The following is a 45,084-nucleotide window of genomic DNA, read 5'->3' on the forward strand; positions in this document are numbered from 1 at the left end:
TGACCGGGGCTGGTAACGATGGCATCTTTGGCACTAGCGATGATATCACCAAGGTCAGAACCACTAATTACAACGGTCACTTCAAGTTTAAAAACCTTGCTGCGGGGGACTACAAACTCACTTTCTCTGATTTACCATCTGATTTAAACTTCACCACTGCCAATGTTGGTAATCAGGAGTCAAAAGATTCTGACGTTATTGATCCCAGCACTGGTATGACAGATGTGATTACCTTAAAGGCTGGGGAAAGTAACAAGAAAGTTGATGCTGGGTTGGTAGAAATTCCAAAAGCAGAAATCGGCAACCAAGTCTGGCTTGATGCTAATGGTAATGGCATTTTTGATCAAGGAGAAACAGGAGTTGAAGGCGTTAAGGTTACTCTGACCGGGGCTGGTAACGATGGCATCTTTGGCACTAGCGATGATATCACCAAGGTCAGAACCACTAATTACAACGGTCACTTCAAGTTTAAAAACCTTGCTGCGGGGGACTACAAACTCACTTTCTCTGATTTACCATCTGATTTAAACTTCACCACTGCCAATGTTGGTAATCAGGAGTCAAAAGATTCTGACGTTATTGATCCCAGCACTGGTATGACAGATGTGATTACCTTAGAGGCTGGGGAAATTAACCATGAAGTTGATGCTGGGTTGGTAGAACGTCCAGCAGAAATCGGCAACCAAGTGTGGCTTGATGCTAATGGTAATGGCCTTTTTGATCAAGGAGAAACAGGGCTTGAAGGCGTTAAGGTTACTTTGACTGGGGCTGGTAACGATGGCGAGTTTGGCACTAGCGATGATATCACCAAGGAGACAACCACTAATAACAACGGTAACTTCAACTTTAAAAACCTTGCTACCGGCGACTACAAGCTCACTTTCTCTGATTTACCATCTGATTTAAACTTCACTACAGCCAATGTTGGTAATCAGGAGTCAAAAGATTCTGACGTTATTGATCCCAGCACTGGTATGACAGATGTGATTACTTTAGAGGCTGGGGAAATTAACCATGAAGTTGATGCTGGGTTGGTAGAACGTCCAGCAGAAATCGGCAACCAAGTCTGGCTTGATGCTAATGGTAATGGCCTTTTTGATCAAGGAGAAACAGGGGTTGAAGGCGTTAAGGTTACTTTGACTGGGGCTGGTAACGATGGCGAGTTTGGCACTAGCGATGATATCACCAAGGAGACAACCACTGATAACAACGGTAACTTCAACTTTAAAAACCTTGCTACCGGCGACTACAAGCTCACTTTCTCTGATTTACCATCTGATTTAAACTTCACTATAGCCCATGTTGGTGACGATGAATCGAAAGATTCTGACGTTATTGATCCCAGCACTGGTATGACAGATGTGATTACTTTAGAGGCTGGGGAAATTAACCATGAAGTTGATGCTGGGTTGGTAGACCTAACTCCTTCTGGATCAGTCCCGATTCTACAAAATGGCACTTACCAACTTTCCAATCACCCAGATGGTAATGGTATTCATTATAAGGATGGCAGTCCTTATGGTCTAGTTATGACTGGCTTGTTGCGTGATGACTTGCAAAGCGGTGAAGGTGACTTCAGCCTGTTTAACTTCGAACATCCTGATGCCAATATGCGGATGAGTGTGAATGGAAACAAAATCCGGATCTTTGGTACGGCTTTTGCTAACTTAGATGCAAAAGACAACTTCGACAAATCTGACGACTACGATGATACCGATGGTTTGTGGCAAATTGACTTTACTTACCATCAGGATCACGTTAACCAAATCAGTGATGATGATGATTTATTTGTCGATAAGAACTTCGCTGGACAAAATACAGGTACTATCAAGCAACTGTATGGTAAGCAGCTTAAATTTGATCTGAGTGACTACGCTGGCCAGAAGGATTTCAGTTTCCAGCTTGGGAATGAAACCAATGATCAGGGTCATCGCAACTTTGATGGGATTTCTGGCTGGGGTTGGTTGAAGCACTCCAATGCTGAAGAATACATCCCTGATTCTGATTGGTTGTTTACAGTTAACCCGGACAAGCTGATTAACGAAGCACCTGAATTCAGCAATCTGCCTCAGAATGGTATTATCCCTATCATCGAGGATGACATCAACGTAATTGATATCAATGCCACTGATGATTACGATGCTGAAGCCCAAGGGCTACAATACTCGATTGTCGGTGGTCCGGATCAAGACTTATTCAACATTGATCAAGATACAGGGGAGCTCTCTTTCAAAGATGCTCCCAACTTTGATAATCCTCTTGATCACGATGGTGACAACAAGTACAATTTCAAAGTACAAGTAACTGACTTGGATGGGGCATTTACCGATAAAGATCTCTCGGTGATGGTGAATCCGTTGCCTACCCCGAATTCTCCTCCTGATGCGGTGAATGACAGCGACAGCACCTTTGTTAACACCCCTGTCACTATCAATGCCTTAGCCAATGACTCTGACCCCGATGGGGATGCTATTTCGGTTATTTCCTTGAATGGTCAGTCTATCAGTACTGGTGAAACCATCAATACTAACAATGGTTCGGTCACCTTGCTGGATAATGGACAACTCAGCTTTACTCCCAATCCCGACTTTGTGGGTAACGAGAGCTTCACCTACGAGATCAGCGATGGTAACGGTGGTACTGATACTGCTACAGTAACTGTGGATATTCAACCGAACCCTGTACCTAACACTGGCACCATTGTTGGGTCAAGCTCCATCACTGAAGGCAGTAACGCTCATTATCAAGTCAAGCTAGATGGTGTTGTTGATGAAGACACTTATGTGACGATTAAAATCAACAACGGGACAGCGAACCTAGCGGACGGCTTCAGGTTAGATCGGGTTGACTACCTAAGCAATCGAGTTACCTACAATGTCCAACTTGGCGAAGAAGGTCAATTGTACACAGCAATTGATACCGACCGTTCTCAAGCCGGAGATGCCTGGAATGTTGGTTACACTGGTTTCTCTGGAAGCCTTTATGAGTTACCGGTAGGCGTGGACAGTCTGACCGATGACTTCCAAGTATCTGGAGCCGAGGGCAATCACCTTGTGGTCAAGATTGATGCTGGCAGCGATACCTCTAATTCCTTCACCATTGATGCTCTCAAAGAAATCCAGTTTGGTAAGTATTTTTCTGGCATCACAGCCACTGAAAGTACAGAGGACTTCAGCCTCACCATTGATAAGATCGGCGACAATGTAGTGAACAGTGGTCACAAGACAATTGAGATCATAGACAACTACGCTGTCTACTCACCTATTGCCTTTGACCTAAATGGTGACGGCATTCAAACCCTAAGTATTGATAAAGGGGTTGAGTTCGATATGCTTAACTCCGGCGGCAAGGTTAACACTGGTTGGCTTTCTGGAGAAGATGGCTTCCTGGCCATTGACAATGATGGCGACGGTGAAATCAGCTCCCGTGCGGAACTATTCGGTGCCGGTGTGGGTGAGGGCTTTGCCAAACTCGAGACCTTCGACTCTAATGGTGACGGCTTAGTCAATGAAAAGGATGCTCTGTTTGGGGAACTCAAGCTCTGGCAAGACAGCAACGAAAACGGTATCACTGACCAAGGTGAGCTACTTTCCCTTGAGTCTAAGGGCATCACTGACCTAAATACAGCTTACACCAATGTCTTCAGCACTGATGCTATGGGCAATATTCATGGTGAGCATAGTACTGCTGTGTTGAACGGTAACACTATCAAAATGGTGGATGTTTACTTCCAGGTTGAGGTTTAAGGCCGGGCGCGGGTAGGTTGGGAAGTCCGCGAACTAACGGTTGTTGTCTTCCCCACTCGCCCTTTGCCTCAAAACAGGGGTAAGAAAATTGACTGTACCTCATAACTATGAGAACTGCTCTATTTCTACCATGCCTTGGTAGTAGATTCCCGAAGATTCCGAAAAATACTAGGGATTAACCTTCTTATGAACTACAGTCATGATGAATTTTTGTTACGATCGCCAAAAACATCCTGGATCGTAAACTCTATCACTAGATTTATTGCATCAATCATCCTTTTGCCCCCCTAGCTCCCCAAGTCTGGGCAGGGGATAATCGGGGCTTGGCACCATTGATGCAAGAGGTCTACTGTAGGTGGCGGTTTCCAGGGATAATCTGCTGTAGATGGGAAAACTGAGAAGGACTAATGGTCAAAGGAACAGGGGAATCCCTGTCAGCCAAACTTCTCTAGTCAACCCGACAGCAACTTGGGATCAGGACTAAAAGTCCCCAGCTAAAATTTTCCTTGGAGACATCTTAATGCTGCGACTCGAACACATTAGTAAAGTATACCCCACTGGCGAAGTTCTAAAGGATGTCAACTGGGAAGTTAAACCAGGCGATCGCATTGGCTTAGTTGGCGTCAACGGTGCCGGGAAATCTACCCAACTAAAAATTATTGCTGGAGAGATGGAACCCACCAGCGGTGTTGTTATCCGTCCTGCCAGTCTTCATATCGCTTACCTCACCCAAGAATTTGAAGTAGACCCAACCCGCACGGTTTCAGCAGAATTCTGGACGGTATTTAAGGAAGCTAACCAGGTAAACGAGGAAATCCTACAAGTGCAAAACGCCATGGAAATGGCTGATGAAGCAGAATTGGAAGGACTGATTAGAAAGCTAGATAGGTTGCAGCGCCAATTTGAAGCCCTTGATGGTTATGGCTTACAAGCAAAAATTGACAAGATCTTGCCGGAGATGGGATTTGAGCCACAGGATAGCGATCGCTTAGTGAGTGCTTTCAGTGGTGGCTGGCAAATGCGCATGAGTTTAGGCAAAATCCTGCTCCAGAAGCCAGACGTCCTACTAATGGACGAGCCGACTAACCATCTTGACTTGGAAACCATCGAATGGTTGGAAAAGTATCTCAAGGGTCTGAAGACCCCAATGGTAATAGTATCTCACGACCGGGAGTTTCTTGACCGCCTCTGCACCCAAATTGTGGAAACCGAACGGGGTGTCTCGACTACCTACCTAGGCAATTACTCAGCTTATCTCCAGCAGAAAGCCGAGATGCAGGCAGCTCAACTGAGTAGCTACGAGCGTCAACAAAAGGAAATAGAAAAGCAGCAAGCCTTTATTGAGCGTTTCCGTGCTAGTGCAACCCGGTCTACCCAAGCCAAAAGCCGAGAGAAACAATTAGAAAAAACTGAACGGATAGAAGCCCCCACTGCTAATCTCAAAACCCTGAAATTCCAATTCCCTCCTGCCCCTCGTAGTGGTGTTGAGGTAGTCAAAATCAAGGATTTAGTCCATGACTATGATGACAAGATTTTATTTCTGGGAGCAGACTTGTTGATTGAACGGGGCGATCGCATAGCCTTCATCGGTCCCAATGGTTGCGGTAAATCCACCTTACTCCGCATGATCATAGGAAAGGAACAGTCCACAGAAGGAATAGTAACACTAGGCAAACACAATGTCATTCCTGGTTACTTTGAGCAGAATCAAGCAGAAGCCCTAGAATTAAGCAAAACCGTCATGGAAACCATCCATGATGAAGTCCCAGACTGGAAAAATCAGGAAGTGCGTACCCTATTGGGACGGTTTCTGTTTACTGGGGACACGGTATATAAAAAGGTTGAGTCCCTTAGTGGAGGGGAAAAAGCCCGCCTGGCCTTAGCCAAAATGCTCCTTGCTCCCGCTAATTTACTAATTCTGGATGAGCCGACTAATCACCTGGATATCCCAGCCAAAGAAATGTTGGAGGAAGCACTCGGTACCTATGATGGTACAGTAATTATTGTTTCCCACGACCGCTATTTTATCTCGAAAGTGGCCAACAAAATAGTAGAAATCCGGGATGGCGAATTCTGCACCTATCTAGGAGATTACCACTACTATCTCGAAAAGATTGCCCAGGAAAAAGAAGAAGCTCGCTTAAAAGCGATCGCTGCGGCCAAAGCGGCTAAAAAAGCTGCCAATGCTAGCAAAAAGACTAAAAAGACCAAGAAGAAAGCTGCTGCTAAACAAAAGTAACAACAAAAGGACATATAGCAGTTCTCAATACCAAATTGATAACTGCTATATTACCTATTACCTATTACCTATTACCTCTTACCTATTAAAAGCTTATTGCTGAAGTGCTGAGGAGTCAACAATATTGCTGGTTAATCTCTGCAATACCTGATCAATATCATTCAAATCACCGATAATCCGCCGGACAGGCTCGGGCCATACTCTGAGTAGTGTTGGTGTCGCCGAGATCTGATCAGTTTCTGCCAGTTCTGGGTGCTTGAAAACATCAATAATTTTTAGGGTATAGGGATGACCTAAATGATTCTCTAACAACTGGTATAGACTCTTGAGAGTATACTCAGTCTCTGAACTATGTCCGGAAACGAACAAACGCAGGACATAGCTATGGGTAGGTTGTGCCTGGGAGTGAGACACATCAGGCAGGGACATCCTGGATAAAGAATCAGGTTTGGTGACATCGGTGGCAGTCAGTGAGTCTGTACTATCAGTGGCAGACTTAGATAAACCCGGCAGCTTTTCCATAGCTCTCAAATGCTCCTGAGATGGCCATCTCCCAGAGTTTTGCTTAGTAACCCTTTCTGGCAAAACCTCTTCTGTATCAGAGTAGGATAATGGCTCTGGGCGGTCAATGCGCAGGATCAAGTCATGGTTTTGCCAGAGTTGGGGAAACTGATTGCGATAAGTTTCTAGCACCGCCGGGTCACAGGACTCTTCCTCCCAAGGGGCTACTTGCCAAATCAGGTTGTCAGTGCCAAATACTGCATTTAACAATGCCTGATGATGTTGCACCAACCAATGAATTTCTGCTGACATACGCAACTGATTGGTTTGAGGGTCAATCCACCGATCAATGGTGGCAGTATATCCGGGGACTAAAAAATGAGGTGGCTCTGGTAACCCCAGTATTTCCTGTAAACTCGCACACAGATGCAGGTGCCAGTGACTCTGCTTATTAAAGTCAATGCTATACACTAGATCTTCCCCTGGTGTAAATATAGCAATACCTTTAAACAGTTGGGGCAAGGGGGTTTCATCCAGCATATGCTAGTACTATGTCGTCAATTTAATTTGATACTTAAGGTTTTACTTTTTAGTTTATAAGTGTTATTTTATAGTTTATAAGTGTTATTTTTATAGTTTATGTTTTAGGGGTTAGGTTTTAGGAGTTAAGTCTTGATCCCTAATTCCTAATCCCTAATACAAGGGTGACTAATCCCTAGATCCGACCGCGCAACATCATTGCGATCTCGTTGGGAGTGGGTGACTTTTCTAAGGCAGTTTCCTCAGTAATACGCCCCTCTTGGTAAAGAGCGAACAAGGATTTATTTACGGTAACCATACCGTCAAATTCACTGGCCGCCATCAGTTGTTCAATTTCTTCGTATTTGCCCTTGAGGATGTAATCCTTAATAGATTCAGTATTAATCAGGATGTCATGAAACGCAGCACGCTTGCCATCGGTAGTACGGCACAACCCTTGGGAAATGACTCCTACTAGGGCTTCTGATATGGCCACCCGCATGGGAGCCTGTTCTTCTGGATTGTAGAGATTGAGAATCCGCTCAATGGTTTTCACTGCACTGTTGGTATGCAAAGTACCCATGACCAAGTGACCCGTTTGAGCAGCCTTGAGAGCTGTATTTACTGTTTCTCGATCTCGCATTTCCCCAATCAGAATCACATCAGGGTCTTCCCGCAAAGCGGCTTTCAATGCCCGGTCAAATTTACGGGTATGCATTCCTACTTCCCGCTGTTTAACCAGAGATTTGCGACTTTGGTGGATAAATTCAATCGGGTCTTCAATGGTAATTATATGCCGCGCCATATCTTTGTTCATATAGTCTATCATGGCGGCCATGCTGGTAGATTTTCCGGAACCTGTGGGACCGGTGACCAAAATCAGACCTTTATGGTAGTGACAGACATCTTTCAGGATTGCAGGCAACCGCAACTCCTCAAGGGTCAATATCTTCAGGGGAATAATCCGCAAGACCATTGCAGGACCAAGAAGGCTATCGAAGACATTTATCCTGACCCGACTAAACTCGTACTGAGTTGCCCCATCAAATTCCAACTCTTCTCTAAAGCGCCGGATTTCGTCATCAGTCATTACTTCCTTGAGCCAACAGTTAAATGTTGCGTGATCTGTGAGTGGATATTCGGTTGGCTCCATTTCACCGCGACTCCGGAAACGGGGAGTTTCACCAACACCTAGATGAATATCAGACACTCCTTTCTCAAAAGCGTCACGGACAATGCTTTCTAAGCTTGACTGTCCAGGGGGCAGACCGATACTATGGGGTGTCTTCTGGTGCTGATTGGCGGATGGTTTTGCTTGGACGTTAGTGGCTGAATTCTGAGCTGCTGTGGCCACAGGGCGAGGGCGTGAGGCTACTGCGGCACCGGCTTGACCGTTTCTTGGAGCCATGGCTCTTGGTTGTGCAGGTCTCGATTGATTGCCTTGAGCAGATGCTGCTCTAGACGCTATATTCAAAGGCGGTGGTGCTGGTGCAATGCGGGGTGAGGGCTGTTGATCTGTCATCTTTCAACTACCAACTACAGTTGGGCTACGAGAATTTATTTTACAAACTCTTACTTAAAGTTTTCCCAACAGTTAGAGTTGAGTATAACTTATAACAGTTCTACCTTAGGTAAGGGATTTTCGTCTTTGGTTAATGGCAATAGGGAGTCGGGAGTCGGCAGTAGGGAGTCAAGCGCACCGAGGGAGTCGGGAGTCGGGGTAAGAAATTTGAGTGTACCTGATAAGTATAAGAAACGCTATACACCAATTTCATTTCTTTGAACTATAAATGGTGATGAGGTGATGTGTTAATAGCACTATTTTTTGAAATTGGTCAGCTGTCACCATCTAATTGTTTGTTATTGTTTGTGATTGTTTATTTTTGAGTAAGCAGCAAAAACTCTAAAACCTTCTCCCCTGCTCAAAACTAGATTTAAGATCAGCGTGAGGGCGGGGCGCAATCCGTGAGGGCGCAAGCAAAGCGCCCCTAATATTCAAAGCACCCCTAAGATGAGGGTTGACCAAGGGACGGGGGGTAACTCCTAATCACAAATACCTAATATGAGTAATTAAGCGTAATTATCAGTAATTATGCTTAATATGAGAGTAAGCATTCAGCATTCAGCTATCAGCTATCAGCTAATGCGCTACGCGCACGCTACGCGAGGTGCTTTTGAATAAGCGATGCAGAGGTGCGACCCGTGGCGAATTTAATTACGGGTCAAACGCACCATTACGGTCTTGGGGAGGCAGTGCGGTCTTGGGGAGGCAGCGCCGACCTGCGGGGGTTTCCCCCACTCGCGCTTTGCATGGCTGACAACAGGTCAGCATTCGAATAATGCTGAGTTATGTCACAGCGTTGAAGCCTGTGCCACAAACATTAAGCCTGTGCCACAAAGCTGACGGCTGACGGCTGAATGCTGAATGCTTACATATGAGAAAACTCCTCAATTTGGATAATATATATTAAGCAAATGATAACAAATGTTAAGCAAATCGGAGTCAACCCCTCACCCATCCTGATCCGATTCGGTGACCCTAGCTCCTTTTCTTGTTCTTGGGACTCTATAACTTATCTCTATAACTGATTCGGTCTATATAACTCTAACTATAACGCTATAACTGATTGGGCTTATTTCGGTCTATATATCAGCGATGAAAAATTGGTTCATCTGTCTAATGGTAGATTATCGGTCTCTCTTAAGATAACCAATAATTTCCGGCTTTTAACGATTGTAACAATTTTGATACATAGGTCGGACGAGTTGACTGTAAACTTTTTTGACAAAAGGTTCATCTTCATCAAAATTTTACCTATACTGAAATTCACCTAGAAAATTTCAAATCAAAGAATTTACTCAAGGACAGACCCTGTCAAGTAAGGGCAGACACTGTCAATTCATTTTTTTTTAATGATTACTGGAGAAAACACCATGGCATTAACCACAAGTCAAAGCTTTACACAAACTGATTCATTAGCAGTGGTCAAAAGCTTTTTAATTTGGGCATTTACCTTGGCAGTTTGCTTACTGGTTGTCGGTTTTCCGTTGATTGTATTAATGGTTACCGCTGGCTCTCTGTTAGCGATCGCTCTACAATCGATTCTGCCGGTTAGTGCTGTATTACTAGTAGCAGGGAGTTTGATTGGAGTAAATGTTTTAGCAGTGATATTAGGTGCAGGAGTCTTAACCTTTAAGGGGGTTCATCCTAAGGAAGTTAGTTGGTTAAATTGGCTACATGGCGAGCCTGATCTGATCCAGACTCCGGTTTATGCGGCTTGCCCCCTAACCTGTAACATTATCCGATAGTTAGATAGACGGTGTCTGAGCTGACCCAAGTCTGGGAATGTTAACAATTGATGACCTTCTAGGATATCAAAAAAGGGTATAAGGTGTGGGAGTGTTTTCTCTTTTCCCTCTAAAGGTCATCAAGGGTCGGCTCAGCCCTCCTTCATAGATAGGGCTTCCAACCATTCCACGATTTTTTGTAATAAAGCCAAGCTTTGGTAAGTTGATTGGTTTTTCAGCAATTTTCCCGGTCTTGACCGGGTTTTTTGATGAGAACATTCAAGAGTATCCTACGAAGGGTGAACGGTTTTGGTTGCAGGTTGCAGGTTGCAGGTTTCAGGTTTCAGGTTTCAGGTTTCAGGTTGCAGGTTTCAGGTTTCAGGTTTCAGGTTGCAGGTTTCAGGTTGCAGATTGTAGGTTGCAGGTTGCAGGTTGGTTGAAGGTTAACGGTTGCTTCCCTAGCAATTAGCCATCTCCCCATCTCCCCATCTCCCCATCTCCCCATCTCCCCATCTCCCCATCTCCCCATCTCCCCATCTCCCCATCTCCCCATCTCCCCACTTCCGACTCCCAAAGAACATGGCTCAAGGTAGAATTATGATAAGAAACATTAAGAAATGCAAATAAAGCAGCATGGTAAGCACTCAGGGCGGTAAAGGTAAGGTAGAATACCCCAAGAAAGAATTCCCGCAGAAAAAAGTCCAGAAAAAAGTAGTAGTAATCGGCGCAGGGATTGGTGGACTAACCGCTGGAGCACTCCTCGCTCGCCGAGGCTACCATGTTGTAATACTAGACCAAGCCCTAGTACCAGGAGGATGCGCCTCTACCTTCAAACGTCGGGGCTTTACCTTCGATGTTGGTGCGACCCAGGTAGCTGGCTTAGAACCTGGTGGCATTCACAAACGCATCTTTGATGAACTGGAAGTAGAGCTGCCAGCCGCTACCCCCTGTGACCCTGCTTGTGCCGTATTTCTTCCTGGTGAAACTGAACCGATTAACATCTGGCGTAACCCGGAGCAATGGAAAACAGAACGACAACGCCAGTTTCCCGGTAGTGAACCCTTCTGGCAACTAATGGCAACCTTATTCAATGCCAGTTGGAAGTTCCAATCCCGTGACCCAGTGCTACCACCTCGTAATGTATGGGATTTGTGGCAACTAACCTCAGCAGTGCGTCCGGATACCTTAATTACCCTACCCTTTACCTTCATGACCGTAGCGGATGGGTTACGAGGATATGGCTTATATGACAATAAGCGTCTGAAAACCTTTCTGGATATGCAGCTCAAGCTTTATTCTCAAGTGGATGTTGATCAGACAGCACTGTTGTATGCAGCAACAGCCTTAGGAGTTTCCCAGGAACCCCAAGGGTTATTTCATCTCCAAGGTAGTATGCAAGTGTTAAGCGATCGCTTAGTAGAAGCCCTGGAAAAATGGGGGGGTAAGCTACTAATGCGCCACACCGTTGAACAGATCGAAACATCAGCTGGTAAAGCGACTGGTGTCAGGATTCGCAATCAGAAAACTGGGGAAGTTTGGACAGAACCAGCGGATGAAGTAGTTGCCAATGTTACGGTGCAAAACCTGGTCAAATTATTAGGTAATAATCTACAGACGTTGCCTAATACCTCTATGGCAGGCTACTCGATGGCAGGCTATAAGTATCGAGTCGATAAGTTACCTCCACCATCCGGTGCGTTTGTCATCTATCTTGGGGTAGATAAACGCGCAATTCCTGATGGTTGTCCTCCCCATCTTCAGTTTCTCTATGACTACGATGGACCAATTGGCGAGAATAATTCCTTGTTTATTTCGGTGAGTAAGCCAGGAGATGGACGAGCACCAGAGGGAAAAGCTACCATTACTGCCTCATCCTTTACCGATGCTGCCATGTGGTGGCGGGGATCCCAGCAAGACTATGACCGCTTAAAGGAAGAGTATACAGAAAATGCGATCGCACGTCTTAGTCAATACTTTGATTTAACACCAGAGACCATCATTCACCAAGAAGCAGCAACCCCTCGCACCTTTGCCCGTTATACTGCCAGAGAACAAGGCATTGTGGGAGGAATAGGGCAACGGATACCGACCTTTGGACCCTTTGGCTTTGCTACTCGCACACCTTGCAAAAGTTTGTGGTTAGTAGGAGATTCAACTCATCCAGGAGAAGGAACAGCTGGGGTCAGTTATTCTGCCCTTACTGCTGTACGGCAGATTGAGACATCATTTTGCTTGTAGGGGCGCAAGCCAAGGGTCCCTAGCTTGGGTTATGGGGTAAAAGTCTCAAATGTCAAGATCCATGGGATCTGTTTTTTGCATGTTTGTCGGTGAAAGGCTACTAACACCAACCCCAAAGAGTTAGGATTAATGACCCGACAGCCTCATGATCAATTTGCCAAACAGTATCTAACTGAGTTGTTAACACCTCACGGTCAGGTAGAAGTCAGTCGAGAACTAACCAGTGAAGTGCGTCAAGTCGATATTTGGTTTCTACCAACAGCTTCTGAATCCACAGCAGTGCAGGACATTGGATTGCTCGGTCAGATGGCATCAACCGCCTGTTTATTGGAACCGTTCCGCAATGCCACAGGGATAATGGCGGTGCGTAATTGCCTGCTGAAGTTGTTTGCCCTCTACAGTGACCTGCAGCGGAAGGCACGACGAGAGAAAAACCCGATCAGTGAAACTGATTTGCCCTGTTTATGGATTTTGTCCCCGTCCTGTTCAGCCCAGCTGTTGAACGGCTTTGGTGCAAAACTTAGTGATTCCGGTGATTGGGTTGCAGGAGTTTACTTTTTGCCTGAGTGGTTCAACACAGCCCTGGTAGCCATTAACCAGCTACCGCTTACCGAAGAAACCCTCTGGTTAAGAATTTTGGGACGGGATAAGACTCAAAGCCAAGCCATTAATGAGTTGCTGGCACTACCGGTCGGACACCCCTTACGGGGCAACATCTTAGAGATTCTGGCCAACTGGCGCATCAAAATAGAGGAAAGCGAAGATTTAACTGAAGACGAGAGGGAGTTAATTATGAATTTATCACCAGCTTATTTGCGTTGGCGGGAAGAAACCTTAGAGCAAGGAAATTTAGAGGGACAGCGCCTGATGGTGGAAAATCTACTGGCAGGGCGGTTTGGCACTGTTGATCTCGAATTATCCCGAACCATTGAGCCTTTGATGCAGTTGCCGATCACAGACCGTACTCAGGTGCTGCTTAACCTCTCCAACTTGTCTCGTCAGGAACTGTTAGAGAGGTTTAGAGACAGTCGATCGGATTGATGCTCTCACCGTTCAATGGGATTGCGGTGGTATTCCAAGCTCAGTTCGATTTCAGAAGTTCTAGGGGCGCTTCCCTTGCGCCCTTAGCTTGGGTTATGGGGTAAAAGTCTAAAATGTCAAGATCATATGGATCTGTTTTTGGCCAAACCAGCTGTGAAAGGCTACTAACACCAACCCCAAAGAGTTAGGATGAATGACCAGACAGCCTCATGATCAATTTGCCAAACAGTATCTAACGGAGTTGTTAACACCTCACGGTCAAGTAGAAGTCAGCCGAGAACTAACCAGTGAAGTTCGTCAAGTCGATATTTGGTTTCTACCAACAGCTTCTGAATCCACAGCAGCGCAGGAAATCGGATTGCTCGGTCAGATGACATCAAGCGCCTGTTTGTTGGAACCGTTCCGCAATGCCACAGGGATCATGGCGGTGCGTAATTGCCTGCTGAAGTTGTTTGCCCTCTACAGTGACCTGCAGCGGAAGGCACGACGAGAGCAAAACCCGATCAGTGAAACCGACTTGCCCTGTTTATGGATTTTGTCTCCTTCCTGTTCAGCCCAGCTGTTGAACGGGTTTGGTGCAAAACTTAATGATTCCGGTGATTGGGTTGCAGGAGTCTACTTTTTGCCTGAGTTCTTCAAGACAGCCCTGGTAGCCATTAACCAGCTACCTATTACCGAAGAAACCCTGTGGTTAAGAATTTTGGGACGGGATAAGACTCAAAGCCAAGCCATTAATGAGTTGCTAGCACTACCGGTCGGACACCCCTTACGGGGTAACATCTTAGAGATTCTGGCCAACTGGCGCATCAAAATAGACAAAATAGAGGAAAGTGAAGATTTAACTCAAGACGAGAGGGAGTTAATTATGAATTTATCACCAGCTTATTTGCGTTGGCGGGAAGAAACCTTAGAGCAAGGAAGGGAACAAGGCAAGGAACAAGGCAATTTAGAGGGACAGCGCCTGATGGTGGAAAATCTACTGGCAGGGCGGTTTGGCACTGTTGATCTCGAATTATCCCGAACCATTGAGCCTTTGATGCAGTTGCCGATAAAAGACCGTACTCAGGTGCTGCTTAACTTGTCTCGTCAGGCACTGTTGGAGAGGTTTGGAGAGAGTCGATCTGATTGATGCTCTGACCTTTCAATGGTATTGCGGTGGTATTCCCCTTATATTCCAGTATCACTAGGTCTTGACTGACGCAAAACTGGTTACCAAACCCACTTATCTCATAGGGGCGCACGCCGTGGGCTCCTAGTTGCTGTTTTTATTTACCACTGCAGCTACCAGAACACTAGCTCAAACCTAACGGCTGTTATCAGGTTTCCAAATGAGATGTAAACCTGTATCGTCTTTTTTTCTTGGACGATAAAAATCTGTATCTCTTTCCCATCTTGCCTTTTGCCTGTTGCCTGTTGCCTTTTTCAGCAATTCGTGTGTTTACAACCCAGATACAAACGCGCTTATCTATTCCCGTAGCGTGCGCGTAGCCCATAGGCTGTTAGCTTCACTAACCTTATATAGCAGCAAAAGTTTTTCTGAAAAACTGTCCGGAATTTACTAGCAAGGGAGAGAACATTTAATTGAAGGCAAGGAAAAATTAACGTGATTACAACATAAAGTTGATTAGAGTTAATTATGAATTTATCATCAGTTGATTTCGGTGGCTCTGAACCAATGTTACAAAATGTTGCTTCAAATGTCTGGGGGATTGTCTATCGGATTAAAGTGCGATCGCTCTTTAACTCCAACTCCAACCTAGGAAATTTACTTTTATCCAATAAAAGAGTTTTACTCGTTACATCATCAAGGGGATAAGTTCCAGAGTTTGATATCATTTTTTTATTAATTCAATAAATAAATAAAGTTTTATTAAAATCTCCGAAAATTCGTTTAATTATGGGATGAATTACGCTACATTTAAATTAAATAAAATCAACGTAAATTTACGTTAGCATTACTTCCTGTAAATTCGGTTAATATTCATAACAGTATAAATACTGTAATTAAGTTTTATAAATAACAATATCACAAACTATTCACATAATTTTTATACATTTTAATTGTGAATATAGGCCCATAAAAATAGGTCGAAATAGGGAGATAGTAGGCCTAATTTTGCAGAAGTGGTTCGGACTAAAAGTTAAATGCCTAATTGCTTACAGCAATTAGAAATAGGTGGCGAACTCTAGCAGGATCAGGATGACTGCACTAGGAATAATTATGGCAATCATTTTAGGTTTATGGGTTTTAAAAACTCGTTTATCAACCCGATATCAAGCAATACTAGCTTACCAATAACTCTTCAAACTAATCAAGTTATTCATCTACTATACCCTAACTTTACTCAAAATAACAACCATCAGGGCTAATCAAGCATAGCAATCTTGGGAATTCCTCTCAATCCATTAATTATAAACCCATATAATTCCCTCACTAGTTTTAGATAACAGCAATAATTACTTGGAGAATAAAAAATCATGAGTTTGGATTGTACTATCTCAAAGTCTTCAATTGTAGTAGCAGCTCAAGAGCAACTATCTTCTGATATTGGAGGAGAGGCAATCATCCTCGACATGAAGTCCGGAGTTTACTATGGCTTGAATACCGTAGGTGCTAGCATCTGGAATCTGATCCAGGAACCGAAAACTTTAGACGAAATTCGGGATGCACTGCTAGCAGAGTACGAAGTTGAGCCAGAAAAATGCGATCGCGATCTGTTGGCATTACTCCAAGAATTTGCAGCAGTTGGGCTAATTGAGGTAAAAGATGAAGCGGTTGCGTAAGTTCTTGCGCCTTACTAGTAGAGAACGTCAACTTGTGATTAACACGTTCATCTTACTAGGATTAATCAGACTAGGGCTATGGTTACTACCATTTCACAGATTGCGGCGACTGCTAACAAAAATCAGTCAGCCATCACCTCAAGCTCAAGGCGTAAACCAAACTAACCTAAGCAAAATTGTCGGAGCTATTAATCTTAGCAGTCGCTACATGCCAGGTGGTGTCAAGTGTTTAGCTAGAGCATTAACCACACAAGTACTGATGAGTCGCTGTGGTTACTCCCCTCAACTCAGAATTGGTGTTGCCAAAGGGGAGGGAGGAAAATTAGAAGCTCATGCATGGGTGGAAAACCAAGGACAAGTTGTGATCGGCTATCTCACAGACCTTTCACGGTTTACCCCACTACCATCGTTTAAAGGAGGCAAACTATGAGTGGCATTGTCGGGATTTACTACCTCGACCAAGAACCAATAGACCGGGAAAATATTGGGCAAATGTTAGATATCCTTGCCCACCGGGGACCAGACGGAGCAGATATCTGGTGCCAGGGGTCTGTTGGTCTCGGTCATCGGATGCTTTGGACTACCCCTGAATCGCTGCTGGAAAAGTTACCTTTAGTTAATCACTCCAGAGATCTAGTTATTACTGCTGATGCTCGGATTGATAATCGAGAGGAACTGATTGTTGCTCTAGAGTTGAACGACCGTCCAGCAGAAAAAATTACCGATAGCCAACTGATCTTAGCCGCTTATGAAAAATGGGGAGAGCAGTGTCCAGAGAAACTATTAGGTGACTTTGCCTTCGCTATCTGGGATAAGCACAAGCAGATCCTCTTCTGTGCTAGAGACCATGTTGGGGTTAAGCCTTTCTATTACTATCACAAATCCGGTCAAGGGTTTATTTTTGCCTCCGAAATCAAAGCACTCTTCTGTTTGCCCTTTGTACCAAAGCGTCTTAACGAAGTCAGGATGGCTGACTATGTCGCCCTGATGATGGAAGACAAAGTCATCACCACTTATGACAACATTCTGCGGCTTCCTCCTGCTCACACCATGGTCGTTAGTCAGTCAGGGATAGAGCTAAACTGTTACTGGTCTCTAGACCCCAATCGTGAGCTGATATTAGACTCAGACGAAGCCTATGCTGAAGCATTTCGTGACATCTTTACCGAAGCAGTTCGTTGTCGTCTCCGTAGTGCTTTTCCCATTGGTTCTCACTTGAGCGGTGGATTAGATTCTTCCTCAATCACTTGTGTCGCCAGGAAACTACTAGCTGAAGCAGGAGATGCTCAACTCCACAGCTTCTCCAACATTTTTGACAAAGTGACTGAGTGTGATGAACGTCCCTTCATCAATGCCGTTTTAGAACAGGGTGGGCTGATTCCCCACTATGTCCATGCTGATCAGTTTGGTCCACTGTCAGATGTTGACGAGATTTGGGAGTATGAAGACGAAGCCTTACTTGGTCCAAGTCATCATTATCCTTGGCGACTGAGTCAAGCTGCTCAGCAAGCAGGGATGCGAATTGTTTTAGATGGTCTCGATGGCGATAATGTCGTGTTTCATGGTGTGTCTAGACTCACAGAATTAGCCCATCAAGGACAGTGGGAAGCCTTTGTCCAGGAAGCTGAGGCATTTTCCGAAAATTTTGGTAACTCACCCCAATCCCTGGTTAAACACTACAGTATCCTACACCTAAAAACCCTCGCCAAGCAGTTACGGTGGATTGCCTTTGCTAAAGCTGTATATCAGATTCACAAGCGTTTTGGCATCTCCCGTAAGCACCTGTTGCTAAATCATGGACTCAAGGCGTTAGTTCCGGAAGCAATCAAGCAACTTTGGCGAAAGTGGCGCAGACAAGACAAGTCAGCTAGTTCTGTTTCACCTTTAGTTAACCGCAACTTTGCTGAACGCATTGGTATGGATCAGCGTATCCACGCATTGGACAAATCCGATCAACCATCACTCACGGTCAGAGAAGACCACTGGCGTAATCTAAGCCAAGGTATATTTCCCCTGATTCTAGAGCAGCTTGACCGCTACAATGCTGCATTTTCCCTCGAAGCTCGTCATCCCTTTATGGATAAGCGGCTACTTGAATTTTGTCTAGCACTGCCTTCCGAGCAGAAACTCTACCAGGGATGGAGTCGGATGGTATTGCGCCGTGGGATGGTAGATATTTTACCAAAAGCTGTCCAGTGGCGAGGAGGCAAAGCCCATATGGGTCCAAACTTTATTCACGGTCTGCTGACCCTAAATCGTCAGGTGTTCGACGATGTGATCTTGAATAAGCTTGAACTCATTGAAGGGTACGTTGACACAGACTTTCTGAGACAAGTTCATCGACGCATGACCTCAGGAGGCAGGGTGCGAGAAAAAGACTGCATGACAGTCTGGCAGGGAATCATCTTGGCGTTGTGGCTTGACCGCACCCAAGTGACACCCTAAGTCTAACTTGGCAGGGAATCTGCTTGGGATTGTGGTTTGGGCACAACCTTTGAAACACCGTAAGTCCAATTCAGGCTGTAACTACCTTAAATTACTATCAGCAAAAGGAAAGTAAAACCATGCTAAAAACCTACACTACACCAGAGATGATTGTTCACGGCACCATTGAGGAGCTCACCGAAATCACTGGACCTGATCGGATTGCAGATGTCCTGATTTTCAATGGTGATACGGCTAATCCCCAGGCTTCATCAGATGACTCAATCAGCCTAGACTGCGATAACAATGGTAATTGTGATCCGTTCAAACTACAGTAACAGGATTACGACTGGTGATAGTGAGTAATTAGCGATGCAGCGCGGTCTTGGGGGTTTCCCCCATGAGCGACTGCATCAAGACAGTGAGTAATTAATACTCGTTCCTCAGGGTGTGACTACCTTAAACCACAATAAGTACAACGAAAGTAACACCATGCTAAAAACCTACACTACACCAGAAATGATCGTTCACGGTTCTATTGAGGAGCTCACCGAAATCAGTGGACCTGATCGGATGGCAGATGTCCTGATTTTCAATGGTGATTTGAATAATCCCGCAGCTGAATCCGATGACTCAAGCAGCCTAGACTGCGATAACAATGGTAATTGTTCTCCGTTCCAACTATAGTAACAGGATTACTACTGATGATGAGTAATCAATAGTTTAACTCAGGGTGTGACTACTTTAAACCAAAATAAGTACAAGGAAAGTAACACCATGCTAAAAACCTACACTACACCAGAAATGATTGTTCACGGTTCTATTGAAGAAATTACCGAAATCAGTGGACCTGATCGGATTGCAGATGTCCTAATTTTCAATGGTGATTTGGCTAATCCTGCGGCTACATCAGATGATTCCAGCAGCCTGGACTGCGATAACAATGGTAATTGTGCTCCGTTCCAACTACAGTAACAGGATTACTACTAGTAATAGTGAATAATCTATAGTTAAAATCAGGGTGTGACTACCTTAAGCTACCATCAGCAAAAGGAAAGTAACACCATGGAAAAGAGCTACGCTACTCCAGAGATGATTGTTCACGGCACCATTGAGCAGCTAACCGAAATCACTGGAGCTAAGGAGATTGCCGATGTGCTGATTTTCAATGGTGATTTAAATAATCCCCAGGCTACATCAGAGGGCTCAAGCAGCCTAGACTGCGATAACAATGGTAATTGTGAACCGTTCCAACTACAGTAACAGGATTACTACTGGTGATGCTAATTAATCTATATAGCAATCCTAAATAGGTCGTGGCAATTTTGAAAACTGTGATCTTTGCTATACATGGGTTTCAAGCTTATCACCTGTCACAACTCAAATAGGATTGCTATAGTCTTTCCTCAGGGTGTGACTACCTTAAGCTAGTGTCAGCAAAAAGAAAACACCATAGCACAGAGCTACGCTACTTCAGAGATGATTGTTCATGGCACCATTTAAGAAATCACCGAAATCATTGGACCTCGCAAGATTACCGATGTGCTGATTTTCAATGGTGATTGTGAACCGTTCAAACTACAGTAACACAATTACTACTGGTAATTCTGAGTAATCAATATCAGTAGCGCTATCACCAAAGGCGATAAAGGCATTATCTACTACTAAATTATCTACTACTAAATTATCTACTACTAGCAACATCATCCCCCAACTCGTTAGTCCTGCAACACTGACTCAGCAGAAGGGTCTTGGCTAGAGTGAGGGGACGCCTTTTCTGCTATCAAGTTCTCCGATCAAGTTTAACCTGCTCCTAAGTATCAATTATGTACATCTATACGGCCTACAACCTTTGTATTCACTCAGAGATTGCCTTACCCGAGCTGATGGAATCTGATCGACCCCCTGATGTGATCATACGTTTAGGGAAATTAAGTCATCTTCCTCCAGAAACAGCTAATTGGAGCAACCGTGTTGTTGGGGAATTGCATGGCAAAGCAAAGGTTTTGATTGAAGATGGGCGAGAGATTACGATCGAACCTGTCACAGGAGCAGACAACTCTAAGCTCAGCCCTAACATTCTTGGAGCTTGTATGTCTGTGGTGCTGAGACAGCGGGGATTGCTAGTACTCCATGCTAGCAGCATTGTGGTCAACAATCAAGCGATCGCATTCATGGGTGGGTCAGGCTGGGGTAAATCCACCTTAGCAGGAGCGTTTCATCGGAAGGGTTATCAAGTAATAACTGATGATGTCATGCCTGTCAACCTTGATGACGGTTATCCTTTGATTATTCCTAGCTTCCCTCAGATTAAACTTTGGCCATCAGCAGCGGATTCTCTAGGACACAATTCTAATAGCTTACCTCCTCTTTACCCCAACGCACCAAAGCTTTCTTACAAATTCACAGATGGGTTTCAACGCACTGCTGTACCCCTGAAGCGGCTCTATGTATTGGCCAAGGGAGACCAACATCAGATTACCAAGCTAACGCCTCAACAAGCTTTCCCTGAACTAGTTCGTCATAGCCGTGATGTAGATGTGCTAATTGCTCCAGACTGTGTCAGTACTCATCTGAGTCAGTGCGCCAGTCTGATCAAGACTGTATCTATCTGTCGTTTCACCAGAAAGCCTAATCTGATGGAACTTCCTGATCTAGTGGCCTTGGTAGAGAAAGATATCGAAGAATTAACTACTTCTGATAGTAGTAAAAACAATACCTTTAACACTAAACTTCTAACCTCTAAACTTTAACACAAAAAATGGGAGCAGGCAAAACCTTAAGACAAAAAATCCAGCAAACATTACGCCTTTTGCCTGCACTGCGTCTAGTCTGGCAAAGCAGTCCCTTTTTGACAGGAGCTCGCGTAGGACTTTTGCTGGTTCAGGGGATATTACCTCTACTATCAATTTATCTTACCAAATTAATAATTGATACAGTAACTGACGGATTACTTAATGCTGATAAACAAGCGGTATTTCGTGATGTTTTACTTTTCCTAATCTTAGCCGGTACAGTTACTCTTGTCACTACTCTTTTGAACTCGTTAGGTGAAGTAGTCAATACTGCTCATTCTCAGCGAGTGACTGACTACATGCAAGGGATTATTCAGGATAAATCCCTAGAAGCTGACTTGGAGTACTACGAAAATGCCCTATACTACGATACCTTACAACGAGCTCAACAAGAAGCGCCCTACCGACCGCCCCGAGTCCTAAATCGTCTCACACAAATAGCTCAAAATAGTATTTCCTTGTTAGCGATGGTGAGTTTATTACTCTCCCTCCATTGGGGAATTGCTGGAATTTTATTTATTGCTGCTATGCCCGCAATGGTGGTGCGAGTAAAATACTCTCGGGTTATCTATCGTTGGCAGCGTAAAAAAACACCCATGGAACGGCAATCCATGTATTTGGGTTATATGCTAACCTCAGACCAGTTTGCTAAAGAAATTCGCTTGTTTGATTTAGGGGTTTTCTTTACTGACTGGTATCGTCGCATCCGAGAGCAACTTTATAAAGAAAAAGTAGCCATTGCTACTGGACGCTCCTTTGCTAACTTTGGTGCTCAAGCCGTTGCCGGAATGTTAATTTTTTCTGTCTATGGCTTTATTGTCTATCAAACTGTTCATGGGGATTTGCGCTTAGGAGATTTAGTGCTGTATCACCAAGCGTTGCAGCGGGGACAAAATAATATTCGAGGTTTACTAACTAGTATATCTGGTCTTTATGAAGATAACCTATTCTTAGGTAACCTCTACGAATTTCTGGATCTAAAACCTAAGGTTGTTGAACCAACTTATCCCAAATCAATTCCCCACTCCATGAGCCGTGGTATTGTTTTCGATCATGTTAGTTTCCAATACGGTACTACAACTCGTAAGGCACTTAAAAATATCAACCTCACGGTGCGACCAGGGGAAACTATAGCGCTAGTGGGAGAAAACGGTTCCGGTAAAACAACCTTAATTAAACTCTTGTGTCGTTTGTACGATCCAACCGCTGGCAGCATCACCATTGATGGGATTGATATCCGCAATTTTAAAATAGCTGACTTACGCCGCCAAATCAGTGTGATTTTCCAAGACTACGCTAAATATAATTTCACCGCTAAGGAAAATATCTGGTTAGCTGACATTGATTTACCACGAGATCACGAAACTATTATTGATGCTGCTCGTCGTTCTGGTGCTGATGATGTTATCACTAGTTTGCCCCAAGGGTATAATACCATGCTGGGGAAATTATTTGACCACGGGGAAGAACTTAGTATTGGTCAATGGCAGAAAATAGCCTTAGCACGAGCTTTTCTACGAGACTCTCAGGTTATTGTATTAGATGAGCCTACCTCTGCTATGGATCCTAAGGCAGAATACGAGGTGTTTATGAAATTCCGCGAACTGATCGAAGATCAAGCTGCTATTCTGATCACCCATCGCTTATCTACTGTGAAAATGGCTGACCGGATCTATGTGATGGACCAAGGTTCAATTGTAGAAAGTGGTACCCATGCGGAACTGATGCAGTTAGATGGTACTTATGCCCATTTGTTTGAAACTCAGGCTAAAAATTATCGCTAACTTGAAGGTAAGCTATCAGCTATCAGCTATCAGCTATCAGCTATCAGCTATCAGCTATCAGCTATCAGCTATCAGCTATCAGCTATCAGCTATTAGCTATCAGCTATCAGCTATTAGCTATCAGCTATTAGCTTATGGGTCCGATGCGTCGTTCGCACAGCGTGGCCAAAGGCCAAAGCCTGTGCCACCTTACTGTTCGCGCAGCACCTCAAGTAGCGCAATCGGTGCTTTTGAATAAAATAAGCTGACCGCTGACCGCTGACCGCTGACTGCTTAATGCTTACCTTCTGAGTTCCCTACTCCCTACTCCCTACTCCCTACTCCCTACTCCCTACTCCCTACTCCCTAGCTAATGCTATAGCATTTCCATTTGAGATGTGAACATAGAATTAAACCCTTTAGGGAACAGGAAAGTCGGTATCTGGTAACCTTGGTAAGGAATACAGAGTTTTTTTTTATTAGTAAAAAATACCATATCTATTTACAAATCATTTGTAAATGCTCTAATAATTGCTAAGATTTTTAACTCATTTTTATAGATATTATTTAATAAAATAATTTAAGTTTTATTAAAATTTTAGGTAGTGGTGGAAAAAATCGATTAATTAGGATACAGTTTAATTAATTTGAAGCGCTAAAATTATCAATCTGAATCCGTTTAAGACAGTCTAAATGCTACTCAGGGTAGAATCTGCCATTAGATTCATGAGCCATGGACTGTGAATCAAAATTTAGAATAGTATTTGGAATTAGTACTAGCCGTAAAATCACTGTCTTGATGCAGTCGCTCATGGGGGAAACCCCCAAGACCGCGCTGCATCGCTGATGATAACCCTCACAATTTTTCCTTATCAAGGGAAAATTAGGGGTATCATTAAAAGCTCAAATACTTGGTATTAAGTTTTTGTGGCGTAAGTCATGACTTTGATAGTTTTGGCAACTTATTGGGTTGTCAACTAGTCAAATTTAACGATAAATCCCTAAACCACAAGGCTGCTTTATTGTCAGCTTAAAAAGCTAATTACTAAACCTTAATAGCTAAACGGTGCGCTTACAGTCGTCGAATTAAATTCGCCACGGGTTGCACCGCAACTTAACTACATATAGTGAGGGCGCAAGCCTTGCGCCCCTACAATTAGGCTTAAGCAACGGATGCCAGGGTAATTTTTGAACTGGAATGGCTGATCAAGGGGAGTCAAGAAACTGCTGCATCAGTTTCTTGTGATTGCATCTACGCGCAATAGTTATTTGAGAAATTAATTATGAGTTTGGATGGCACAATCTCTAAGAAACTATCTAAGTGTTCAGTTGGCGATATGTCTGAAATTGACAGCCAATTAGTGGATTGCAAAGTGTTGGGTGGCAAAAAGCAAAAGCTGTTTTCCTATGTTGCTTATGGTTTGGGAATCCACTCGGCGCTACCAATCCCAGAGTTTATCCCAGCAGAAGTAGAGTGTGATGTGATGATTCACATTCAGAGTAATGATTACAGTACGGGATGCGTTCGCGTAGCGTCGGCTGAGGCCGTAGGCCAAACGCGAACGCCGAATCGCAAAATCAGTGACTACATTCCAAAGGAAGTTATCCAGCAGCCGATGGCTTTGCAGTTGAGTCCAAAGGAGGCGGTGATTTATCTCAAAGACACAGGGCTGTTTCTGGTACAGGGGGGAAACTCGATTACGATCATTCCCTCAGCAGAAGCCTGTCTGAGCCGCATTCAAACGGCTCTAGTGGGAACTGTGATGGCGATTCTGCTCTATCAGCGAGGATTGTTGGTGCTACATGCCAGTATAGTCAATATTAATGGTGGTGCGGTTGTTTTCTTGGGTGATTCCGGTGAGGGTAAGTCTTCAATTGCTGCTGCACTCCATAGTCAGGGATACAGAATCATCACTGATGATGTTGCACCTGTGACGTTGGATCAGGGGACAGCTAAAGTTGCTTCTAGCTTTCCTCAAATTAAACTAAGTCGAGAAGTGGCTAAGGTTTTGGGATATGACCAGGATAAGCTGGGTCTGCTGGTACCGAAGTTAAATAAACCTGACTATCTATTAAATCAGGATTTTACCCAAGCGCTACTACCAATCCGGTGCATCTATGTACTGGTTTCAGGTTCACAGTTGAGTATTAAGCGTCTGAAACTTCAGGAGGCGGTGATGGAACTATCCCGTCACTCCCGTCTAAACAGCTTATTTGACTCTGAGAAAGCATCCCATCTTCTTCAGTGTGCTCAGCTTGCCAATCAGTGTAGTGTCTATCGTCTCCAGCGACCTCGTAACTTGGCTTTGTTGCCAGAGTTAGGGAGGTTGGTGGCAGAACACCAATTTATACAGGGTCAAAGTGAAAAGGTATAGCGCTACGCTTAGCGTCAGAAGTCAGAAGTCAGAAGTCAGAAGTCAGCTAGACTCACGTTTCGGAATTTAGGAGCGATGCAGCGCGGTCTTGGGGAGGCAGCGCGGTCTTGGGGAGGCAGCGCCGCCAAAGGGGGTTTCCCCCATGAGCGACTGCCGTGGTTTCCCCCATGAGCGACTGCCGTGGTTTCCCCCACTCGCGCTTTGCATCAAGACAATGTCAAACACCTTAATGCGTAGTGCTATAAATAATATGATAAATTACCCAAAGCCCGATTATCGATTACTCAAAAAAACCTCGATCTCATAATCATCCTAATCAGGTTTTATCAAACACTGTAATCAACCCCTTCAAATTAGTTGAAGGGGTTTACTGTAATATGTCCGACGTGATATCTCTTCCTTTACTGCTAAACTAGCCTGTTGAAAACTATGGTAGTCTGTTTTTGATGTCTGAGTAGAAGGTATCTATATCCTGCTCCCCAACGCTGGCGTAGACGTAGTTGCTGTCTGTTTTGGACTAAATCTAATCACCTGTAGGGCTAATGAAAATCGCTACCTGGAACGTCAACTCAATTCGGAGTCGCCAAGCTCAAGTAATAGATTGGTTGCAACGGACCCAAGTAGATGTGCTTTGCCTGCAAGAAACTAAAGTAGTCGATGCCCAGTTTCCGCGATCGCTTTTTGAAGAATTGGGGTATTACCTTTATATTTCTGGGCAAAAATCCTATAACGGTGTAGCCATCTTTAGCCGGAAACCAGCCACAGAAGTAACTACTGGTTTTGCTGCGGTGTTGGATACAGCTCAGGTCGGGGACTTAGATGAACAAAAGCGAGTGATTAGCGCTACAGTAGATGGCGTCCGCATTGTTAACCTCTATGTTCCCAATGGGGCTTCGGTGAACAGTGAGAAGTATGACTACAAGCTACGTTGGCTGAAGATACTGCGGGACTATTTAAACAGTATCCTAGAACAACAGTCCCATGAACTTTGTGTATGTGGGGACTTTAATATTGCCCCAGAAGACCGGGATATCCATGATCCTAAAGGCAAAGAAAAGCATATCATGGCGTCCCCAGTAGAACGTCAAGCCCTACAATCTGTCTTAGACCTAGGTTTAGCAGATGCCTTTCGCAAATTTACCAAAGAAGGGGGTAATTTTAGTTGGTGGGACTATCGCACCCGTGCCTTTCGGGGTAATCGGGGTTGGCGCATTGACCATATCTACCTAACCCCCAATCTTTACAATCAAGCGATTAGTTGTACCATTGACATAGAACCGAGAAAACTAGATAAACCTAGTGACCATGCCCCTGTAATCCTCATGTTTTAGTCAAGTTTTATAGGGAGTTGCATTCAAAGAGAGTAGATTGGTTGGATAGGGAGATAGGGAGATGGGGAGATGGGGAGATGGGGAGATTGGGGGAAGAGAAAGTTGTACCTTTGACCGCAACTTAGTATTAAAGGGAAAAGCTATGCAAATGGCAAATAGCAAATGGAAAATGGAAAATGGGAATTAAATTGAATAATTAAAATTAACAACTAAAATCAAAAATTAACAATTCTAATTAGGGTTTGCTGAAAAAGTCTTTTGGTATTGAATTGAGTCAGGAGTTAGGAGTCAGGAGTTAGGAGAAATGGGAATTATATAGAAGGTAGTCGGAAGACTTGTCCCTTTATTTTTCGGCTCAAGTCTTTGTATGCTAATTTTTTGAGCTTTTTCGACCGATTTGCTTGCACTTAAAGAGACCCAAAAAGGCGAAAACCTTTATCTGTCAATGCCCATGAGAGTTAATCAGCAAGCCCTAATTAACAATTAGAGCAGTCGAAGTAAAGGTTAAGAAATGTTTCTGCTCCCTGCTCCCTGCTCCCTGCTCCCTGCTCCCTGCTCCCTGCTCCCTGCTCCCTGCTCCCTGCTCCCTGCTCCCTGCTCCCTGCTCCCTGTTCCCTGCTCCCTGCTCCCTGCTCCCTGCTCCGAAAAACCCAGAACTTTATACTCACCACAATTAACGACCTTTAAGCACACGATCAATAGCCTGCAATAATTCCTTAGCGGTGTAAGGCTTTGACAAAAAGGTTTTAACTCCAGCTTCAGCCGCCGCATCGACTTTATCACTGATAGGCAACCCACTGATGCCAATAATTTTGATCTCGGAGTTAATTTCTTGCAATCGAAGGATAGTTGCTGGTCCATCCATAACTGGCATCATCATATCCATCAGCACCAAGCTAATATCATCCTGATGTTGCCTATAGAGTGCGATCGCTTCCCTACCATCCCTGCTACTGATCACCCTATAGCCATAGTTTTCTAAGGAAGTCTTGGTAATCTCACCAATAGCCGCTTCGTCATCCACCACTAAAATCAACTCACCGTTTCCTGTCGGTAGTTCTAGTTCTTCCTCGGCAGGAATTGGGGAGTATTCTACTGCTGGCAAATATACTTTAAAGTGAGTACCTACCCCCACTTCACTATACACATTCACAAAACCGCTGTGACTTTTAACAATACCTCTGACAGTAGACAAACCTAGTCCTGTACCTTGACCGATTTCTTTAGTAGTGAAAAATGGCTCGAAAATTCTTGGCTGTATTTTCAAGGGAATACCAATGCCAGTATCAGCAACGGTCACCACAATGTAGGGACCGATATAAGCATCAATATGCATCCTGGCATAGTTTTGATCTAAAAAAATATTTTGGGCAGACAATGTCAACGTTCCACCATCAACCATAGCATCACGAGCATTGATGCAGAGGTTCATCAACACTTGGTGCAGTTGTGTGGCATCGCCAGATACAGACCAAAGATTGGGGTCTATATCCGTAGACAGTTCAATGGATCTGGGAAATGTTTCTAGGATAATGTGTCGAATTTCCCGAATCAAATGCCTGACTTGTAAAACCGTTCGTTGACCTGTAACACCCCGAGCAAACGATAAAACTTGCTTGACTAAACCAGCCCCGCGCCTAGCATTATTCTCTACAGTTTTTAGGAGTTGCACATGCCGCTGATCTGAGATTTTAAGCTGCAACAGTTGAGCGGACATTAGAATAGGAGCTAATAAGTTGTTCAGGTCATGGGCGATGCCCCCAGCTAAGGTACCAATGCTCTCCATGCGCTGAGCATGGAGAAACTGGGTTTCCAGTTGTTTCTTCTCAGTTATATTAGTATTGACAATCAAGATTGATTTGGCCTGTCCCTGAGGATTTTGCACCAAAGTCCAGCGACTTTCAACAATAATTTCTTTGCCATCTTTGGTGACTTGATTCAACTCACCATACCACTCCCCTGTTTTGGCCACACTTTGGTCTGCCTCGGCTAGGTCAGCTGGTGCTTGTTCGTACAGCAGTAGATGCTCTTTTTTCCCAATCACTTCTGCTGCCTGCCAACCATAGAGACACTCTGCCCCTTTATTCCAAAATGAGATAGTATTGTCTAGATCCCGAACCAGAATGGCATCGGTTGCCACATCCAACAAAGCCGCTTGTTCCCGAATTTTTTGTTGGGCTTGCTGGCGCTCAAGGGCATAGCGGATGGAACGCTCTAGTAAAGGTGCTCTGAGCTGACTCTTATCCAGGTAATCGGCTGCCCCAGCTTTCATGGCTTCCATGTCAACCTCATGGTCTCCCTGGGCAGTGAGGAGGATAATCGGTGCTGTACACCCCCTGGCAATGGCTTCACCCAGGAGTTCAAGTCCATTATGCTCACCAAGACGGTAGTCCAGTAGATAAACATCATGGTGGTTCTGAGCAATCATTTCTAAGCCCTTAGCATAGGTTGCCACCCAAGTCAAGCTAAATCTAGCCCTCCGGTTTTCCGACAGTAAATCACGAGTTAGAATATAGTCATCTTCGTCATCATCAACGAGTAATACATTAACCAAAGGGTTGTACATTGGTCTGGCACCAGAGGAATCGAAGGAAATTAGTCGAGAGTGGTGAGTTCTGAGTTCTGATTTGGGTAAGCAATTTGCCAGGTCTGTGATCAACGAACATTGATGAGGGTCGGTTTTGGAAATAGTCCTGAGTGGATCAGTCTTTAGTGGTACAGTAGAAACATCAGAAGAAACATCAAAACGTTCAGCTGGCGGTTGTGAGTATTTACTCATGGCAGTCTATTTATTCCCTTCGGGGGGCAATTCGGCGATGTCCAACCAGTACTTTTTTAACGTTTGCATCACCTCAATTAGGGAACTATAGGTGACAGGCTTAACGATGAAAGAATTTGCTCCTAAGTTATAACTATGATAAATATCTTCTTCAGCCTTTGAGGTAGTCAGCACCACAACTGGTATAACTCGTAGATTAGGATCAGCCCTAATTTCTCTGAGGGCTTCACGACCATCTTTTTTCGGCATATTCAAATCCAGTAGGATTAAACTTGGACGAGGGGACATGCTGGCCTGGGTGTGTTTACCACGGTGATACAGATAATCCATCAATTCCTCGCCATCACTGACAAAGTATAGCTCATCGGTCAACTTACTCTCTAAGAGAGCCTCCCTTGCCAACAGACAATCATCCGGATCATCATCTGCCATTAGAATTACCACGGGATTTCGGCTTTCATTCACTAAGCATTATCTCCTCGACCAAAAATTATAAAGGAATTATAAAGTAAATATGAAGGGATTATGAAGTATAAAGGGATAAATTTGAGGTATTTTATTGATTAGTCACTCAACTACTAGTATGTTTTCATTATTTAACGTTTAACCTTGGCCAAAAGGCCACGCTACGCGAACAACCTTTAACTTTTCACCTTTAACCTTTCACCTTTAACCTTTAATCTTCAACTTTGTTTAATCGGCACCGTAACAATAAACCTAGCCCCCTGTCCTGGTGTGCTTTCTGCCATGATGCTACCATTATGGCGCTCAACAATTTTACGGCAGATAGCTAGACCGATGCCGGTTCCTTCATACTCGCTGCGACCATGGAGCCGTTGAAAGGTTTGGAAAATGCGATCGCGATACTCGGGGTTAAACCCAATACCATTGTCTTCAACTATAATCTGACAACGCTGATTAACGGTTGCGCCTCCATAACTTAAGGGAACACTTTCCTGAATCAGTTGACTATAAATTGTAACGAGGTTACCTCTTTGTTCTGGTCGGAATTTAAGTCCGTTACTGATCAGGTTTTGCAAAAGTTGACGCATTTGCAGGGGATCAGCTTCAATAGTATGTAGTTCACCGACTTCCACTACGCCACCAGATTGCTGGATACGTAGTTCTAAATCAGAGAGTACCTCTTGTACCACTTGAGCCAGATCAGTGGCAACCAAAGGTCTTGCCTTGGTGGTCACCCGGGAAAGGCTAAGCAAGTCACTGATTAACACCTGCATCCGTTCTGCAGCATTCTGCATCCGTATCAGGTAGTCCTGCCCCTGCTCTGTTAACTGTTCATGATACCTGGTCTGAAGGCGATCGCCAAATGCCCGAATCTTGCGCAGGGGTTCTTGCAGGTCATGGGATGCTACATAGGCAAACTCTTGTAGTTCAGCATTAGAACGGGCAAGTTCCTGACGCTGACGGGTTTCTGTTTCTAAAAGCTGGGCTTGGGCTAAGGCAATACCAATTTGGTCGGCCAGTTGTTGCAACAATTCACTTTCAAAGTTAGTCCATGGTCGTGGATTCGAACACTGATGGGCAATGAGCAAACCCCAAAGTTGGTCTTGTTGCTGAATTGGTACCACTAGGTTAGCTTTTACCCCAAACTGTTGCAGCATTTCTACATGGCAAGCTTCGATATCAGAGTTTTCTAAGTCACAGATGTTGCTAACCCTTCCCTGACGATACTGATCCAGGTACTCTTCATGAAAGCAAGGATCTTCGATGCTTTGTCCGAGCATGATTGGCCAACCAGGTACTACTGCTTCTTGAAGCACTTTCCCCCAGCCATCAAAACTCAGTTGGAAGAGTACAACTCGGTCAGCCTTGAGAAATTGTTGCACTTCTGTAACAGCCGTTTGCAAAATCTGCTCCAGTTGTAGAGACTGGCGGATTTTCAGGGTAATTTCTGAAAACAATTGCGATCGCTGATTTTGGCGCTGGAGTTCTTGCTCTGCTAACTTACGGTCAGTAATGTCATCCACCACATAGGAAAATCGGGGGTGAGGAGCGGTTGTGTCGGGAATTGGGCATACAGTAGCGCATAACCACCGGGTATCGGTTTCAGTGGTGTGATCATACTCGAAGGAAATGGGCTGATTGCTTTGTTGGCTTTCTCGGTAATGGGTAATCCACCGACGGATATGAGTTTTGGGTGCCCCCAGGTCACTGGCTAACCGATTCTGCATGGCCTCGGGTGTAGTCCCGAAAAAATCCGCCGTACTCTTATTATCAGAAATATGCAGGATGTCATCATCCAGAAGTTCCACGACCCCCATCAATAGTGCGGAACTGTTGAAGAAACTACGCAGGGTCGATTCACTCTCGAGCAGTGCAGCTTCTGCCTGTTGGCGCTCTATTTCTGCTTGATGAGCTGCAATCAATCGACCAAGACTTTGAGCCATTAATTCTACAATTTCCCGTTCGTGAGGCTGGAAATCCGTTTCTCTTACCTGGGTTGAGGAAAAATTCAGGGAGCCGTAGACTTCACCATAGACAAATATAGGAGTGCCGATATAGGACTCAAGTTTTAGAGTTTGGTAGACTGGATGAGCGTGCATCAGTTCCATGTCACCTACATGAGTATAGGCAATGGTCTTTTTTTCGTGAACGACAACAGCACAATAGGTATTTTTTAATTCAAACTCTGAGCCAGCTACTAACCCTTCTAGATCAGACCTGACCGACAGGATGGTGTAGGAATTAAGGTGTACTTGACTTATAATGCCAGTGGGCATCCCTAAAATTTTACATCCCGTCTCCAGATAGTCAGCATACAGCAGCTCAAAGTTTTGGTAATTGGTGGTATTCAGCCGATGTAAGTGTTTGAGGTTGTTACTAAAGGTTTCCAGAGCCTGAGACTTTTGCAAAAGTTGCTCGTCTGCGTGCTTGTGTTCAGTGATGTCCCGTCCTACTGCCTGGAGCTCAATTAATTGACCCTGCTCGTTAAAGATGGCACGATCGCTCCACTGCTGCCAGCGCATCTCTCCTGTGGGCATAATCACCCGGTGTTCAACCGTTTCTACCGGATTCTCAGGGCTTAGAGAAGTAATACACTCTTCTAGCCTTTTGATATCCTCATTGGGAATCAATGGCAAAAACCGTTGCCCAATCAACTCTTCCTCTGACTTGCTGAAATAGCGACAGTAGGCACCATTGACAAAGGTAAGAGTTCCATCAGGACGGAAACGACAGATGAGTTCGGTTTGATCTTCGACAATAGCGCGATAGCGAGCCTCGCTTTGATACAATTCCTGCTGATTTTGCTCCCGCTCGGTTATATCATGGTTAAGACCAATGGTGGCCACCATATTGTCTTGCTGATCATACAGAGGTACTACCACCGTTTCACACACCCCACACCTGCCATCTTTGCCAATAAAGTGAATCTTCCCAGACCAACGTCGGGACCTGGTCATCTCCTGGATAATCTGATCGGTTAGAACCGTCGCCTCTTCCGGTCGGTGCAAAATCCCTACAGTTGTACCCAATACCTCAGCTTTGGTGTAGCCGAATATTCGCGCTGAAGCGGGATTCCAATCAATTATCTTACCGGCTAAGTCGGTGATTATGATCCCATCGAAGATACTTTCAAAAATCAGAGCCTGTCTACGCAAGGCCTCTTCCGCCTGTTTGCGCTCAGTGATATCGATGGAAGAACCGATGTAACCGGTAAAGTCCCCATTGGGGGTAAATCTGGGAGTGCCTATATCTAATATCCAACGATACTGCCCATCCCTACGTCGCAAGCGGTACTCCATGGGAAAATTTTCTCTGGCGTCGAAGGCGGATACATAGGTATTGAAGCTGGACTCTAGGTCATCAGGATGCACCCCTTCAGCCCAGCCCTTGCCCAATTCAAGTTCGAGGGTCTTACCGGTGAAGTTCAACCAAAGCTGATTGAAAAAGTTATAAAGTTTATCAGTGCCTGACATCCAGATCATCACTGGGGCATGATCAGCCATCATCCGGAAGCGAGCTTCACTTTCTTCGAGGCTGGCTTGCTTGTGTTTGGCCTCGGTAATGTCCCGTGCGATCGCATAAATTAAACCATCGTTAACTACAGGATAAGCAGCCCAGGCTAGCCATTTATAAGACCCATCTTGACAGCGATAGCGATTCTCGAAATAGACAGTAGGGATGCCAGTCCCCAATTGTTCCATTTCCGCCCTAGTTGCTGCTCGGTCATCGGGATGGACAAAATTGAAAAACGTGGTGCTGGTTAGTTCCGCTTCGGTGTAACCCAAGGTGCTAGTAAAGGAAGGGCTCAAGCGCTTAAAGTAGCCATCGAAACCCGCTATACACAGCAAATCTATCGAGAGGTCAAAGAAGCGATCGCGTTCTTCCTGGATCCGTTTCCATTCAGTAATGTCACGAGTAAAACATCGGGTATGGACAAATTTGCCATTTTTCCAGAGGGCATTAGAGTTAATCAGCACATGGCGAATCGAGCCATCTTTGCACAAGAGTCTGGCTTCGTAGTTTTTTAAGGTTTCTTTAGCAGTTAGTCTGGCCAGGATATCGTCAATCACCTCTTGCTCCAGGTAAAATTCAGCAATGTGGTGACCGATATACTCCTGGGCGTTGTAACCCAGCAGATCTAACTCTGCCTGATTAGCCCACAGGATGATGCCATTGCTATCCACCCAATGGAGACCAACGGAGCCATTTTCTAAAAAATCCAGGAGTTCTTGGTCAACCTGGGGTAATTCATGCTCAAGACCTTGGTTTTCTAGCTGAGGTTGCTGTAAATCCGCTAACTGTTGTTTTAGCTCCAGTTGGCTGATCAGTTGACGACTTAAGGCTTGTAATCCGCCTAACTGTTGAGGCTGAAGTTCCTTTGGAACCTGATCCATGACCGCAAGTGTTCCCAGAGCATATCCCTCAGAGGTAATTAGGGGAACTGCAGCATAAAACCGAATATGAGGCTCAGCAGTAACTAAGGGATTAGTGGCAAACCGTTGATCAGCTAGGGTATCCTGAACTACCAATACCTCAGCTGACTCAATCCCATGGCTGGATAAAAAGGTATTTTGACTTATTGACGTTTCATAATCGCCCAGACTAGACTGACACCATTGACTGTTACTGTCAATCAGGGTAATCAGAGCCATGGGCGTTTGGCAAATTTGTGCAGCTAATGCTGTGACATCATCAAACGCTTGTTGCAGATCAGGGTCAATAATTCTTTTATAATAGTTTTGGGCTGCCCGGGTTATTGGTTCATCAGCCTCTGCTCCTGCTGCCATCAAATAATCTCCAGACGGGTTATGATCAGCCCTAGTTATGATCAGCCCTAGGTTAGCTGTTGCTCAAGAAAGTAATACTGATCACTGATCAGCTAGGATGAGCTTGACTTTAAGTAGCTTGACTTTAAGGATAGGTAGCATCAATTGATTGACGGCAGATGTTTCATCGCCTAGTGAGCACTAGCCCTCGACAACGTGATTATTGCCCTTGTCAAAGAAAAAACTTCTGATTTAATATTATTTGAATAGTATTTAGGTATATTAACTGAAATTAGAGCAGCTGCTCCTAATTTTTAAAGTATTTTAAAAAAATCGAAACATGGCGCTAGGGTTGCCGATTGATTAAATCCAACCAGTAAAGATAAATAAACTATAGCGTTTCTTATCGCTATGAGGTACACAGGATTTTTTACCTCTTGCCTCTTGCCTCTGCTCTCTTCCCTGCTCCCTGCTCCGTTCGCGTAGCGTGGCCTACGGCCTCAGTCCCTGCTCCGAAGTCCCTAACACCCAGAATTTTGTACCTCATGACTATGATAAGTGCTATATATAAATATATAAATAAAGGCTTAGGCTGTTACTAATCTTAACACTCTTTGGAATTCTCCACTAATGACTCCCCTGCCCAAGAGCCTGCCCAAGAGCCCTGAAAAGCAAACGGTAGATAGTTTTTCGATCACCATCGCTCCCTTATCCCTATCAGAAATCTACACCCTTGCTGATGATCAGGCTAATGGAGCTGTGGTGATGATGAGTGGCACAGTCCGTAATCAGACTGATGGTAAACCAGTAGTAACATTAGAGTATCAGGCTTATGAGCCCATGGCATTAAAGGTATTTTCCTCAATTGCTGCCCAGATTCGTGCCTCATGGTCTGATGTCAATCGGGTGGTAATCCATCATCGCATCGGTCGGTTGACTATTGGGGAAATTAGCGTGTTAGTCGCTATTGGCTGTCCTCATCGTTCAGAAGCCTTTGCAGCTTGTAAGTATGCTATTGACACCTTGAAGCATAATGCTCCGATTTGGAAAAAAGAGCATTGGGATGATGGTTCCAGCAGTTGGGTCAGTATTGGGGCGTGTGAGCAAAATGCAGAATTTTAAGGGGTTGAAGGTTTGAAGGTTGTTCGCGTAGCGTGGCCAAACGCGCCCCGCGTGGCCAATAGGCCAAGGCCAAGGTTTGAAGGTTGAAGGTTGTTCGCGTAGCGTGGCCAAACGCGCCCCGCGTGGCCAATAGGCCAAGGCCAAGGTTTGAAGGTTAGCTGGTTAGCTGGTTATTTGGTTGAAGGTTGAAAGTTTGCCTCTTGGAAGCCTTAAATCGTAGGGTGGGCATTGCTTTTGGAATATCATGATTGAACAGCTATCAATGACATGGGCAATGCCCACCAATACCCTAAGTTGGGCATTGCTTTTGGAATATCATGATTGAACAGCTATCAATGACATGGGCAATGGCCACCAATACCCTAGGGTGGGCAAAGACTGATGTGAATTCCGGAATGTTTGGGAGTTGGAAAGCGGCCTTTGGTATCCTGGTTGGTGGGCATTGCTCAGATGAATTCTGCCAGGGTTGGGGGTTGATTTCAAGCAATGCCCACCCTACAACTATGAAAAATTAAGAATTAAGAATTAAGAATTAAGAATTAAGAATTAAGAATTAAGAATTAAGAATTAAGAATCTAACTTCTAACTTCTAACTTCTAAAATAGCCTCCCTGTAGCACGAACTTTTATACTTATCGTTTTATTGATTGAGCGATCGCTTTTTCTAGTTCGACCTTACTCAAGTTGGTGAGGATGAACACCTCTTGAAAGCTTTTACCAGACCTGGCAATCACCTTGAATCCCCCACGAATTGGCACTGATACTTTTAACTGTAATTTAGGACAGTGACTTCTTGCCCGCCCAAGGACAGCAGGGGTAATGGTTTGAATACCGGGGTAATCTGTGAGTCGTTGCAGAACTGGAATGAGACCCTGAATGTGGGTAGAGTGATTCCAAACCAGCCTGCCGTCTTTGGGTTGGCTCATAATACTATGTAGCCTCCAAGGGAGCCATGGTTAACCCAGCACGAGAAAGCTGTTGGTGGTAAAGTTCCGCTTGTTCCTGGGGACCGACCCAAACAATGGCTTGACCTTCGTTGTGAACCTGATGGGTTAGTTCCCAGGCGTGATCATTTGTCATCCCAGGGATATACTTGACCAGACAGTCGTGAACATGCTGAAATGTGTTAAAATCATCGTCTAACACAATTACCTTATAGTTGGGATAAGGTTTTCGGGTAACTTGACCAGAGCGTTCAGGAGCTTTGACTGGTGCAGCAAATGTAGCTTTATAAGCTGCTGATCTTACCATATTCGCACATAGGTTACCAGAATAATTTACAAAAAATTAAGTTTAAAGTCAAACCATTCCTTCCAGTTTACAAAAATTGAAACGCCCTGCATAGTGACCGTGAGAAATAAGGAAAATCAAAAATTGGACTAAGCCTTTAATCCCTAAGGGTTTCAACGACCTTCGCTATTCGCAATTTTTTCTTTGCCTGTAAAGGACAATTTGCCATATTGAAGCGAACTCAGGCTGCTGTTTGTGTAAGGGGGAAGTTGCTGAGGGGCTGTGTGCAATGGCTTGCCGACCCACCTAATTAGCCCGCTCCCTATATAGCAGTCGAAGCAAAGCTTAGGAGATCTTTTGCTCCCTGCTCCCTGCTCCCTGCTCCCTTTCAAGCAAAAGACTATGTCCGCTCACCATGCTTCCCTTGCTATACATGAATGACAGGGGTTTCCACTTCTGACTTACCATCGAAATGATTCAATGAATGCTTTCCCTCTAAACCGCCCTTCCAAAACAGATCGCATTTTGGCTGTGGATGATTCCCCTGACAACTTGTTTCTACTGCAGACGCTTTTAGAAGAAGAGGGGTACGACATTACTTTGGCAGAGAATGGTCGGGTTGCCCTAGAGAAAATAGAGATATCTCCGCCGGAATTGGTGCTATTGGATGTGATGATGCCAGAAATGGATGGCTTTGAAGTAACCAAGCGCATCCGAAGCAATCCCAAGTTACCGTTTATACCAATTTTGTTGATCACCGCTTATGATCATCCGAGTGTGGTCCAAGGACTGGATATGGGGGCGGATGATTTTATTCGTAAACCAGTAGAAGTGGATGAATTGCTGGCCAGAGTGCGATCGCTTTTGCGCCTCAAACATAGTGTGGATGAACGGGACGAAATTGCTCGCCAACGAGAAGATTTTGTCTCTCGGCTTACCCATGACTTGCGCACCCCCTTAGTAGCAGCAGATCGCATCCTAAACCTGATGCAGCAGGGAGCTTTGGGAGAAATTCCCCCTCCAGTCCTGGAAGCCATAGTCACCATGACTCGCAGTAACCACAATTTGCTGACTATGGTGAATACGTTACTAGAAGTCTATCGCTATGAAGCCGGTCGGAAGTATTTGTCTTTCTCTGCCATCCCTGTGCAACAGGTTATTGAGGAAGTCATCCAAGAACTGTCTGCCCTAGCTCGTGATAAAAAACTGTCTTTGGACTATCAGACCGCGAAGCAGCTTAACTCCATAGTGATGGGCGATCGCTTAGAACTGCACCGATTGTTCACCAATTTGCTGGGAAATGCCATTAAATTCACTGACAACGGTTCTGTGACCCTTCGTCTGAGGAATAGTGCCAAGACTAGTGAAGGGAATCAGTCGTGGGTGGTGATTGAGGTGGAAGATACTGGTTTTGGTATATCCCCAGAAGACCAAAAACAGTTGTTTGAACGGTTTCGCCAGGGTAGCCACAAACGCTCAGGTAGTGGTTTAGGACTATATCTTTCCAAACGAATTCTCGAAGCTCATCAAGGAATAATCAACGTTAAGTCTGAGTTGGGTAAGGGGACTTTGTTTACTGTCAAATTGCCGAATCATGTTGACGGTTAACTAGACCTGCCAGAAGTCTATTCTGATTTTGAGCTATTTTTGAGGAAAGTGGGCACTGATCAGGCAAAAGGTTTATGTCTAACGAGATGGGATTGAGCGATCGCTATTTTGAGTTAATCGATGACATTGTCAAAACTACCCTGAAGGGGAAGATCCGTTCTAAATCCCAGGTCTATCAGATGTTGGTCAAGGGGGTGACGGTTGGCACTGGGGAAATTTTTGAACGTTGCCTTGATCAGCGCTTCGATATGACTCAGGCAGAAGTAGATAATCCTAAAAGTGAGTTGAAGCAAGCGAAAGCAATTCGGAAACTCAGGGCGCTTAATACCATTCGTGGTGAATGGGAACAGTGGCAGGAAGAAAACCGAGTTTCTGAAACTATCACTAGCGCTATTCAATTCATTACTACTGCTGAACCGGCTGAGCGCTTTACGGCTTTATTGCGAGTGATTGACCCCAATCAACAACCACCCCTGACGTTACAACAACTGGCGAGCCTGGCTAAACCCTTAAAGCAACAGGCACAACAAGCCTCTGATTCTGATACTGCTACAGACCTTGGACAACTCGCCGCTGGGATTACGGCGGGTTTGGCATCTTGGCAACGCTTGGAAGATTATCTAGTGAGTTGGATTTATGACCAAAGTCGAGGCTCACTGGGATTTGAGGGGACTCCGGAACAGCGTGGCCCTTGGGGGCTGTGGGCGAAAAAGGTCGATAGCCCGTTACCCCAGTCTTTATTTGAAAGTCTAGCGCTGAATCAATCCTTCCATGAATGGGCAGATACTCAGCCGAGTTTGGAACTAGAGGCTTGGGTGGAATTGGCTGTGATTCTCCAGTGCTTGCAGCGAGGACTGGTGAATTGGTTCGATAAAATGGTATATGACTCCAAGATGGGAGCAAAGTTATCGATTTCTACCTTTATCGTATTTGCTGTTATTTGGTCTAGGTTAGCTAATGTTTTGAACGAAACAGCAATTAGTAGCTACGGAAATGCCATAGCAAATGGCTGTTTTCAGGTTTGTCTGCAAATTCTGCGCACCTTTGCCCAACGGGACTACTTCCCTCTCTACGGTGGTGTGTTTGCTAACTTTAGCGGCAACTATCTCCAAGATGCTCTGAATTACCTAGATGAACCCCTGCGACAAGTAGACCGAACCGAGGAGAAAGCCCGGATTCTAACCTTGTTGGGTTATTCCCTTTGGTCCCAAGGAGCCTATGACCAAGCCAATAGCTTCCATCAGGAAGCTTTAGAGATTGCCCGTGAGGCTGGGGATAAACTTTGTGAAATTGCTAATTTCAATCACCTCAGTCGGATTTGTGTCGAGGAAGAAAATTATGCTGATGCAATTAACTATAGTCAACGAGCATTAATACTCGCTCGTCAAGCTGGAGACCGGTTAGGGGAAGCTAATGCTTTAGTGAATTTCGGCTACAGTGAAGTGTTTCAAGCTCAGGATAGCCAACAAGCAGAACTAGAAGTGTATGAAAGTGCAATTAACTATCTAGAACAAGGTCGATTATTGTTAGAACGATTGGGGGATTCTCCAGCAGGGAGTTATGGGGTTGGGCAAAGTAAAGCCTTGTGTTTCAGTAGTTTGGGAATTGCCCATGTCGTGGTTGAGCAGTATCAAAAAGCGATCGCATTTTTAGAACAAGGCTGGCAAGCCGCCCAATTTTCTGGGGATTTGTACTTACAAGGGGTGAATTTGGCCTACCTAGCCCAAGCTTGCTACAGCCAGCAAGATTGGCAGAAAGTGATTTATACCGCTAGTTTAGGAGCCTATCTATTAGAGCAAATTGGGTCTGAAGATTGGCGCAAACCAGCTGGGTTGTTAAGTATTTTGCAAGGACAAATGGGGCAAGATGGCTTCCAAACCCTTTTGGCACAGCAACGGTCAAAAATTATTGCTGTCATTGGCGTAGATGGCTATGACTATATTCCGGAATTGCTAGCAAAATATTTGGATTCAATATAAGTAGGTGCTAAACATTAATCTAACATCATGAATCCTACCCTAACTAAGATCCTTCCTAGGTTTGGGAAACAGACAACCCTAGCTTTGACAGTCCTAGCCTTAACTGCTGGAATGATCTCTAATGTCCAGGCTCAGTCACTGACCTTTGTTGATAATACCAATAGCAGTAAACGATTCTTTGAGGAAGGAAGAGAGCTGTTTGACACAGAACTTAAAAATCTAGTCAACAACAACCTTTCCTCTGCAGATACTATCCTTGAAATTAGTGATGAAGTTATCAATAGAGAAGACATCTTGGAACTGGAAGATACTGATAAATTTCCCGATGATGGTGATAGCGTGAAATAATCAAGTGCGTAGGGTGCGTTAATGAAATGTAACGCACCATCTATAGTGCGTAGTTAATGAAATGTAACGCACCGCCAGTGTATAGAAATTGTATCCTCGATTGCTTCTTTGGGTAATCCTCGACGACTATCAGCTAAACGATCTTCAAAAATCAGTTGAATTGCATTCTTCAAGCTTTCTTTGGCTTCTTCAACCGTTTCTCCTTGACCATTCGCACCAGGAATTTCAGGACAAATTGCCCAATATCCCCCTTCTGTTGCTGCCTCAATAATGGCGGTAAACTCTGCGTTCATAAAAATCTCCTTAGAGGTTTTATAGCCATTATATCTCCCATAAGGTACAAAGGGATCCCCCTAAATCCCCCTTAATAAGGGGGACTTTGAGTGCGATCGCACTCCCCCCACTTACCACACTCGACCCACTTTCCTGTTTTATCAAACTACCTAGACTATTTAATTTTTTATATCAAATCAGGATAATTATCCTTAATAAAAATCTCCCCATCTCCCTATCTCCCCAGCCTCTCCTTAATTATAGATATTCAAGCAGACTTGATATAGCGTTTCTAGGATTTATGAGGTACGCTTCTCAACCTCAAAGTCCCCCTTGATAAGGGGGATTTAGGGGGATCTCTTTGTCCCTCATGGCACATATAATTGCTATATTATTGGCTCTCTCGACGCTAATTCGTTAAAATTTAAGATAGTGATAAAACAGAGGTCGCTTCACAGATGAACCTTGCTGAACTTCTGACCAATCCCAACGTCCTTCAAAGACTACTCCAGTTACTACTAGGACTACTTACCTGTATTGTCGGACTTTTGATCAATCGCTTTGACCAGCAAAAAACTCTCTTTCACAAAATTATAGTATTTGGTCTATGCGTAATAGTTTATGTATTCTTAGCTCATGAAGCAGAAAATTTAGTTTCTCAAAAATCAGCACAAGACAATACCCAGTGGTTCCAACAAGTCTACTGGATTTTAGGTATTGGTTACTTATTGGCTCTACCTATAATTGGGTATTTGTTCACAACTAGGCCAGGAAACCAAACTCAAATCCCTAGACAGATTCCACAGGCAAAGTTACAGCGATGGCGACAACGCTTGCTAGCAGAAATAGCAGCAGACGTTAACAATTACCTTTATTACTCCCTGGACAATCACCACTTGATTAAGTTGGTGATGCCAGACCAAAGGGAGCAACTGGATCGTCCAGAAAAAAATACTGTGAATCCTAGCAATTCTCCTCCATGGTGGAAACAGTTGCCCAAGTACCTGGCAGTACCTTTCTGGGGAGTAACGACAGAATCTCAACCAGGTCAAAAGGTTATTGAGGTATTTAACCAAAAGCATATTGCCGGGAAACTGTTAATTCTCGGTGCCCCCGGTTCTGGAAAAACCACCATGCTGTTGGATTTGGCCAAGGATTTAATTACACGTGCCCAGGAGCAGCCAGACCAACCTATTCCAATTATTGCTGAACTTTCTGATTGGAAAGATGACCAACCCATTGCTGAATGGTTAGCAGCTTATTTAAAGTTTCGTTATAATCTCCCCGAAGCCATTACTCAGGAGTGGATTACCACCGGTCAGTTGTTACCTCTTCTGGATGGTTTGGATGAGTTGGGCTTAGAGCGGCAAAGGTTATGTGTTCAGCAATTACATCAGTTTGTCAAACACGTTCCTCGAATTGTGGTCTGCTGTCGTGAAGAAGAGTACAAAGCCGGTGAGCAAATTCTGGAGATGCGCGGAAAAGTCTGTCTGCAACCTTTGACAGATCAGCAGATAAAAAATTATTTAAAGGGGTTCAAGGGTCGCCTCTGGCCAGGAATTCAGCAAGATTCAGATGGGTTGCTAGAGTTAGCCAGAATGCCATTGCTATTACATTTAATTCCCCTGGCTTATCCCGATGGGTTGAAGCCAGGAAAGAAATATTTTAAGGATCCTAAAGCAAAGGAAGACTATCAGAACGAATGCCGTAAAACGTTATTTAAGAATTACATTGACCGTAAACTACAGGAAAAGCATGACAGTCGAGGTTATTCAGAAGAGGAGACTAGGCGCTGGTTAGCCTGGCTTGCTAAACAATTGAAGAAGCAAAAACAAACCGAGTTTTTGATTGAAAAAATGCAGCCTGTTTTGTTGAATAACTCCCGATCAAAGTGGTTGTATAAGCTGATTTTAGGGCGGATTTACGGGCTGATTTACGGGCGGATTTACGGGCGGATTTACGGGCGGATTTACGGGCGGATTTCCGGGCGGATTTCCGGGCGGATTTCCGGGCGGATTTCTGATAGTATAAAGCCTTCTGAAACTATTAAATTTTCATTGAAAGAAAGAACAAAAATAATTACAACTCTGATTTCCGGGCTGATTTCCGGGCTGATTTACGGGCGGATTTACGGGCGGATTTACGGGCTGATTTACGGGCTGATTTCCGGGCTGATTTCCGGGCTGATTTACTGGCTGACTTATGGGCTGATTTTAGGGCTGACTGTAGAAGAAATAAAAACACGAAATAAACCGAATCAGGGGATTAAAGAATCTGCTAAAAATACCGTTATTATTAGTTTAATTATTTGGCCTGTAACTTTATTATTTTTTGTATCACTTAGTCTAGTTTCGGCAGAGAATGTTGAACCACTCGAAGCATTAATTTTTACTTTTGGGATGGCAATGTTCTTGGGTTTTTCATTTGCTGGCAGACCCGTGATTCAGCATTTCGTCCTCCGCCTCATTCTCTGGCGCAGTGGTTCAATCCCCTGGAATTATGCTGATTTCCTGAGCTATGCCACAGAACGCCGCTTGATCAAGCAAGTGGGTGGACGCTATCGATTCATCCACGATTTGCTGCGGGAGCACTTTGCGACCACCTAGTGTGGGGGTTAATAATGGAATGATTTTAAAAGTTTTGTGGAACGGGCATCTTGGTGGAATGGGCATCTTGGGTGGAACTGGCATCTTGCGTAGAACTGGCATCTTGCCAGTTTCCTCCTTATTTTCGGGCGTTGCTCGTGGAATGGAATGATTTTAATAGTTTTCTGGAATGGGCATCTTGGGTGGAACTGGCATCTTGCGTAGAACTGGCATCTTGCGTAGAACTGGCATCTTGCCAGTTTCCTCCTTATTTTCGAGCGGGCAGGATGCCCACTCTACTCTTATTCATTCCTTAACTACCTATTATTCTTGATCCATAGGCAGACTAATATCCAAAAAAATAAGGAACTTAGCATCAGGCATGAGCCGTTTAAGAGGCTGCACATACCTCTTGGCATCACAAAGGTTGTCGAACCGAGCGAAAACCACTGGTGCCATCGGTGGCAATAACCTCACCAGTACCCATGGGTATAGGTTTCTACCATAGTACATAATAAGTGTATCTCCTTCGTAGAACTGGCATCTTGCCAGTTAAGTGGGACCCAGAGCCAGCCTTCGCCCAAGGAAGATCGTTAGGCTGGCTCTTGCCGTCAATTTTAACGGGGACAATTTTATTGTAGCACAAAAATTTTACTATTATAGCATATTTTTAAAAATTTTGTAAAAAATTTTTGAGGGAGTCGGGAATCGGGAATCGGGAATCGGGAATCGGGAATCGGGAGTCGGGAATCGGGAGTCGGGAATCGGGAATCGGGAATCGGGAATCGGGAGTCGGGAGTCGGGAATCGGGAGTCGGGAGTCGGGAATCGGGAATCGGGAATCGGAGATCGGGAGAGCACAGGTCTGAACTACAGCCACATGACGT

General features: G+C 44.5%; 42 protein-coding genes. 28 read left to right on the forward strand and 14 right to left on the reverse strand.

Translation table 11 applies throughout. The annotated features are described in order from the left end of the window. A partial coding sequence (locus F6K46_RS18255; protein ID WP_293117220.1) for an SdrD B-like domain-containing protein occupies positions 1-3,746 on the forward strand: 3,746 nt, incomplete at its 5' end. Positions 3,747-4,266: 520 nt separating this feature from the next. Continuing rightward, the gene (locus F6K46_RS18260) at positions 4,267-5,985 is read left to right on the forward strand and encodes an ABC-F family ATP-binding cassette domain-containing protein (RefSeq protein ID WP_293061766.1); all 1,719 of its coding nucleotides are present in this window, start codon (positions 4,267-4,269) and stop codon (positions 5,983-5,985) included. A 93-nt stretch (positions 5,986-6,078) separates the two neighbouring features. Here the strand turns inward: F6K46_RS18260 and F6K46_RS18265 are convergent, their stop codons facing one another. Together F6K46_RS18265 and F6K46_RS18270 are read right to left on the reverse strand one after the other, a co-directional pair. After that, the gene (locus tag F6K46_RS18265) at positions 6,079-7,026 is read right to left on the reverse strand and encodes a circadian clock KaiB family protein (RefSeq protein ID WP_293061767.1); all 948 of its coding nucleotides are present in this window, start codon (positions 7,024-7,026) and stop codon (positions 6,079-6,081) included. A gap of 175 nt (positions 7,027-7,201) precedes the next feature. Then, positions 7,202-8,527, reverse strand: coding sequence for a type IV pilus twitching motility protein PilT (locus tag F6K46_RS18270; protein ID WP_293061768.1), 1,326 nt, complete (start codon positions 8,525-8,527; stop codon positions 7,202-7,204). A gap of 1,412 nt (positions 8,528-9,939) precedes the next feature. Here F6K46_RS18270 and F6K46_RS18275 point away from each other — a divergent pair. Further along, positions 9,940-10,314: a hypothetical protein gene (locus tag F6K46_RS18275; RefSeq protein WP_070396775.1), complete on the forward strand. Its 375-nt coding sequence runs from the start codon at positions 9,940-9,942 to the stop codon at positions 10,312-10,314. A gap of 364 nt (positions 10,315-10,678) precedes the next feature. Here F6K46_RS18275 and F6K46_RS18280 read toward each other — a convergent pair whose 3' ends face one another. Beyond that, positions 10,679-10,822 carry a hypothetical protein gene (locus tag F6K46_RS18280; RefSeq protein ID WP_158069670.1) on the reverse strand — a complete coding sequence of 48 codons (144 nt, stop codon included), beginning with the start codon at positions 10,820-10,822 and terminating at the stop codon, positions 10,679-10,681. A 104-nt stretch (positions 10,823-10,926) separates the two neighbouring features. Between F6K46_RS18280 and crtD the strand changes: the two genes are divergently transcribed. From crtD to F6K46_RS18335, 11 genes are all read left to right on the forward strand, one after another. Next, positions 10,927-12,531, forward strand: coding sequence for a C-3',4' desaturase CrtD (gene crtD, locus F6K46_RS18285; protein ID WP_229415373.1), 1,605 nt, complete (start codon positions 10,927-10,929; stop codon positions 12,529-12,531). Positions 12,532-12,660: 129 nt separating this feature from the next. Next, complete coding sequence (locus tag F6K46_RS18290) at positions 12,661-13,572, forward strand: hypothetical protein (RefSeq protein ID WP_293061775.1); 912 nt, start codon at positions 12,661-12,663, stop codon at positions 13,570-13,572. 193 nt (positions 13,573-13,765) lie between these two features. Next, a complete protein-coding gene (locus tag F6K46_RS18295; RefSeq protein WP_293061777.1) occupies positions 13,766-14,701 on the forward strand; it encodes a hypothetical protein in 936 nt (311 codons plus the stop codon). Positions 14,702-15,208: 507 nt separating this feature from the next. Then, a complete protein-coding gene (locus tag F6K46_RS18300) occupies positions 15,209-15,388 on the forward strand; it encodes a hypothetical protein (RefSeq protein ID WP_149031069.1) in 180 nt (59 codons plus the stop codon). Positions 15,389-16,050: 662 nt separating this feature from the next. After that, positions 16,051-16,356: a PqqD family peptide modification chaperone gene (locus F6K46_RS18305; RefSeq protein WP_293061780.1), complete on the forward strand. Its 306-nt coding sequence runs from the start codon at positions 16,051-16,053 to the stop codon at positions 16,354-16,356. Beyond that, positions 16,340-16,786: a lasso peptide biosynthesis B2 protein gene (locus tag F6K46_RS18310; protein WP_293061782.1), complete on the forward strand. Its 447-nt coding sequence runs from the start codon at positions 16,340-16,342 to the stop codon at positions 16,784-16,786. The genes F6K46_RS18305 and F6K46_RS18310 overlap by 17 nt, the downstream gene beginning before the upstream one ends. Beyond that, entirely contained in the window at positions 16,783-18,801 is a 2,019-nt protein-coding gene (locus tag F6K46_RS18315) for a lasso peptide isopeptide bond-forming cyclase (RefSeq protein WP_293061785.1), read from the forward strand. Before F6K46_RS18310 ends, F6K46_RS18315 begins: the two co-directional genes overlap by 4 nt. A 119-nt stretch (positions 18,802-18,920) precedes the next feature. Beyond that, positions 18,921-19,118: a lasso peptide gene (locus F6K46_RS18320; protein WP_293061787.1), complete on the forward strand. Its 198-nt coding sequence runs from the start codon at positions 18,921-18,923 to the stop codon at positions 19,116-19,118. A gap of 154 nt (positions 19,119-19,272) precedes the next feature. After that, positions 19,273-19,467: a lasso peptide gene (locus tag F6K46_RS18325; RefSeq protein ID WP_293061790.1), complete on the forward strand. Its 195-nt coding sequence runs from the start codon at positions 19,273-19,275 to the stop codon at positions 19,465-19,467. 90 nt (positions 19,468-19,557) lie between these two features. Further along, positions 19,558-19,755, forward strand: a complete 198-nt coding sequence (locus F6K46_RS18330) for a lasso peptide (protein WP_293061796.1) — start codon at positions 19,558-19,560, stop codon at positions 19,753-19,755. 90 nt (positions 19,756-19,845) lie between these two features. Beyond that, positions 19,846-20,043, forward strand: a complete 198-nt coding sequence (locus F6K46_RS18335) for a hypothetical protein (protein WP_293061798.1) — start codon at positions 19,846-19,848, stop codon at positions 20,041-20,043. A gap of 315 nt (positions 20,044-20,358) precedes the next feature. Here F6K46_RS18335 and F6K46_RS18340 read toward each other — a convergent pair whose 3' ends face one another. Then, positions 20,359-20,487, reverse strand: a complete 129-nt coding sequence (locus F6K46_RS18340; protein ID WP_293061800.1) for a hypothetical protein — start codon at positions 20,485-20,487, stop codon at positions 20,359-20,361. Positions 20,488-20,606: 119 nt separating this feature from the next. On the opposite strand from F6K46_RS18340, the gene F6K46_RS18345 reads away from it, so the two are divergent. The 4 genes from F6K46_RS18345 (at position 20,607) to F6K46_RS18360 (ending at position 25,713) form a co-directional block, all read left to right on the forward strand. Further along, positions 20,607-21,533: a hypothetical protein gene (locus F6K46_RS18345; RefSeq protein WP_293061802.1), complete on the forward strand. Its 927-nt coding sequence runs from the start codon at positions 20,607-20,609 to the stop codon at positions 21,531-21,533. Between the two features lie 8 nt (positions 21,534-21,541). After that, positions 21,542-23,359, forward strand: a complete 1,818-nt coding sequence (locus tag F6K46_RS18350) for an ABC transporter ATP-binding protein (protein WP_293061804.1) — start codon at positions 21,542-21,544, stop codon at positions 23,357-23,359. Further along, positions 23,319-23,597, forward strand: coding sequence for a hypothetical protein (locus F6K46_RS18355; protein WP_293061806.1), 279 nt, complete (start codon positions 23,319-23,321; stop codon positions 23,595-23,597). Before F6K46_RS18350 ends, F6K46_RS18355 begins: the two co-directional genes overlap by 41 nt. Positions 23,598-24,675: 1,078 nt before the next feature. Continuing rightward, positions 24,676-25,713 carry a hypothetical protein gene (locus tag F6K46_RS18360; protein WP_075902514.1) on the forward strand — a complete coding sequence of 346 codons (1,038 nt, stop codon included), beginning with the start codon at positions 24,676-24,678 and terminating at the stop codon, positions 25,711-25,713. A gap of 35 nt (positions 25,714-25,748) precedes the next feature. Here the strand turns inward: F6K46_RS18360 and F6K46_RS18365 are convergent, their stop codons facing one another. Further along, positions 25,749-25,907, reverse strand: a complete 159-nt coding sequence (locus tag F6K46_RS18365) for a hypothetical protein (protein WP_293061808.1) — start codon at positions 25,905-25,907, stop codon at positions 25,749-25,751. Between the two features lie 348 nt (positions 25,908-26,255). On the opposite strand from F6K46_RS18365, the gene xth reads away from it, so the two are divergent. The 3 genes from xth to F6K46_RS18380 all read left to right on the forward strand — a co-directional run bounded on the left by xth (position 26,256) and on the right by F6K46_RS18380 (position 27,756). Continuing rightward, positions 26,256-27,044 (forward strand): exodeoxyribonuclease III, encoded by a 789-nt coding sequence (gene xth, locus F6K46_RS18370; RefSeq protein ID WP_075902516.1) that lies wholly within the window; start codon positions 26,256-26,258, stop codon positions 27,042-27,044. Positions 27,045-27,105: 61 nt separating this feature from the next. Continuing rightward, positions 27,106-27,231: a hypothetical protein gene (locus F6K46_RS18375; protein ID WP_269087056.1), complete on the forward strand. Its 126-nt coding sequence runs from the start codon at positions 27,106-27,108 to the stop codon at positions 27,229-27,231. 324 nt (positions 27,232-27,555) lie between these two features. Continuing rightward, the gene (locus tag F6K46_RS18380) at positions 27,556-27,756 is read left to right on the forward strand and encodes a hypothetical protein (protein ID WP_293117223.1); all 201 of its coding nucleotides are present in this window, start codon (positions 27,556-27,558) and stop codon (positions 27,754-27,756) included. Here the strand turns inward: F6K46_RS18380 and F6K46_RS18385 are convergent. The 3 genes from F6K46_RS18385 to F6K46_RS18395 all read right to left on the reverse strand — a co-directional run bounded on the left by F6K46_RS18385 (position 27,718) and on the right by F6K46_RS18395 (position 35,075). Continuing rightward, a complete protein-coding gene (locus tag F6K46_RS18385; RefSeq protein WP_293065267.1) occupies positions 27,718-29,823 on the reverse strand; it encodes a response regulator in 2,106 nt (701 codons plus the stop codon). The two genes, F6K46_RS18380 and F6K46_RS18385, sit on opposite strands and share 39 nt — an antisense overlap. 6 nt (positions 29,824-29,829) lie before the next feature. Then, the gene (locus tag F6K46_RS18390) at positions 29,830-30,288 is read right to left on the reverse strand and encodes a response regulator (RefSeq protein ID WP_366510821.1); all 459 of its coding nucleotides are present in this window, start codon (positions 30,286-30,288) and stop codon (positions 29,830-29,832) included. A gap of 218 nt (positions 30,289-30,506) precedes the next feature. Then, positions 30,507-35,075, reverse strand: a complete 4,569-nt coding sequence (locus tag F6K46_RS18395) for a PAS domain S-box protein (protein ID WP_293065270.1) — start codon at positions 35,073-35,075, stop codon at positions 30,507-30,509. 609 nt (positions 35,076-35,684) lie between these two features. Between F6K46_RS18395 and F6K46_RS18400 the strand changes: the two genes are divergently transcribed. Next, on the forward strand, positions 35,685-36,176 hold the full coding sequence (locus F6K46_RS18400; protein WP_293065273.1) for a molybdenum cofactor biosynthesis protein MoaE: 492 nt from the start codon (positions 35,685-35,687) through the stop codon (positions 36,174-36,176). Here F6K46_RS18400 and F6K46_RS18405 read toward each other — a convergent pair. After that, on the reverse strand, positions 36,139-36,306 hold the full coding sequence (locus tag F6K46_RS18405; protein ID WP_293117226.1) for a hypothetical protein: 168 nt from the start codon (positions 36,304-36,306) through the stop codon (positions 36,139-36,141). The genes F6K46_RS18400 and F6K46_RS18405 overlap by 38 nt on opposite strands. A gap of 205 nt (positions 36,307-36,511) precedes the next feature. Here F6K46_RS18405 and F6K46_RS18410 point away from each other — a divergent pair, with 205 nt between their 5' ends. Then, a complete protein-coding gene (locus F6K46_RS18410) occupies positions 36,512-36,691 on the forward strand; it encodes a hypothetical protein (protein ID WP_293065279.1) in 180 nt (59 codons plus the stop codon). 116 nt (positions 36,692-36,807) lie between these two features. Here the strand turns inward: F6K46_RS18410 and F6K46_RS18415 are convergent, their stop codons facing one another. Beyond that, entirely contained in the window at positions 36,808-37,101 is a 294-nt protein-coding gene (locus F6K46_RS18415) for a DUF2103 domain-containing protein (RefSeq protein ID WP_070393817.1), read from the reverse strand. Between the two features lie 4 nt (positions 37,102-37,105). Then, positions 37,106-37,426 (reverse strand): ATP-dependent Clp protease adapter ClpS, encoded by a 321-nt coding sequence (clpS, locus tag F6K46_RS18420; RefSeq protein ID WP_075901189.1) that lies wholly within the window; start codon positions 37,424-37,426, stop codon positions 37,106-37,108. A 459-nt stretch (positions 37,427-37,885) separates the two neighbouring features. On the opposite strand from clpS, the gene F6K46_RS18425 reads away from it, so the two are divergent. The 3 genes from F6K46_RS18425 (at position 37,886) to F6K46_RS18435 (ending at position 41,340) form a co-directional block, all read left to right on the forward strand. Next, positions 37,886-39,013: a hybrid sensor histidine kinase/response regulator gene (locus F6K46_RS18425; protein ID WP_293065285.1), complete on the forward strand. Its 1,128-nt coding sequence runs from the start codon at positions 37,886-37,888 to the stop codon at positions 39,011-39,013. A gap of 74 nt (positions 39,014-39,087) precedes the next feature. Then, positions 39,088-40,992 (forward strand): tetratricopeptide repeat protein, encoded by a 1,905-nt coding sequence (locus F6K46_RS18430; protein ID WP_293065288.1) that lies wholly within the window; start codon positions 39,088-39,090, stop codon positions 40,990-40,992. Between the two features lie 27 nt (positions 40,993-41,019). Continuing rightward, the gene (locus tag F6K46_RS18435; protein ID WP_293065291.1) at positions 41,020-41,340 is read left to right on the forward strand and encodes a hypothetical protein; all 321 of its coding nucleotides are present in this window, start codon (positions 41,020-41,022) and stop codon (positions 41,338-41,340) included. A 53-nt stretch (positions 41,341-41,393) separates the two neighbouring features. Here the strand turns inward: F6K46_RS18435 and F6K46_RS18440 are convergent, their stop codons facing one another. Continuing rightward, a complete protein-coding gene (locus F6K46_RS18440) occupies positions 41,394-41,633 on the reverse strand; it encodes a type II toxin-antitoxin system HicB family antitoxin (protein ID WP_293065294.1) in 240 nt (79 codons plus the stop codon). Between the two features lie 438 nt (positions 41,634-42,071). Between F6K46_RS18440 and F6K46_RS18445 the strand changes: the two genes are divergently transcribed. Continuing rightward, positions 42,072-44,219, forward strand: coding sequence for an NACHT domain-containing protein (locus F6K46_RS18445; RefSeq protein ID WP_293065297.1), 2,148 nt, complete (start codon positions 42,072-42,074; stop codon positions 44,217-44,219). 50 nt (positions 44,220-44,269) lie between these two features. After that, positions 44,270-44,515 carry a hypothetical protein gene (locus F6K46_RS18450; protein WP_293065299.1) on the forward strand — a complete coding sequence of 82 codons (246 nt, stop codon included), beginning with the start codon at positions 44,270-44,272 and terminating at the stop codon, positions 44,513-44,515. 7 nt (positions 44,516-44,522) lie between these two features. Here the strand turns inward: F6K46_RS18450 and F6K46_RS18455 are convergent, their stop codons facing one another. Beyond that, positions 44,523-44,711, reverse strand: coding sequence for a hypothetical protein (locus tag F6K46_RS18455; RefSeq protein WP_293065302.1), 189 nt, complete (start codon positions 44,709-44,711; stop codon positions 44,523-44,525). Positions 44,712-44,830: 119 nt separating this feature from the next. After that, positions 44,831-45,058, reverse strand: a complete 228-nt coding sequence (locus F6K46_RS18460) for a hypothetical protein (protein WP_293117229.1) — start codon at positions 45,056-45,058, stop codon at positions 44,831-44,833. Positions 45,059-45,084: the final 26 nt, after the last annotated feature.

The sequence above is a fragment of the Moorena sp. SIO3E8 genome, assembly GCF_010692445.1.
In the GTDB taxonomy this organism is placed as follows: domain Bacteria; phylum Cyanobacteriota; class Cyanobacteriia; order Cyanobacteriales; family Coleofasciculaceae; genus Moorena; species Moorena bouillonii.

Excerpts from the sequence above, each read along its gene's own strand:
- F6K46_RS18260 (WP_293061766.1), top strand. The coding sequence starts at position 4,267 with ATGCTGCGACTCGAACACATTAGTAAAGTATACCCCACTGGCGAAGTT.
- F6K46_RS18265 (WP_293061767.1), bottom strand. The coding sequence starts at position 7,026 with ATGCTGGATGAAACCCCCTTGCCCCAACTGTTTAAAGGTATTGCTATA.
- F6K46_RS18270 (WP_293061768.1), bottom strand. The coding sequence starts at position 8,527 with ATGACAGATCAACAGCCCTCACCCCGCATTGCACCAGCACCACCGCCT.
- F6K46_RS18275 (WP_070396775.1), top strand. The coding sequence starts at position 9,940 with ATGGCATTAACCACAAGTCAAAGCTTTACACAAACTGATTCATTAGCA.
- F6K46_RS18280 (WP_158069670.1), bottom strand. The coding sequence starts at position 10,822 with ATGGGGAGATGGGGAGATGGGGAGATGGGGAGATGGGGAGATGGGGAG.
- crtD (WP_229415373.1), top strand. The coding sequence starts at position 10,927 with ATGGTAAGCACTCAGGGCGGTAAAGGTAAGGTAGAATACCCCAAGAAA.
- F6K46_RS18290 (WP_293061775.1), top strand. The coding sequence starts at position 12,661 with ATGACCCGACAGCCTCATGATCAATTTGCCAAACAGTATCTAACTGAG.
- F6K46_RS18295 (WP_293061777.1), top strand. The coding sequence starts at position 13,766 with ATGACCAGACAGCCTCATGATCAATTTGCCAAACAGTATCTAACGGAG.
- F6K46_RS18300 (WP_149031069.1), top strand. The coding sequence starts at position 15,209 with ATGAATTTATCATCAGTTGATTTCGGTGGCTCTGAACCAATGTTACAA.
- F6K46_RS18305 (WP_293061780.1), top strand. The coding sequence starts at position 16,051 with ATGAGTTTGGATTGTACTATCTCAAAGTCTTCAATTGTAGTAGCAGCT.
- F6K46_RS18310 (WP_293061782.1), top strand. The coding sequence starts at position 16,340 with ATGAAGCGGTTGCGTAAGTTCTTGCGCCTTACTAGTAGAGAACGTCAA.
- F6K46_RS18315 (WP_293061785.1), top strand. The coding sequence starts at position 16,783 with ATGAGTGGCATTGTCGGGATTTACTACCTCGACCAAGAACCAATAGAC.
- F6K46_RS18320 (WP_293061787.1), top strand. The coding sequence starts at position 18,921 with ATGCTAAAAACCTACACTACACCAGAGATGATTGTTCACGGCACCATT.
- F6K46_RS18325 (WP_293061790.1), top strand. The coding sequence starts at position 19,273 with ATGCTAAAAACCTACACTACACCAGAAATGATCGTTCACGGTTCTATT.
- F6K46_RS18330 (WP_293061796.1), top strand. The coding sequence starts at position 19,558 with ATGCTAAAAACCTACACTACACCAGAAATGATTGTTCACGGTTCTATT.
- F6K46_RS18335 (WP_293061798.1), top strand. The coding sequence starts at position 19,846 with ATGGAAAAGAGCTACGCTACTCCAGAGATGATTGTTCACGGCACCATT.
- F6K46_RS18340 (WP_293061800.1), bottom strand. The coding sequence starts at position 20,487 with ATGATGTTGCTAGTAGTAGATAATTTAGTAGTAGATAATTTAGTAGTA.
- F6K46_RS18345 (WP_293061802.1), top strand. The coding sequence starts at position 20,607 with ATGTACATCTATACGGCCTACAACCTTTGTATTCACTCAGAGATTGCC.
- F6K46_RS18350 (WP_293061804.1), top strand. The coding sequence starts at position 21,542 with ATGGGAGCAGGCAAAACCTTAAGACAAAAAATCCAGCAAACATTACGC.
- F6K46_RS18355 (WP_293061806.1), top strand. The coding sequence starts at position 23,319 with ATGCCCATTTGTTTGAAACTCAGGCTAAAAATTATCGCTAACTTGAAG.
- F6K46_RS18360 (WP_075902514.1), top strand. The coding sequence starts at position 24,676 with ATGTCTGAAATTGACAGCCAATTAGTGGATTGCAAAGTGTTGGGTGGC.
- xth (WP_075902516.1), top strand. The coding sequence starts at position 26,256 with ATGAAAATCGCTACCTGGAACGTCAACTCAATTCGGAGTCGCCAAGCT.
- F6K46_RS18375 (WP_269087056.1), top strand. The coding sequence starts at position 27,106 with ATGGGGAGATGGGGAGATGGGGAGATTGGGGGAAGAGAAAGTTGTACC.
- F6K46_RS18380 (WP_293117223.1), top strand. The coding sequence starts at position 27,556 with ATGTTTCTGCTCCCTGCTCCCTGCTCCCTGCTCCCTGCTCCCTGCTCC.
- F6K46_RS18385 (WP_293065267.1), bottom strand. The coding sequence starts at position 29,823 with ATGAGTAAATACTCACAACCGCCAGCTGAACGTTTTGATGTTTCTTCT.
- F6K46_RS18395 (WP_293065270.1), bottom strand. The coding sequence starts at position 35,075 with ATGGCAGCAGGAGCAGAGGCTGATGAACCAATAACCCGGGCAGCCCAA.
- F6K46_RS18400 (WP_293065273.1), top strand. The coding sequence starts at position 35,685 with ATGACTCCCCTGCCCAAGAGCCTGCCCAAGAGCCCTGAAAAGCAAACG.
- F6K46_RS18410 (WP_293065279.1), top strand. The coding sequence starts at position 36,512 with ATGACATGGGCAATGGCCACCAATACCCTAGGGTGGGCAAAGACTGAT.
- F6K46_RS18415 (WP_070393817.1), bottom strand. The coding sequence starts at position 37,101 with ATGAGCCAACCCAAAGACGGCAGGCTGGTTTGGAATCACTCTACCCAC.
- clpS (WP_075901189.1), bottom strand. The coding sequence starts at position 37,426 with ATGGTAAGATCAGCAGCTTATAAAGCTACATTTGCTGCACCAGTCAAA.
- F6K46_RS18425 (WP_293065285.1), top strand. The coding sequence starts at position 37,886 with ATGAATGCTTTCCCTCTAAACCGCCCTTCCAAAACAGATCGCATTTTG.
- F6K46_RS18430 (WP_293065288.1), top strand. The coding sequence starts at position 39,088 with ATGTCTAACGAGATGGGATTGAGCGATCGCTATTTTGAGTTAATCGAT.
- F6K46_RS18435 (WP_293065291.1), top strand. The coding sequence starts at position 41,020 with ATGAATCCTACCCTAACTAAGATCCTTCCTAGGTTTGGGAAACAGACA.
- F6K46_RS18440 (WP_293065294.1), bottom strand. The coding sequence starts at position 41,633 with ATGAACGCAGAGTTTACCGCCATTATTGAGGCAGCAACAGAAGGGGGA.
- F6K46_RS18445 (WP_293065297.1), top strand. The coding sequence starts at position 42,072 with ATGAACCTTGCTGAACTTCTGACCAATCCCAACGTCCTTCAAAGACTA.
- F6K46_RS18455 (WP_293065302.1), bottom strand. The coding sequence starts at position 44,711 with ATGTACTATGGTAGAAACCTATACCCATGGGTACTGGTGAGGTTATTG.